48 protein-coding genes and 2 tRNA genes (1 of these 50 running past the window's edge) are annotated in these 57,671 nt (G+C 69.0%); 16 read left to right on the forward strand and 34 right to left on the reverse strand.

Annotated elements, in window-relative coordinates:
- Positions 1-130: 130 nt before the first annotated feature.
- From obgE to ABZ855_RS30705, 7 genes are all read right to left on the reverse strand, one after another.
- On the reverse strand, positions 131-1,567 hold the full coding sequence (gene obgE, locus ABZ855_RS30675) for a GTPase ObgE (RefSeq protein WP_360812345.1): 1,437 nt from the start codon (positions 1,565-1,567) through the stop codon (positions 131-133).
- Between the two features lie 120 nt (positions 1,568-1,687).
- Positions 1,688-1,942 (reverse strand): 50S ribosomal protein L27, encoded by a 255-nt coding sequence (gene rpmA, locus ABZ855_RS30680; protein ID WP_006374707.1) that lies wholly within the window; start codon positions 1,940-1,942, stop codon positions 1,688-1,690.
- A gap of 14 nt (positions 1,943-1,956) precedes the next feature.
- Entirely contained in the window at positions 1,957-2,277 is a 321-nt protein-coding gene (rplU, locus tag ABZ855_RS30685; RefSeq protein ID WP_007381993.1) for a 50S ribosomal protein L21, read from the reverse strand.
- A gap of 326 nt (positions 2,278-2,603) precedes the next feature.
- On the reverse strand, positions 2,604-6,455 hold the full coding sequence (locus ABZ855_RS30690) for an Rne/Rng family ribonuclease (protein ID WP_360812347.1): 3,852 nt from the start codon (positions 6,453-6,455) through the stop codon (positions 2,604-2,606).
- Between the two features lie 263 nt (positions 6,456-6,718).
- Positions 6,719-7,507, reverse strand: a complete 789-nt coding sequence (locus ABZ855_RS30695; protein ID WP_360812349.1) for a TIGR03936 family radical SAM-associated protein — start codon at positions 7,505-7,507, stop codon at positions 6,719-6,721.
- 48 nt (positions 7,508-7,555) lie between these two features.
- Positions 7,556-8,725 (reverse strand): hypothetical protein, encoded by a 1,170-nt coding sequence (locus tag ABZ855_RS30700; RefSeq protein WP_360812351.1) that lies wholly within the window; start codon positions 8,723-8,725, stop codon positions 7,556-7,558.
- A gap of 88 nt (positions 8,726-8,813) precedes the next feature.
- Positions 8,814-9,968 carry a transposase gene (locus ABZ855_RS30705; RefSeq protein WP_360812353.1) on the reverse strand — a complete coding sequence of 385 codons (1,155 nt, stop codon included), beginning with the start codon at positions 9,966-9,968 and terminating at the stop codon, positions 8,814-8,816.
- 8 nt (positions 9,969-9,976) lie between these two features.
- Between ABZ855_RS30705 and ABZ855_RS30710 the strand changes: the two genes are divergently transcribed.
- The 5 genes from ABZ855_RS30710 to ABZ855_RS30730 all read left to right on the forward strand — a co-directional run bounded on the left by ABZ855_RS30710 (position 9,977) and on the right by ABZ855_RS30730 (position 14,285).
- The gene (locus ABZ855_RS30710; protein WP_360812569.1) at positions 9,977-10,177 is read left to right on the forward strand and encodes a toxin-antitoxin system HicB family antitoxin; all 201 of its coding nucleotides are present in this window, start codon (positions 9,977-9,979) and stop codon (positions 10,175-10,177) included.
- Positions 10,178-10,321: 144 nt separating this feature from the next.
- A complete protein-coding gene (locus ABZ855_RS30715) occupies positions 10,322-11,680 on the forward strand; it encodes a serine hydrolase domain-containing protein (RefSeq protein ID WP_360812355.1) in 1,359 nt (452 codons plus the stop codon).
- Between the two features lie 86 nt (positions 11,681-11,766).
- Complete coding sequence (locus ABZ855_RS30720) at positions 11,767-12,498, forward strand: methyltransferase domain-containing protein (protein WP_360812571.1); 732 nt, start codon at positions 11,767-11,769, stop codon at positions 12,496-12,498.
- Positions 12,499-12,666: 168 nt separating this feature from the next.
- Positions 12,667-12,834, forward strand: coding sequence for a hypothetical protein (locus ABZ855_RS30725; protein ID WP_360812357.1), 168 nt, complete (start codon positions 12,667-12,669; stop codon positions 12,832-12,834).
- Positions 12,835-13,004: 170 nt separating this feature from the next.
- Positions 13,005-14,285, forward strand: a complete 1,281-nt coding sequence (locus tag ABZ855_RS30730) for a glycosyltransferase (RefSeq protein WP_360812359.1) — start codon at positions 13,005-13,007, stop codon at positions 14,283-14,285.
- A 292-nt stretch (positions 14,286-14,577) separates the two neighbouring features.
- Here the strand turns inward: ABZ855_RS30730 and ABZ855_RS30735 are convergent, their stop codons facing one another.
- The 14 genes from ABZ855_RS30735 to ABZ855_RS30800 form a co-directional block, all read right to left on the reverse strand.
- Complete coding sequence (locus ABZ855_RS30735) at positions 14,578-14,934, reverse strand: hypothetical protein (RefSeq protein ID WP_360812360.1); 357 nt, start codon at positions 14,932-14,934, stop codon at positions 14,578-14,580.
- Between the two features lie 1,159 nt (positions 14,935-16,093).
- Positions 16,094-16,288 (reverse strand): hypothetical protein, encoded by a 195-nt coding sequence (locus ABZ855_RS30740; RefSeq protein WP_360812362.1) that lies wholly within the window; start codon positions 16,286-16,288, stop codon positions 16,094-16,096.
- A 102-nt stretch (positions 16,289-16,390) separates the two neighbouring features.
- A complete protein-coding gene (locus tag ABZ855_RS30745) occupies positions 16,391-17,014 on the reverse strand; it encodes a S1 RNA-binding domain-containing protein (protein WP_360812364.1) in 624 nt (207 codons plus the stop codon).
- 410 nt (positions 17,015-17,424) lie between these two features.
- On the reverse strand, positions 17,425-19,377 hold the full coding sequence (locus ABZ855_RS30750; protein WP_360812366.1) for a TIGR03960 family B12-binding radical SAM protein: 1,953 nt from the start codon (positions 19,375-19,377) through the stop codon (positions 17,425-17,427).
- Positions 19,378-19,486: 109 nt separating this feature from the next.
- Positions 19,487-21,016, reverse strand: a complete 1,530-nt coding sequence (locus ABZ855_RS30755; protein ID WP_360812368.1) for a CYTH and CHAD domain-containing protein — start codon at positions 21,014-21,016, stop codon at positions 19,487-19,489.
- A 111-nt stretch (positions 21,017-21,127) separates the two neighbouring features.
- Positions 21,128-22,327 carry a rod shape-determining protein RodA gene (rodA, locus tag ABZ855_RS30760; protein WP_360812370.1) on the reverse strand — a complete coding sequence of 400 codons (1,200 nt, stop codon included), beginning with the start codon at positions 22,325-22,327 and terminating at the stop codon, positions 21,128-21,130.
- Positions 22,324-24,582 carry a penicillin-binding protein 2 gene (mrdA, locus tag ABZ855_RS30765; protein ID WP_360812372.1) on the reverse strand — a complete coding sequence of 753 codons (2,259 nt, stop codon included), beginning with the start codon at positions 24,580-24,582 and terminating at the stop codon, positions 22,324-22,326. Before mrdA ends, rodA begins: the two co-directional genes overlap by 4 nt.
- 107 nt (positions 24,583-24,689) lie before the next feature.
- Positions 24,690-25,361: a rod shape-determining protein MreD gene (gene mreD, locus ABZ855_RS30770; protein WP_360812374.1), complete on the reverse strand. Its 672-nt coding sequence runs from the start codon at positions 25,359-25,361 to the stop codon at positions 24,690-24,692.
- 15 nt (positions 25,362-25,376) lie between these two features.
- On the reverse strand, positions 25,377-26,321 hold the full coding sequence (mreC, locus tag ABZ855_RS30775) for a rod shape-determining protein MreC (protein WP_360812376.1): 945 nt from the start codon (positions 26,319-26,321) through the stop codon (positions 25,377-25,379).
- A 112-nt stretch (positions 26,322-26,433) separates the two neighbouring features.
- A complete protein-coding gene (locus ABZ855_RS30780) occupies positions 26,434-27,453 on the reverse strand; it encodes a rod shape-determining protein (protein WP_053741250.1) in 1,020 nt (339 codons plus the stop codon).
- 303 nt (positions 27,454-27,756) lie between these two features.
- Positions 27,757-28,170 (reverse strand): nucleoside-diphosphate kinase, encoded by a 414-nt coding sequence (ndk, locus tag ABZ855_RS30785; protein WP_360812378.1) that lies wholly within the window; start codon positions 28,168-28,170, stop codon positions 27,757-27,759.
- Positions 28,171-28,237: 67 nt separating this feature from the next.
- On the reverse strand, positions 28,238-28,594 hold the full coding sequence (locus ABZ855_RS30790; protein WP_360812380.1) for a DUF4233 domain-containing protein: 357 nt from the start codon (positions 28,592-28,594) through the stop codon (positions 28,238-28,240).
- A 5-nt stretch (positions 28,595-28,599) separates the two neighbouring features.
- Positions 28,600-30,117, reverse strand: coding sequence for a folylpolyglutamate synthase/dihydrofolate synthase family protein (locus tag ABZ855_RS30795; RefSeq protein ID WP_360812381.1), 1,518 nt, complete (start codon positions 30,115-30,117; stop codon positions 28,600-28,602).
- Between the two features lie 143 nt (positions 30,118-30,260).
- Entirely contained in the window at positions 30,261-32,885 is a 2,625-nt protein-coding gene (locus tag ABZ855_RS30800; RefSeq protein WP_360812383.1) for a valine--tRNA ligase, read from the reverse strand.
- 136 nt (positions 32,886-33,021) lie between these two features.
- Between ABZ855_RS30800 and ABZ855_RS30805 the strand changes: the two genes are divergently transcribed.
- Complete coding sequence (locus tag ABZ855_RS30805) at positions 33,022-33,984, forward strand: hypothetical protein (protein WP_360812385.1); 963 nt, start codon at positions 33,022-33,024, stop codon at positions 33,982-33,984.
- 89 nt (positions 33,985-34,073) lie between these two features.
- Here ABZ855_RS30805 and clpX read toward each other — a convergent pair whose 3' ends face one another.
- The 5 genes from clpX to ABZ855_RS30830 all read right to left on the reverse strand — a co-directional run bounded on the left by clpX (position 34,074) and on the right by ABZ855_RS30830 (position 39,165).
- Positions 34,074-35,360, reverse strand: coding sequence for an ATP-dependent Clp protease ATP-binding subunit ClpX (clpX, locus tag ABZ855_RS30810; RefSeq protein WP_319204374.1), 1,287 nt, complete (start codon positions 35,358-35,360; stop codon positions 34,074-34,076).
- A gap of 195 nt (positions 35,361-35,555) precedes the next feature.
- A complete protein-coding gene (locus tag ABZ855_RS30815; protein ID WP_360812387.1) occupies positions 35,556-36,257 on the reverse strand; it encodes an ATP-dependent Clp protease proteolytic subunit in 702 nt (233 codons plus the stop codon).
- Between the two features lie 52 nt (positions 36,258-36,309).
- A complete protein-coding gene (locus ABZ855_RS30820) occupies positions 36,310-36,981 on the reverse strand; it encodes an ATP-dependent Clp protease proteolytic subunit (RefSeq protein ID WP_319204370.1) in 672 nt (223 codons plus the stop codon).
- Positions 36,982-37,495: 514 nt separating this feature from the next.
- A complete protein-coding gene (gene tig / locus ABZ855_RS30825; RefSeq protein ID WP_360812390.1) occupies positions 37,496-38,890 on the reverse strand; it encodes a trigger factor in 1,395 nt (464 codons plus the stop codon).
- Between the two features lie 198 nt (positions 38,891-39,088).
- A tRNA-Pro gene (locus ABZ855_RS30830) sits at positions 39,089-39,165 on the reverse strand.
- Between the two features lie 176 nt (positions 39,166-39,341).
- On the opposite strand from ABZ855_RS30830, the gene ABZ855_RS30835 reads away from it, so the two are divergent.
- Positions 39,342-39,412 (forward strand) — tRNA-Gly (locus ABZ855_RS30835).
- Positions 39,413-39,474: 62 nt separating this feature from the next.
- On the opposite strand, the gene ABZ855_RS30840 is transcribed toward ABZ855_RS30835, so the two are convergent.
- From ABZ855_RS30840 to ABZ855_RS30850, 3 genes are all read right to left on the reverse strand, one after another.
- Positions 39,475-39,669: a hypothetical protein gene (locus tag ABZ855_RS30840; protein ID WP_360812392.1), complete on the reverse strand. Its 195-nt coding sequence runs from the start codon at positions 39,667-39,669 to the stop codon at positions 39,475-39,477.
- A 195-nt stretch (positions 39,670-39,864) separates the two neighbouring features.
- Positions 39,865-40,329: an HD domain-containing protein gene (locus tag ABZ855_RS30845; RefSeq protein WP_360812394.1), complete on the reverse strand. Its 465-nt coding sequence runs from the start codon at positions 40,327-40,329 to the stop codon at positions 39,865-39,867.
- Positions 40,330-40,405: 76 nt separating this feature from the next.
- Positions 40,406-41,584 carry a PP2C family protein-serine/threonine phosphatase gene (locus ABZ855_RS30850; protein WP_360812396.1) on the reverse strand — a complete coding sequence of 393 codons (1,179 nt, stop codon included), beginning with the start codon at positions 41,582-41,584 and terminating at the stop codon, positions 40,406-40,408.
- 162 nt (positions 41,585-41,746) lie between these two features.
- Here ABZ855_RS30850 and ABZ855_RS30855 point away from each other — a divergent pair, with 162 nt between their 5' ends.
- Positions 41,747-42,997 carry a GNAT family N-acetyltransferase gene (locus tag ABZ855_RS30855; RefSeq protein WP_360812398.1) on the forward strand — a complete coding sequence of 417 codons (1,251 nt, stop codon included), beginning with the start codon at positions 41,747-41,749 and terminating at the stop codon, positions 42,995-42,997.
- Between the two features lie 13 nt (positions 42,998-43,010).
- On the opposite strand, the gene ABZ855_RS30860 is transcribed toward ABZ855_RS30855, so the two are convergent.
- Both ABZ855_RS30860 and ABZ855_RS30865 read right to left on the reverse strand, forming a co-directional pair.
- Entirely contained in the window at positions 43,011-43,820 is an 810-nt protein-coding gene (locus ABZ855_RS30860; protein ID WP_360812400.1) for a DNA-formamidopyrimidine glycosylase family protein, read from the reverse strand.
- Positions 43,821-44,134: 314 nt separating this feature from the next.
- Positions 44,135-44,620, reverse strand: a complete 486-nt coding sequence (locus ABZ855_RS30865; protein WP_360812402.1) for a ribose-5-phosphate isomerase — start codon at positions 44,618-44,620, stop codon at positions 44,135-44,137.
- Positions 44,621-44,832: 212 nt separating this feature from the next.
- Between ABZ855_RS30865 and ABZ855_RS30870 the strand changes: the two genes are divergently transcribed.
- Positions 44,833-46,347: an amino acid permease gene (locus ABZ855_RS30870; protein WP_360812404.1), complete on the forward strand. Its 1,515-nt coding sequence runs from the start codon at positions 44,833-44,835 to the stop codon at positions 46,345-46,347.
- Positions 46,348-46,398: 51 nt separating this feature from the next.
- Here ABZ855_RS30870 and ABZ855_RS30875 read toward each other — a convergent pair whose 3' ends face one another.
- Complete coding sequence (locus tag ABZ855_RS30875) at positions 46,399-48,291, reverse strand: serine/threonine-protein kinase (RefSeq protein ID WP_360812406.1); 1,893 nt, start codon at positions 48,289-48,291, stop codon at positions 46,399-46,401.
- A 158-nt stretch (positions 48,292-48,449) separates the two neighbouring features.
- Between ABZ855_RS30875 and ABZ855_RS30880 the strand changes: the two genes are divergently transcribed.
- A complete protein-coding gene (locus ABZ855_RS30880; RefSeq protein WP_360812573.1) occupies positions 48,450-49,166 on the forward strand; it encodes a hypothetical protein in 717 nt (238 codons plus the stop codon).
- Between the two features lie 168 nt (positions 49,167-49,334).
- Here the strand turns inward: ABZ855_RS30880 and ABZ855_RS30885 are convergent, their stop codons facing one another.
- Complete coding sequence (locus ABZ855_RS30885) at positions 49,335-49,910, reverse strand: biotin transporter BioY (RefSeq protein ID WP_360812408.1); 576 nt, start codon at positions 49,908-49,910, stop codon at positions 49,335-49,337.
- Positions 49,911-50,443: 533 nt separating this feature from the next.
- On the opposite strand from ABZ855_RS30885, the gene ABZ855_RS30890 reads away from it, so the two are divergent.
- The 6 genes from ABZ855_RS30890 to ABZ855_RS30915 all read left to right on the forward strand — a co-directional run bounded on the left by ABZ855_RS30890 (position 50,444) and on the right by ABZ855_RS30915 (position 57,189).
- The gene (locus ABZ855_RS30890) at positions 50,444-51,757 is read left to right on the forward strand and encodes an ROK family protein (protein WP_360812410.1); all 1,314 of its coding nucleotides are present in this window, start codon (positions 50,444-50,446) and stop codon (positions 51,755-51,757) included.
- A gap of 277 nt (positions 51,758-52,034) precedes the next feature.
- Positions 52,035-53,102, forward strand: a complete 1,068-nt coding sequence (locus ABZ855_RS30895; RefSeq protein WP_360812412.1) for an ABC transporter substrate-binding protein — start codon at positions 52,035-52,037, stop codon at positions 53,100-53,102.
- A complete protein-coding gene (locus ABZ855_RS30900; RefSeq protein ID WP_360812414.1) occupies positions 53,099-54,019 on the forward strand; it encodes an ABC transporter permease in 921 nt (306 codons plus the stop codon). Before ABZ855_RS30895 ends, ABZ855_RS30900 begins: the two co-directional genes overlap by 4 nt.
- Positions 53,995-54,768, forward strand: coding sequence for an ABC transporter ATP-binding protein (locus tag ABZ855_RS30905; protein ID WP_360812416.1), 774 nt, complete (start codon positions 53,995-53,997; stop codon positions 54,766-54,768). The genes ABZ855_RS30900 and ABZ855_RS30905 overlap by 25 nt, the downstream gene beginning before the upstream one ends.
- A gap of 130 nt (positions 54,769-54,898) precedes the next feature.
- Positions 54,899-56,269: an LLM class flavin-dependent oxidoreductase gene (locus tag ABZ855_RS30910; RefSeq protein ID WP_360812418.1), complete on the forward strand. Its 1,371-nt coding sequence runs from the start codon at positions 54,899-54,901 to the stop codon at positions 56,267-56,269.
- Positions 56,270-56,292: 23 nt separating this feature from the next.
- A complete protein-coding gene (locus ABZ855_RS30915) occupies positions 56,293-57,189 on the forward strand; it encodes a TauD/TfdA family dioxygenase (RefSeq protein WP_360812420.1) in 897 nt (298 codons plus the stop codon).
- A 243-nt stretch (positions 57,190-57,432) separates the two neighbouring features.
- Here the strand turns inward: ABZ855_RS30915 and ABZ855_RS30920 are convergent, their stop codons facing one another.
- On the reverse strand, positions 57,433-57,671 hold the end of the coding sequence (locus tag ABZ855_RS30920) for a DsbA family protein (RefSeq protein WP_360812422.1). 418 nt of this gene lie beyond the right edge of the window; only the last 239 of its 657 coding nucleotides appear in the window; its start codon lies off the right edge, out of view — the gene reads right to left on this strand; it ends in the stop codon at positions 57,433-57,435.

Raw genomic sequence — 57,671 nt, forward strand, 5'->3', positions numbered from 1 at the left:
TGGGTTTTTTCCGCCCCCGCCGCCCCGGGGGGGGGGGGGGCGCGGGGGCCCCCCCCCCCCCGGAACGGGATGGGACGGGTTGGGGCGGCGGGGGCGAAAAACCCACCCCCACCCACCCACACCCCTGGAACTAGAACGGCTCGAAGTCGTCAAACTCCTTCTGCGCCTCATCCCGCTCCGCCTGCCGATCCCGCCGCCGCTGCGCCGCAGGCCTCGCCTCGTCGAGCCGATGATCCTCCCCACGCCGCCCCAGCATCTCCGCCCCCGCCATCACCGTCGGCTCCCAGTCGAACACCACGGCGTTGTCCTCGGGCCCGATGGCCACGCCGTCGCCCGCCCGGGCCCCCGCCTTCATCAGCCTCTCCTCGACACCCAGCCGGTTGAGCCGGTCGGCGAGGTAACCGACCGCCTCGTCGTTGTTGAAGTCGGTCTGCCGCACCCAGCGTTCGGGCTTCTCGCCCCGTACGCGGAACAGCCCGTCCTCCTCCTGGACGACGGTGAAGCCCGCGTCGTCGACGGCCTTCGGCCGGATGACGATCCGGGTCGCCTCCTCCTTGGGCTTGGCGGCCCGCGCCTGCCCGACCATCTCGGCGAGCCCGAACGACAGCTCCTTCAGCCCGATGTGGGCGACGGCGGACACCTCGTACACCCGGTACCCCCGCGCCTCCAGCTCGGGCCGCACCATCTCGGCGAGGTCCAGACCGTCCGGCACGTCGACCTTGTTCAGGACCACGATCCGCGGCCGGTCCCCCAGCCCCCCGTACTGCTTCAGCTCCTCCTCGATGATGTCGAGGTCGGAGACGGGATCACGCTCGGACTCCAGCGTCGCCGTGTCCAGCACATGCACAAGCACACTGCACCGCTCGACGTGCCGCAGGAACTCAAGACCGAGCCCCTTGCCCTGGCTGGCACCCGGGATGAGGCCGGGCACATCGGCGATGGTGTAGACAGTCGCCCCGGCGGTCACGACACCCAGGTTGGGCACAAGCGTCGTGAACGGATAGTCGGCGATCTTCGGCTTGGCGGCACTCAGCACCGAGATCAGCGAGGACTTACCGGCGCTCGGATACCCCACGAGCGCCACGTCGGCGACCGTCTTCAGCTCGAGGACGATGTCGTGGACCCCGCCGGGCACCCCCAGCAGGGCGAACCCGGGAGCCTTGCGCCGGGCGGAGGACAGCGCTGCGTTGCCGAGCCCACCGCGCCCGCCCTCGGCGGCGACGTACGAGGTCCCGTGCCCGACCAGGTCGGCCAGCACATTGCCCGCCTTGTCGAGGACGACCGTCCCGTCCGGCACCGGCAGCACCAGGTCCTGCCCGTCCTTGCCGGAGCGGTTGCCGCCCTCGCCGGGCTTGCCGCTGGTGGCCTTGCGGTGCGGGGAGTGGTGGTAGTCGAGCAGCGTGGTGACGGACTGGTCGACGGTGAGGATCACGTCACCGCCGTGTCCGCCGTTGCCGCCGTCGGGCCCGCCCAGCGGCTTGAACTTCTCACGGTGGACGGAGGCACAGCCGTGACCTCCGCTACCCGCGGCGACATGCAGCTCGACGCGGTCCACGAAGGTGGTCATGGGATGTGCCTCCAGTTACGTACGGAAATCTCTGCGCAGGATTCCCTGCTCAGTTGGAACACGCGAAAGGCGGACCCGCTTCCCGTCCGGGAAGTGAGGTCCGCCTCGCGAAAGAACCGATCAGGCGACCGGAACGATGTTCACGACCTTGCGCCCACGGTGGGTACCGAACTCCACCGCACCGGCGGCCAGCGCGAACAGCGTGTCGTCCTTGCCACGGCCGACGCTCGCGCCGGGGTGGAAGTGGGTGCCACGCTGGCGGACCAGGATCTCACCGGCGTTGACGACCTGACCGCCGAAGCGCTTCACGCCGAGCCGCTGAGCGTTGGAGTCGCGACCGTTCCGGGTGGACGATGCGCCCTTCTTGTGTGCCATCTCTCCTCAGTCCCTTACTTCGCAGCCGCGGGGATCTCAGTGACCTTGATCGCCGTGTACTGCTGGCGGTGGCCCTGACGACGGCGGTAGCCGGTCTTGTTCTTGTAGCGAAGGATGTCGATCTTGACGCCCTTGTGGTGGTCCACGACCTCGGCCTGGACCTTGATGCCGGCCAGGACCCACGGGTCGCTGGTCACAGCGTCGCCGTCGACAACGAGCAGGGTCGAGAGCTCGACCGTGTCGCCAACCTTGGCAGTGGAAATCTTGTCAACCTCAACGATGTCGCCGACAGCAACCTTGTGCTGGCGACCACCGCTGCGCACGATGGCGTACACGCGGATCTCACTCTCTCGCTCGGGAACGGCACCCCCGCAGTCCAGCCGCCCGGCAGAAGCGGACGGCCTCTCCCACCGCACCGGATACCCGGTGTTGAGGAGGATGAAGGTTTACGGGGATGTGACGTGCCGTGGATGAAGCTTGGACACGCCGACGCTCAAGATTACGGGCCCGACCTGAACGGGTCAAACTGAGCGGACTTCCCCCCACGCGAGGCACCCAAACACGGCGGCCCGCCCGGGAATGAACCCGGACGGACCGCCGTACCGCTCCTACTGCCTTGCTGCCTTACTTACTGCCTTACAGCTTTCCGCCTCGGCGGGAATCAGCTCTCCGTGCCCGCCGAGACCGACTCCTGCGCCGGGGTCTCCGCCGCGGCGGCCGTCTTCTTCGACGCCGCCTTCTTCGCCGTGGTCTTCTTGGCGGCCGTCGTCGTCTTCTTGGCTGCCGTCTTCTTGACCGCCGCCGTCTTCTTCACGGCGGCCTTCTTGGCCGTGGTCGCCTTCTTGGCGGCGGTCTTGCGCGCCGTCTTCTTTGCGGGGACCGCTTCCTCGGCCTCGACCGTCTCGACAGGCGCCGAAGCCTCGGTGGCCGACGGGACGACCATGACGGCCGCCTCGGCGGACGAGGTGGGCGCGGTGGCCTTGCGCACGGCACGTCGCCGCGGCCTGGCCGGAGCGGCACTCTCGGTCGCCACGGCCTCCGCCGGCGCCTCGACCGGAGCGGGAGCCGCCTCGGGCTCCGCGACCGGCTCGGCGACGACCGTCACCACGGTCTCGGCCACAGCTTCGTCCGCCGTCTTCGGCGAACCGGCCGGCGCAGACACCTTGCGGGTGGCCCGCCGACGCGTACGCCCCTTGGGAGCCGCGTCGTCCTGCACCGCGACCGGCGCCTCGGCAACCGGCGCCTCGACGACCGGGTCCTCGACAGCGACGGGCTCGGCGTGAGCGATCTCCTCCGGAACCACCGGAACCACCGGAACCACCGGAACCACGGGAACCTCAGGAGCGACCGGCGCCACCGAAGCCTCGGCGACAGCGGGCTCGGCCGTACGAGCGTCAGCGGCGGCACGCACATCGGCGCCACGCCCCTGCGCCCCACGGGTCTCGCCCCTGGGCGCCCCCGCAGGAGCCGAGGCGCGCCTGCTCGCACGCCGCCTCGAACGGCCACCGCGGCCGGCCGCGGCCTCCGCCTCGGCGGCGCTGTTGTACAGCTCCTCGTCGGGCTCGAAGACGGGCGCCGACAGCGCGACGGGCGCCGCGACCTCGGCGGCGACCTCCGCCTCGGTCTCCTCGACGGCGTCGGTCTCCTCCTCGGCCCCGTCCAGGATCACGTCGTGCTCGTGCGTGTGCTCGAGCTCGGCACCGCCACGGCCGCGCTTCTTGCGCTTGCCGCCGCCGCCACTGGCGGTCGGCTGCTCCATGTGCACGATGACACCGCGGCCGTTGCAGTGGACACAGGTCTCGGAGAACGACTCCAGGAGGCCCTGCCCGACCCGCTTACGGGTCATCTGGACCAGGCCGAGCGAGGTGACCTCGGCCACCTGGTGCTTCGTACGGTCCCGGCCCAGGCACTCCAGCAGACGCCGCAGCACCAGGTCCCGGTTCGACTCCAGGACCATGTCGATGAAGTCGATGACGACGATGCCGCCGAGGTCGCGCAGCCGCAGCTGGCGCACGATCTCCTCGGCCGCCTCCAGGTTGTTCCTGGTGACCGTCTCCTCCAGGTTGCCGCCCTGGCCGGTGAACTTGCCGGTGTTGACGTCGACGACGATCATCGCCTCGGTCTTGTCGATCACCAGCGAGCCGCCGCTGGGCAGCCACACCTTGCGGTCGAGCGCCTTGGCGAGCTGCTCGTCGATGCGGTACGTCGCGAAGACGTCGACCTCGGAGGTCCACTTCGACAGCCGGTCGACCAGGTCCGGGGCGACGTGGGACACGTACCCGTGGATGGTCTGCCAGGCGTCGTCACCGCTGACGATGACCTTGGTGAAGTCCTCGTTGAAGATGTCGCGCACGACACGGACGGTCATGTCCGGCTCGCCGTACAGCAGGGTCGGCGCGTTCGAACTGCCGCCGCTCTTCGCCTTCTTCTCGATCTCCTCCCACTGCGCCTGGAGCCGCTCGACGTCACGGCGCAGCTCGTCCTCGCTCGCGCCCTCGGCGGCGGTGCGCACGATGACGCCCGCGTCCTCGGGGACGATCTTCTTGAGGATGGTCTTCAGACGCGCGCGCTCGGTGTCGGGCAGCTTGCGGCTGATGCCGGTCATCGACCCCTCGGGGACGTAGACCAGGTAGCGGCCCGGCAGCGACACCTGGCTGGTCAGACGCGCGCCCTTGTGGCCGATCGGGTCCTTCGTGACCTGCACGAGCACCGACTGCCCGGACTTCAGCGCGCTCTCGATGCGCCGCGGCCCGTGGGCCATGCCCAGCGCCTCGAAGTTGACCTCACCGGCGTACAGGACGGCGTTGCGTCCCTTGCCGATGTCGATGAACGCGGCCTCCATGGACGGCAGCACGTTCTGGACCTTGCCCAGGTAGACGTTGCCGACGTACGAGGTCGCCTGCTCCTTGTTGACGTAGTGCTCGACGAGCACGTTGTCCTCGAGGACGCCGATCTGGGTGCGGTCGCCGTACTGGCGTACGACCATCACGCGCTCTACGGCCTCGCGGCGGGCCAGGAACTCGGCCTCGGTGATGATCGGAACACGGCGGCGGCCCTGCTCGCGGCCTTCCCGGCGGCGCTGCTTCTTGGCCTCGAGCCGGGTCGAACCCTTGATCGACTGCACTTCGTCGCTGGGGTGCTCGTCCCGCTTGGCGCGCGGCTCACGGACCTTGACGACCGTGCGCTCGGGGTCGCTGTCGCCCAGGACCGCCTCGCTCTCGCCGGAGGCGTCACCGGCGCGACGCCGACGACGGCGCCGGCGACGGCTGCTGGCGGAACCGGAACCGCCCGGCTCGTCGCGCTCGTCCTCCTCGGCGTCCTCGTCCACCTGGTCGGCGGTGTCGGCGTCCGCGGTGTCCTCGTCGGACCGCGCGGCCTGCTCGCCGGCGTAGTCGTCGTCACCGGACTCGAGGTCGGAGTCGGCGGACTCGCCCCGGCGCCTGCGACGGCCACCGCGGCGGCGGCGCCGGCGCGAACCGGGGCCCTCCTCGCCGTCGTCGTCCGTGTCGACACTGTCCTCGGCGGACTCGTAGGAGTCGGCGTCGTCGACCGACTCCGTCTCCGGCTCGTCGGCCACGACGGGCGCGGCGGCCACGGGCTCCTCGTCGCCACCCCGGCGACGACGGCGCCGGCGCGGCGTCTGCTCCTCGGCGACGGTCTCGACGACCGGGGCCTCCACGGCCTCTTCCTCGGTCTCCGCGAGGTCCTCGGCCGCCTCGGCGGCAGCCGCTGCGGCGGCCCGCTCGGGCGTCTGGAACATCGGCTCGGCGAACACGGGCGCCTGGAACACGGCGACGGCGGGACGCGTGGGACGCCGCCCGCTCTCGTTCTCGCCGTTCGTGACGGCGGGCGTGGGCGCGGAGAACCCGACGGCGGCCTTACGGGCGACCCGCCGACGCCCGCGACGCGGCGACGCGTCCTCGGCGACGGCCTCGGTCTCGGGCTTGACGTCCGCCTCAGGCTCGGCGACCTTCGCGGGCGGCTCCTCCACGGGGGCGGGAGCCTCCGGAGCGGCCGCCTCGGTCACGGCCTCGGCGGCGGGCGTGGAGACCCGGCGGGTGGCCCGGCGACGCGCACGCGGAGCGGGCGCGGCCTCCTCCACCACGGCAGGCGCCTCCACGGCAGCGCTCTCCTCGCCCTTCTCGCCGCTCTCCTCGGCAGTCGGGGCGGACACGGCGGTGGCGGCCGGTTCCTCGGCGGCCGCCTCGGCTGCCTTCGCGGGCGCACCGGCGGGCGCGGAAGCGCGCCGGGTGGCCCGACGCCGCGTACGAGGAGCGGGCGCCTCGGCGGCGGCTTCCGCTGCCGGCGTTTCCTCGGCCTGCTGATCGATCTCCGCGGCCGGTACGGCCGGCGCCGTGGTCTCGGCCGCGGCGGCGGCCTCGGTCCCGGCGACAGGCGGTCCCGCGGGGCGGGACGCGGCGCGGCGCCGACGGCGCGGCGGCAGGGTGTCGCTGGGGGTGTCGTGTGCGGAACCCTCGGTGGGGTCCGAAACAGGTTCGGTCGGTTCAAGCATGCGGGCGGTTCTCCCGTCAGGCTCCCGGGCGCCGCACCTGGTCCGGCTTGGATGCCGGTGACGTCCGCGGCTCGCGCAGTGCGCGGTGCCGCCGTCCGGGGCGCGGGCGCCGCACGGGAGCTCTCTGTGTCCTGTCTCGCCGGTTCCGTACGCCATGTTGCGTACGGCCTGGCGAAAGTCTTGTGGTCGGTGCGCTGCCCGACCCAGGTGGCTCCCGGATACGAGGGCGGCGCTACGACGTGCGTCCCTTCGCGGGACCTTCCTTACGCCGGTGCCTGCGACGCGGCGGCAGTCGGAGCGGCCATGGAGAGGGCCACCGCTGCCTCGCGGTCGGGCGCGAGCGGGTCGGTCACCGTGCCGGTCTCTTCATCGAACAGCCCCTGCGCCAGCCTGGTCACCCCTGCGGGGACCGGCGGCGCCAGGTCGGCCACGGCGCGAAGACCGGACAGGACGTCGTCGGGTCGAACGGCAGGCGTCACGTGCCGAACAACCAGCCGCAGTATCGCACAGGGCTGGTCGGTAGGCCTATCGGCCTGTGGACTATGCGTCTCGATACGTGCGTCACACGCCTCGAGGCCCTCCACCGCGCTTCGGGCGTCGAAGGTCCTCATGCCGTTCTTGGCGAGGCGCTGGACCTCGACGGTCACGGCGGCGTTGAAGGTGTCGACGGCGCGGCGCGCTTCCTCGGGCGCCACACCTTCCAGACGCAGCTCCCACACGGAAGCCGTGAGCCGGTCGGCGAGCCCGGAGGTCCGGGCCTCGACCGCGTCGACGATGTCGAGCCCGGTGGGCAGCGACTCATCGAGCAGCTCGCGCAGTCTTTCGGGATCGCGCGCTTCGGTGAGCGCGATCTCCAGGTACTCCGCCTCACTGCCCGTGCCGGTGGGTGCGGCATTGGCGTACGACACCTTCGGATGCGGCGTGAACCCCGCCGAGTAGGCCATCGGCACCTCGGCGCGGCGCAGCGCACGCTCGAAGGCGCGCTGGAAATCACGGTGGCTGGTGAACCGGAGGCGGCCACGCTTGGTGTAGCGCAGTCGGATGCGCTGCACCGCAGGTGCGGGCGGCGGGCCTTCGGGCTGTCGCTTGCCCAGTGTCGTTCAGTCCTTCGTGAGTGCGGTCGTACTGCTACCTAGAGTACGTCCGTCGGCGCTTCCTGGTTCCCGCCGGGGCATCGGGACCGCCTGCGGGCGCTCCTCCTTCGACTCCCCGAAGAGCATCCGCCGGAAGTCGGCGCGCGCCTGCCGGGCCGAGTCCCGTGCGGCGGTCAGCGCCTGGCGGGCGACCCGGCCCACACTGCGCGCGGCCTCGGCGGCGGGCCGGAGAACCGCGTCCCGTACGACGTGCCCGAGGGGCGTCAGCACCGTCCGGTACGCCCAGCGCACGGGCTCCACGAAGATCCACCGAAGGAGGGTTCCCAGGAACCGTCCGACGGCGAGCGAGATGTGCCCGGCGATGCGCCAGGCATGCCCGATGGCGTCACCGACCTCGCGCCCGATGACGACGAGTACGCGTCCGACAGGCGCCAGGACCCAGCGCCACAGCGCGAGCGCGGGCAGCACGAGAAGGATGCGCAGCACCCAGTACAGAACGAACCCGATGCCGGTGACCACCATGCCGACCAGCCAAGCGACCCCGGCGACCGCCGTACTGACCAGCCACGCGACCCCCCGGGCACACCATGCGACCGCCCTGCCCACCGGCGTGAGGATCCACGCGTACAGCCACTGCGCGGGTACGACCACCAGGTACCGAGCGAGCCACGAGGCGACGGCGAACACCCCGAACCCCATCGCGGCGATCCCTGCCCCAAGCCCCTTGAGCACCCACAGCACCGCGTGCCCCACAGGCGTGAGCACGCGCGCGTAGATCCACCCGAGCCCGGCACCGATCCCCCCGAGCACCCAGGCGATGCCCTGCCCGAGAGGCGTCAGCACATACCGGAAGAACCACACCAGCGGTACGACGACAAGCACATTGCCGAGCCACCCCAGGGCCTTGCCGAGGGGGACGACGACATACCGCCACAGCCCGACGAACGGCCAGACGAAGACGGCCCGCGCGATCCACGCCAGCGCCCGCCCGAGGGGCCGCAGCACCGCGTCCGTAAGGAGGCGCCGGCCGACGACCAGCCCGTCCCACACCATGCGCACCGGCACGACCAGCACAAGCACAACGATCCGCACAGGAATACGAATCGCGACGACCAGGCACCCTTCGGGCTGCCGCTCGGGCTGCCGTGCCTCGACGGCCGGTTTCTCCAGATCCATACCGACAATGACGCGCCGACCCCCCGTCCGGATGCGGTGTATCCGAAAATTGACATCCTCCCTTCCCTGATGGGATGGGATTCCTGGCTCAGGCTGCCTCCGGGAGCAGCGCTCCCAGGGGTCTTACGCCCTCAGCACCAGCCGGGTTGAGACCAGCCCGGACGAGCATCACGCGGGCGGAGTTCTTGTCCCTGGGGGACACCACTGCGCACACGGTGCAGGTGTAGGTACGTTCCGAAAGAGGAAGTGCGTGCGGTTTGCGGCCCATCTCGATCAGGGCCGTCTTGGTGGCGCCGATCGCCGCGTCAGCGGCCTTGCGGGCCATGGCTGTCTTCGCGAGGAACTTCGGCCGGAAGTCCTCGACGGCGATGGCGTCATGGTCGCGTACGACCTTCTTGGCCCACTTGCGGCCGGTGTCCTGCCGCTGTCGGGCGATCTTCGCGTAGGCCTTGGCGCGCCACTTCTTCGCCTCGCGGTAGCCCTTCGAGGCGGCCTGCCCCTTCTTCGGCTTGCGGCTGGCCATCATCCGGTCGTATCGGGTCAGCTTCGCCCGTGCCTTCCGCCCGTGCTGCGGGTGGGGAAGGTCGTGGGTGTCGGATGTGGTGGTAGCGGTCTCCTTGACGCCCCAGTCCACGCCGAGCACGCGCCCCGTGGCCGGGAGTGGCCGAGTGTCGGTGGCGACGACGAACGAGGCGTACCAGTGCCCGACCGCGTCCTGGTACACGCGCACCGATGAGGGGGCGGCCGGGAGTTCGCGGGACCACACGACCGTCAGGCTGATGCCGCCCGCGAGGTGGAGGCGGCCGACCTTCAGCCGGAATCCGCGCTGCGTGTAGTTCAGCGTCGGCAGCGCCTCGCGCTTCTTCTTGTGGCGCGGCATGCCCGCGCGCTGCCACATCGGCAGCCGCTTGTCGATGTCCTTCAGCGCCTTGGAGCGGGACGTGGCGAAGTCCCGGATGATCTGCTGCTGAGGCACCGAAGCGCCTTCACGCAGCCACGGAGTGCGGGCGCGGGCTTCGGTCAGCATCTTGTCGAGCTGTGCGGGGCCGCACGTCAGCTTGTCGCCGGGGTTGGCCTTGTTGTGGGCGTGTACGGCGCGGGACTTGGCAACGGACTCGTTCCAGATCCACCGACAGCGGTCCCACTCGGCCAGCACGGCGGTGTGTGCGGCCGACGACACGCGAAGCCGGTAGGTGTACCGGGCGTGTCCCGTCCCCTCCGCCGCCTTCTGTTGTGTCGCCATAGTGTCACATTACCACTGGCCAGCAGGCGGCAGACCACTACTCTGGAGTCATGGATGAAGAGAAGCGCATCACCCTCCGTCTGCCCGCCGACCTGCACGAGTGGCTGGCCGCTCAGGCCAAGTCCGCCCGCAGGTCCCTCAACTCCGAGATCGTTTACCGCCTGGAGGGCGAGCGCGACGCCGCCGCGGCAGGCGACCAATCGCCCTGAGGGCGATTGGTCTTTCCTTGCCCTGCTCCGCGGGAGTCCGATTTTCCCCGGCCTGAAGGCCGGACCATCATCGGAGGAACCCGGTGATCAGGACGAGGGACGTCGGCCGTAAACCCACGAATCAAGTTTTGCCAAACTATGTGGATGTCGCATGCACTGAAGGCCCTCAACGGGCTGGCCGAGTACTGCACCGCGGCCCTGGACGAGCACAACTGCCCCTCGGTCTCGGTGGCCGTCGTCGAACACGGCGAAGTGCTCCTCGCCGAGGCACACGGCCTCGCGGACGTCACCGCGGCCCGAGGGGCCACCCCCGAAACGGCCTATGCCCTCGCCTCGATCACCAAGCCCCTGACGGCGACGGCGATCTGCGTCGCCGCCGACGAGGGCCTGCTGGACCTGGACACCCCTGTACCCGTGTCGCGCGACCACGGGTGGCCGGCCCCGACCGTCCGACAACTCCTCCAGCACCGGGGCGGATTCGGCGCCCACTACGACTTCCACTACGCCGCCCCCGGCAACGGCGAACAGATCGACGCGACCCCGTACGCGTTCCTCCACCGCCCGCCGGGCACCGCCTTCGAGTACGCCAACCTCGGCTACCGAGCCCTGGGACACCTGCTGGAAACGGCGACCGGCCAACGGCTCGCGGACTTCGTACGGGAGCGAGTGTTCGAACCCCTGGGTCTCACCGCCCTTCACATGGGCCCCACCTATCCAGGCCCGGCGCCTCGGGCGACGCGGTACACGCCTGACGGCCGCGCCTATCCGCCGTACTGCGACACCAGCCACCCCGGCGCGACCCTGGGCTGGGCCCCCGCGGCCCAACTGGCGCTCTTCGCCCAGTCGTACGACCGTCTGCTGAAACCGGAGACGACGGCGGCCGTCCGCGAGGCCCGCCCGGTCAACGCGAGCGTCGGATACGGGCTCGGCTGGTGCCTGTCACGTGGTGCGGGACCCCTGGTGCAGAGTCACGGCGGGGGCATGGGCGGAACGGCGGCGATCGTCGTGACCGTACCCGAGCGGCGCCTGTCGGTGTCGGTACTGACCAACAGCACTGACAAGACGGCCCGCGACCTGATCACCCACCATATCCTCGACGCCCTCGTCCCCGGCTTCGCCCCCGAGTCGATCTCTCCCTTCACCGACGACCCGGCGCGCCCCGTGAACCTCCCGGCAACCGACTGGCGGGGCTCGATCAGCACCCCCGAGGGAGACCTCCCGGTGTCGCTGATCCACTTCCCGGAGGACGACCGGGTCCGTCTGCGGCTGAACGGCGAGAGCGCGGAAGCCCCGGCGAGCGCGTCACAGACCTATGCCCTCCAGGCGGCCTTCCCTCTGCAACTCCCCACGGCGGACGCCCGGATCAACAGCCCGGCCCTGTCACTCCACCTCCACCACGACAACGGCATCCTCAGGGGTGTGGCACGGGCCTACAAGTCCGGTGACACGGAGGGCCTGCTGGGCAACCTCCTCACGCACCCCTGCCGACTGAGCCCCCGCTGAACCCACTTGGCGCCCGGCGCACATCTGCTTGACTGCCATCCGTGGCGAAGACTCTCGGTGTGCCCAGGCCCGACCAGGCGTCCTACATGCTGCGCGCCGCGTCCGGGGACGCCGGCCGGGCGTACAAGCGGCAACTGCTCGACCTGCTGGACCTCCGACCGGGCCACACCGTCCTGGACGTGGGCTGCGGCCCCGGCACCGACCTGCCCGCCCTCGCGGAGCGCGTCGGTGCGACCGGCCGCGTGATCGGGGTGGACCAGGACCCGGCGATGCTGGCGACGGCCCGTGAACGCACCGCCGCCGCGCACACGGTGGAGATCCGGGAGGCGGACGCGCATGCCCTGCCCGTCGCCCCGGGGACAGTGGACCGCGCCAAGATCGACCGGGTCCTGATGCATGTGCGGTCCCCCGCGGAGGTGCTGGCCCAGCTGCACACGGCCACCCGCCCCGGTGCTCTCGTCGGTCTGGTGGAACCCGACTGGGACACCCTGACGGTGGACGCGGAAGACCTGGAGACGAGCCGCGCGTTCACCCGCTACACCACCGAGAAGGTGGTCCGCCATGCCACCGTCGGGCGCCGCCTCGCCCGGCTGGCGGTCCGGGCGGGCTTCCATGTCGAGACCGTGCTCGCGACCACCCCGGTCTTCACCGACTTCGAGCACGGCGACCACACCCTGGGTCTGGGCCGCAACATGCAACAGGCCGTCGCGGAGGGCCACATCGACAGGACGCGGGGCGAGGCCTGGTTCGCCGGCCTCACCCAGGGCCCCTTCTACGCCTCGTTCACCCTCGTCACAGTGGTCTGTTCCCGCCCGTGACGGCCGCCGGACGGCCCAGGCACCAACAGTGGAGCGGCCTGACCGACCGCGAACTCGCGGTTGAGCACGGTCTGTCGGCGGATCGGCTCGGGCAGATCCGGCCTGGCCAGCAGCGTGTCGCACGACCGTAATCCCCTAATCAAGGTTCACATCTCAACACTAAATTTCATGGAAGTGATACGTCATCGCTACCTGTACTTGAGGGGACCAGTTCAGCTGAGTGCCACCTTCTGGGCACCTGATCCCGCACGAGAAAAATACACAACCGGCACGGCGCAGGTCCAGCAGATCTCCGATGCCCCCGCCGATGCCAGTTTCGGCCAACCCAATCCCTGATACGCGCATTCGGGTGGTCTGTGCGCCCCAATCGCCTGCCAAGCGGCGCAGCCATCAAGACGGAATCGTCACGTCGGCAGAAATTGACAGTGTCACTACGTTCTCAAGCAAGGCGGAATCCCGAGATTCCGTAAGCCCCAATCGACATCGAGTCAAGCAGGGAGCACCAGATGACGTCGGCCGCCACCCCGAGGTTCTCCGTCTTCACCCCCAGCCACCGGGCCCGCTTTCTCGATGAGTGTTTGGCGACCCTCCAAGCGCAAACCTGTCCGGACTGGGAGTGGATCGTCCTGCTCAACAACGGCGCCCGGTGGCGACCGGAGCGGCCCGACGAGAGGGTCCGCGTGGAGATCGCGGACGACGTCGTCGGCGTCGGAGCGGCCAAGCGCAGGGCCTGTGAACTGGCACGCGGCGAGATCCTCGTGGAACTCGACCACGACGACCTGCTGGCGAAGGCGTGCCTGGCGGAGCTCGGCAAGGCGTTCGACGCACTTCCCGAGGTCGTCTTCGTATACAGCAACACCGCGCAGATCACCGAGAACGGGAAACGGGACGACAGCCGTTTCAACGAGGCGCACGGCTGGCACTACGAGGAGGTGCACGTCGACGGCCGCAAGTTGCTTCAGGTCAGGTCGATGGCCCCGACTCCGCACAACGTCTCCTACATCTGGTACGCGCCCAACCACGTACGGGCGTTCCGGAAGGACGCCTACGTACAGGCCGGGGGGTACGACGCCACCCGTACGGTCCTGGACGACCAGGACCTGATGTGCCGCCTGTTCCACGTCGGCGACTTCCACTACATCCCCCGCTGTCTGTACCTCCAGCGGATGCATTCCGCGAACACGCAAAGCGATCCGGAGATCAACGCGCACATCCAGCGCGAGACGGTCGCCCTTTACGACAAGTACATCGAGGCCAACGCCCTCGCCTGGACCTACCGGAAGGGACTGATTGCGCTGGACCTGGGCGCGGCCCACCGGAAGCCGCCCGGATATGTGGGCGTGGACAAGTACCCGGGGGAAGGTGTCGACATCGTCGCGACCCTGCCCGACATGCTGGACCTGGCCGACGACTCCGTCGGCCTGGTGCGGGCCGTGAACTTCCTTGAGCACGTGCCCGCAAAGGTCCCGCTGATCAACGAGCTGTACCGGCTGCTGGCACCCGGCGGCATGCTCCTTTCCACGACTCCCAGTTCCGACGGCCGCGGCGCGTACCAGGACCCGAGTCATGTCGCGTACTACAACGAGAACTCGTTCTGGTACTACACGGACGACCAGTACCGCGCGTTCGTACCCGGGATCGAGGCCCGGTTCCAGAGTTCGCGACTGACCACCTGCTTCCCGTCCGAGTGGCACTCCGAGAAGAACATCTCGTACGTGGTCGCCAACCTCATCGCCCTGAAGGACGGCGCCGAACGGTGCGGCGGACCGCTGCTGGTACAGGGCTGACTGCGTAGGACAGGTGTACCCGGGGGCCGGGCTACGGGTACACCTGTCCGTGTGTCCGCGGGTGAAGCGGGCGGCCTTGTATCGCACCGCCGCACTCGCTGGGGGGGTTACGGCGTCAGGTCGGCACAGACCGCGAAGACGCTGATCGAGTTGTTACCGTTGACACTGGCCTGCCACCCCGTGGGAGGCGTGGTGACCGTCCCACCCAGCGGTGAGCTGTCCCTGATGGCGCCGCCGCCGAGAGCTGACACTCCGCCGCCGGTGGCCACATCTCCGAGATTGCAGGAAACATTCACCGACGTCGTTCCACCCGGGGTTCCCGGGTTGTTGGCGGTGACGACGTACGAGCTGCCGAGCGTGCCTGCGGCACCCTGAGCTCCCTGAGCTCCCTGCGCTCCCTGCGCTCCCTGCGCTCCCTGCGCACCCTGCGCTCCCTGCGCACCCTGAGCACCGTCAGCGCCGTCCGCTCCCTGAGCTCCCTGAGCTCCCTGCGCACCCTGAGCACCTTGAGCTCCCTGCGCACCCTGAGCACCCTGAGCTCCCTGAGCTCCCTGAGCACCGTCCGCGCCGTCCGCGCCGTCCGCGCCCTGAGCTCCCTGAGCTCCCTGAGCTCCCTGAGCGCCCTGAGCTCCCTGAGCTCCCTGAGCACCGTCCGCGCCCTGAGCACCCTGCGGGCCCTGCGGGCCCGGCCTACCCGGCCTACCCGGCTTGCCCGGCTTGCCCGGCTTGCCTTGCTTACCCTCGTGTCCCTGCGCGCCCTGGGGGCCCTGGGGGCCGCGGGGGCCCTGCGGGCCGCGGGCGGCGTGGGGATCGCCGTGGGGGTCGCCGTGAGGGTCGCCGTGTGGTCCGTCTCCTCGGTCATCGGCGGAACTCGGAGCGCCGTTCGGATACAGCGGCGCCTGGCCCTCGGCGCCGGCCCTGCGGAGTGCGTCGGCGATGGCCGCCGAGCTCACGCCCTTCGGGCGCAGCTGGGTCGCAGCACTGTCGGCACCGGGACTCTGCATCGCGTCGGCGACAGCGACCGTGCTCGGCACAACGCTGAGCGCCACAGCGACCGCGCCCACCGACACCAATGTGGCGGACTTCAGACGCGAGATTCGGATCGTTTTTCGGTTCACGCGAACCTTCCTCATGATTCGGAGGGATCAGACAACAAGCACTCTCTCAGTGCGCTACTTTCCGTTGTCCCACCACCTAGGACACATCACACCATTCTTTGCTCCCGATATAGAATTACTAATAGCGCCTCGCCTCAAACGGGAATCACCCGAGCGGCTCAGAACAACACCAACTACAATCTGCCGCCACATAGGCTGAATGGCCTAAATTCCTTGCACTCTTCTGATTGAAAAAATGGGGAATGACCTGAAAACACGCTCACGCATCGATCTTTCGTGATTGACCGTCAGCTTCGATTGGCAGCCGATTCGCGTTCGGATCCGCGTTGCGGGGATGGCGGCGGCCCGGCCGTCGCGTCGAGTGGGCGCCGGATTCCACGGCGCGATGGCGAGTGTTCTGCTGGTCGCGACAGGTCGATGCCGGGGGTCAGCCGGATTTCGGGAGCACTTCGAGCCGTTTGATCGCCGCCGACACCGATCAAGGCATTCGTTGGCGCGGCGATAGGCGACCTCACAAGGGGTCCGCCTCACCCGCCGTGACACGGGGCCAGACAGCCCCTCGGTGCCATCGCTGCCCACGATCACGATTTCGCCATCACACGCGATCTGACTCACAGGCCCCGTGATCACCGCGTCAGGCAATCCTCGGGGTACTTGGCTGCCTGACGGCGGGCCACCGCGTGCTGTTGCTCACGCGTCCGTGGCTGCAGAGCGCGGGAACGAACCCAGCACGGCCGTCGTCCGCACCCCGCTGAACGGCTGCGGCATGTCACCGCACCACAGCCGGTCGATGTCATCGATACTGTCCACCTCGGCGACCCACACATCGGGCGCCTCCACGATGCGCCGCAGCCCCTCACCAACGTCAGTGCACGTGATCGCCAATCGCGGCATCCTTCTTCACCGTGCGCGGCAGCAGCTTCGCAATCGTAGGTCCGATTTGGATAGAAATGTCCATCTGTGGTCGCAGCCCGAGCCAGAACAGCCTCAGGCCCGTCGGCGTGACAGGGTCAGTCTTCGCCTCTCCACGTCGATTGCCTTGACCACGACCGAGACTTGGTCGTCCAGCTGCACGACCTGCTCCGGACTCTCCACCGGCGTCAGTGCGAGCTCGCTCAGGTGGACCAGCCCCACAACCTCGTCGGCGACCTGGACAAAGGCACCGAATGGGACCAGCTTGAGGACCCGACCACGCAGGGTCTGCCCCACTTCGGTCTCGTCAGCGAACGTCGCGAAAGGATCCGGCCCCAAAGCCCGCAGAGACAGCCGCGCCTCTCCGTCCCATGTGTCGAACTGCAGGAACTCGCATGAGACACGCTGTCCGACTTCAACCACATCCGAAGCGTCAATGAACCGCCGCCAGGACAACTCGGGAAAGGTAATGAAACCAACCCCAGGGAAAACCGGGTGCGGCGGCCCGTCGTCCAGGGCGACGAACCCGCCGAAACTTTCGATCGCCGCGACCGTACCGGACAAGATCTCGCCGAGTTCGAGGCCTTTGAGAAACATCCAGAGTTCCGGATCCTCTGTGGCCGCCGTCGACAACAAGAGCTGACCCTCGTCCGGATCAACCGCGGTCACCTCAGCGGTGATCCGCTGCCCGACCTCCACACTCGCAGCCGAACGCCGGCCCCAGGGACTATCCAACGGTCCCACTACCCCCACAGGATGCGCGGCAAAACCGTCCATAGTCACCGCCACTCCAGACCGACTGACCTCCGCAACCGTCCCACTACGCAAGTCACCGACATGGATCGTCGCCAAAAACCTCCGGACGGCCTGATCGGTCGACTTTCCCCCCATGACGCCCAGGCTCTCACGGCAGCTTCGCGCTAGACCCACTCCACCTCGCAACGCACGGTCGCCGAGCCTCCAGGAGGCGGCAGGGGCGTCTTCGGCGCCACCCGCACGCACTCCTGTCGTCCACCCCGCGGACCGAGCGCCCTCAGGACAGAGCAGCCTCTTCCTCGCCGCCGCCGTCCTCCAGAGCCTCCACGACGCGCCCCAATGCCTCACCCACGTCAGTGCACGTGTCCGCTTGTCGCAGTGTCCTTCTTGACTGTCAGCGGCAGCAGCTTCTTGCCCGTCGGGCCGATCTGGATGGTCGTGTCCAGGGCAGGACACACCCCACAGTCAAAGCAAGGCGTCCACCGGCAGTCCTCGACCTCTGTCTCGTCCAGGGAGTCCTGCCAGTCCTCCCACAGCCAGTCCTTGTCCAGGCCCGAGTCCAGGTGGTCCCACGGCAGGACCTCCTCGTACGTGCGTTCGCGCGTGGTGTACCAGTCGACGTCGACCCCGAAGTCGGGCAGCGTCTTCTCCGCGCAGGCCATCCAGCGGTCGTACGAGAAGTGCTCGCGCCAGCCGTCGAAGCGGCCGCCGTCCTCGTACACCGCGCGGATGACCGCGCCGATACGACGGTCACCGCGTGACAGCAGGCCCTCGACGATGCCGGGCTTGCCGTCGTGGTAGCGGAAGCCGATCGAGCGGCCGTACTTCTTGTCGCCGCGGATCTTGTCCCTGAGCTTGGTCAGGCGCGCGTCCGTCTCCTCGGCGGAGAGCTGCGGGGCCCACTGGAACGGGGTGTGCGGCTTGGGCACGAAGCCGCCGATCGAGACCGTACAGCGGATGTCGTTCTGGCCGGAGACCCTGCGGCCCTCGGCGATCACGTTCATCGCCATGTCGGCGATCTGGAGGACGTCGTCGTCGGTCTCCGTCGGCAGACCGCACATGAAGTACAGCTTCACCTGGCGCCAGCCGTTGCCGTACGCCGTGGAGACGGTCCGGATGAGGTCCTCCTCGGACACCATCTTGTTGATGACCTTGCGCATGCGCTCGCTGCCGCCCTCCGGCGCGAACGTCAGACCGGACCTGCGGCCGTTCCTGGTCAGCTCGTTGGCGAGGTCCACGTTGAAGGCGTCCACACGGGTGGAGGGGAGCGACAGGCCGATCTTGTCCTCGGTGTAGCGGTCCGCCAGGCCCTTGGCGATGTCGCCGATCTCCGAGTGGTCCGCCGAGGACAGGGAGAGGAGGCCGACCTCCTCGAAGCCGGTCGCCTTCAGGCCCCGGTCCACCATCTCGCCGATGCCCGTGATGGAGCGTTCACGGACCGGGCGGGTGATCATGCCGGCCTGGCAGAAGCGGCAGCCGCGCGTGCAGCCGCGGAAGATCTCGACCGACATGCGCTCGTGGACGGTCTCCGCGAGCGGGACCAGGGGCTGCTTGGGGTAGGGCCACTCGTCGAGGTCCATGACCGTGTGCTTGGACACGCGCCACGGCACACCCGACTTGTTGGGTACGACGCGGGCGATCCGGCCGTCGGCCAGGTACTCCACGTCGTAGAACGCCGGGATGTAGACGCTGCCGGTCTTCGCGAGGCGGAAGAGGACCTCCTCGCGGCCGCCCGGCCGGCCCTCCGCCTTCCAGGCGCGGATGATCTCCGTCATGTCGAGCACGGCCTGCTCGCCGTCGCCGATGATCGCCGCGTCGATGAAGTCCGCGATCGGCTCGGGGTTGAAGGCGGCGTGGCCGCCGGCCAGCACGATCGGGTCGTCCAGGCCGCGGTCCTTGGACTCCAGCGGGATGCCCGCGAGGTCGAGGGCCGTCAGCATGTTCGTGTAGCCCAGCTCGGTGGAGAAGGACAGCCCGAACACGTCGAAGGCCCCGACCGGGCGGTGGCTGTCGACGGTGAACTGGGGGACGCGGTGCTCCCGCATCAGCGCCTCGAGGTCCGGCCACACGCTGTAGGTGCGCTCGGCGAGGACGCCCTCACGCTCGTTCAGCACCTCGTAAAGGATCATGACGCCCTGGTTGGGCAGCCCGACCTCGTACGCGTCCGGGTACATGAGCGCCCAGCGGACGTCACAGGCGTCCCAGGGCTTGACCGTGGAGTTGAGCTCGCCGCCCACGTACTGGATCGGCTTCTGCACATGCGGCAGCAGGGCTTCGAGCTGCGGGAAAACCGACTCGGCAGACATCGCGGCGTTACCTTCGTGAGCTGACGGGGGATGACCACCAAGCGTAACCCGCCCGGAGGACTCCCCCGTCCGCGTGAAGACCGGCCCGGTCCGGGGGCGAAAGCGTGCCCTACACGTCCATAGAGCCCTTGATCGCCTCCCACTCCTCCGGGAGCGCCGCCTCCACCTCCTCGGCCCGCCGTTCCTCGCGCCCGTACAGCAGGCCGTACGTGAAGGTGTTCTCCTTCGCCGCGTGGGCCACCGCGGACAGCTCGCCCAGGGTGACGCGGACCATGACGCTGTCCTGGTGGTCGCCGAGGAGGCCCTGGAGGGACTTCATCGCCTTGGTGAGGGCCTTGGCGGGGCTGCCGAGGGCGGGGCCCGCCGCCTCGGCCGCGTAGCGGGTGCGCTTGGCCTTCTTGCGCGCCTCGTGCAGGCCGAGGTCGCGGTCGGTTCCCGGCGGCTGTTCCATGGCCTCCTCGATCAGCGCGGCCACCTTCGCGAAGTCCTTGCGTACGGCCTTGGCGAGCACCTTCTCCGCCTTCTTCGGCTTCTTCGCCTTCTTCGGCTTCTTCGCGGCCGCCTTGAGCACCGGCGGGTCGGCGACCACGGCGTCCAGGGTGTCGAGGAGCGTCAGATAGCGCGCGGAATCCAGCACCCCGAGCAGTCGGCGGCGCGCGCCTCCGTACTCGGCCTTGGACCAGGTGGCCAGCCGGTCCTGGATCGGGCCGTGGACGAGGGTGGCGGGCAGGTCGTCGAGGACCGTGTCCAGCCGTTCGGCCAGTACCTCCTGGTCGCGTCCCACGCCCAGCTCACCGGCGAGCCATTTCAGCTCGTCGCCGATCGGGTCGGTGACCTTCCGGTCGAGGACCTTGGGGAAGGACTTGAACGTGCTGCGCAGCCTGCGGGTGGCGACCCGCATGTCGTGCACGGACTCCTCGGCGTCCTGGCGTACGGCGGGGTCGAGGTCGACGATCGCGTCCCGCTGGGCGCGGACATAGGCAAGGACATGGTCGCCGGCGGTGACGGGCTCCGCGGGTTCGTCCTTCGGGCGTGGGTGCCCGCCCCTGGTCTCCGCCAGCGCCCGGGCCAGCTTCGACGCGGACTTCGAGGGCCGTACGTTCGCCTTGCGGAGGCGCTTCTCCACCTTGTCCAGGATGCGCTGGTCCTCGCCGTCGGCGAGCTCCACCTCGATCTCGGTCCACTGGGCGGTGCCCTCACCGCCGAACAGCCGCTCCGCCCGTACGGTGTCCACGCCGACCTCGGCGAGTTGGCGGCCGTCGGCGGCGACGAGGTCGCGCAGGTCCCGGTCGGAGCGCAGCCGGACCACGGGGACGAGCTGCCCCTCGCGGACCCGGGCGCGCACCAGGCCCGCGAGTTCGTCGGGGACGGTGTCGGAGAGCGGTGCCTGGATCTCGTCCCGGACGCCGGGGCCGACCGGGAGTTTCAGATGCCAGCCGGCGTCGTGGCCGCCGGTGCGGCGGCGCAGGGTGATCGAGGCCGCGGCCAGCCGTAGGTCCGAGGTGTCGTAGTAGGTCGCGTCGAGTTCGGCGGTGCCCTTGTCGACGATGCCCGCGACCCCGGCGACGCCGGTCAGGTCGGGCAGCCCGCTGTCGTCGGATTCATATTTCCGCTCGATTTCCCGCTTTGTGTCCGCCATGAATCGAATCTAGTCACGATCAGCCTCCGACGGCAGCCCCGCGCCCCCATAGGGGCGCGGGGCTGCCGTCAGGGGCACGGGGAACTGCGCGACAAGCCCCACGGCGGAGCGCTACGCCGACAGGGGCCGCTCCACCCTGATCGACTGCAACAGCCCCACCGCCACCCACACGGCGAACATCGACGATCCTCCGTACGACACGAAGGGCAGTGGCAGACCGGCGACCGGCATGATCCCCAGGGTCATCCCGATGTTCTCGAACGACTGGAAGGCGAACCACGCGATGATCCCGGCGGCGACGATCGTGCCGTACAGCTCGGTCGTCTCGCGGGCGATGCGGCAGGCGCGCCACAGCACCACGCCCAGGAGCACGATGATCAGGCCCGCGCCGACAAAGCCGAGCTCCTCCCCCGCGACCGTGAAGACGAAGTCGGTCTGCTGCTCGGGGACGAACTGTCCGGTTGTCTGCGAGCCGTGGAACAGGCCGGTGCCGGTGAGGCCGCCGGAGCCGATCGCGATGCGCGCCTGGTTGGTGTTGTAGCCGACGCCCGCAGGGTCCAGTTCGGGGTTGGCGAAGGCGGCGAAGCGGTTGATCTGGTACTCGTCGAGCACACCGAGCTGCCAGATCAGGACCGCGCCCAGGACGCCCGTGCCGAGCAGGCCGAAGACCCAGCGGTTGGAGGCGCCGGAGGCGAGCAGCACACCGAGCACGATGATGACCATGACCATGACCGACCCGAGGTCGGGCATCAGCATGACGATCATCATCGGCACGGTGGCCAGGCCCAGCGCCTGGAGGACCGTGCGATGGTCGGGGTAGGGCTTGTCGCCCGCGTCGACCCGGGCCGCCAGGAGCATGGCCATGCCCAGGATGATCGTGATCTTCACGAACTCCGAGGGCTGGAGCGAGAAGCCGCCGCCGAGCACGATCCACGCGTGGGCGCCGTTGACGGTCGCGCCGAGCGGGGTCAGCACCAGGAGGATCAGGAGCACCGAGAGGCCGTACAGGATCGGCACCGCGTTGCGCAGGTTGCGGTGGCCGAGCCAGACCGTGCCGATCATCAGACAGAACCCGATGCCGGTGTTCATGAGGTGGCGGATCAGGAAGTAGTACTGGTCGCCCTGGTTGATCTCGGTGCGGTTGCGGGTCGCCGAGTAGACCAGGATCGCGCCCATGAAGGACAGCGCGAGGGCGGACAGCAGTATCGGCCAGTCCAGCCTGCGGGCCAGCGAGTCGCGGGCCAGCAGCCGGGACATGGACGAGCGTTCGGGGCCGTAGCCGGAGACGGAGAAGGTGTTCGCGCCGGTCATGTCGTTGTCCTTTGCGTACTCCGCGTACCGCGCCCGCTCCGCCCGCGCCTGCGGTGTGCCCTGTTGGTGCCCGTCCGTTCCGTCGCGACCGTGGCCGGCGGGAGCTGGCCGGCCGCGAGGGCGAGTGTCTGCTCAGTGGCCTCGACCGGCGGCACGTACGGCTTGATCTTCGGCGCGTCGATGGAGCCGTCCGGCTCGATCTTCGGCAGGCCCTTCTGCGGGGTGGGCAGCAGCGCCTTCCGGCTGTCGATCTTGCCGTCGGGGGAGACGCCGTACAGAGCCTCGTATATTTTGCGGACCGCCGGTCCGGAGGCTCCGGAGCCCGTACCACCCTGGGAGATCGTCATGACGATCGTGTAGTCCTTGGTGTACGTCGCGAACCACGAGGTGGTCTGCTTGCCGTAGACCTCGGCCGTACCCGTCTTGGCGTGCATCGGGATCTCGTTCTGCGGCCAGCCGATGAACCGCCAGGCCGCCGACCCGCGGGTGACGACTCCCTCGAAGGCGGCGTTCATGTCCTTCAGGGTCGCCGGGGTGACCGGCAGCTTGCCGTGCGACTTGGGCGCGATCGCCTGCACGGACTTGCCGTCGGCGCTGACGATGGCCTTGCCGACGGTCGGGTCGTACAGGGTGCCGCCGTTGGAGATCGCCGAGTAGATCGTCGCCATCTGTATCGGCGTGACGAGGATGTCGCCCTGTCCGATCGAGTAGTTGACGGAGTCACCGGCGCGCATCAGGTTGCCCTCGAGGCAGTTCTCGTACGCGATCTGCTCGGCGTACGTGCCGCCCTTCTTGCCGTACTTGCACCAGGAGGCCTTGTTGGCCTTCCAGTAGTCCTGCTTCCACTTGCGGTCGGGGACGCGGCCGGAGACCTCGTTGGGCAGGTCGATGCCGGTCACGGCGCCGAGGCCGAACTTGTGGGCGGTGGTGTAGAACCAGTTCTTCGCGTTCTTCTTCGGCCTCAGGCCGCCGTCCTTGGCCCACTCCTGGTGGGCGAGACGGTAGAAGACGGTGTCGCAGGAGACCTCGATGGCGCGGCCGAGGGTGATCGGGCCGTACCCCTTGGACTCGTAGTTCTTGAAGACCTGGCCGCCGATCGAGTACGAGCTGGAGCAGTCGTAGTTCCCGTCGAAGGGGTAGCCGGCGTCGACGGCGGCCGCGGTGGAGATGGCCTTGAAGATGGAGCCCGGGGCCGCCTGGCCCTGGATCGCCCGGTTGAGCAGCGGGTAGTTGGAGTTCTTGCCGGTCAGCTTGTTGTAGTCCTTGGCGGAGATGCCGCCGACCCAGGCGTTCGGGTCGTACGTCGGGTTCGACGCCATGGCGACGACCCGGCCTGTCTTGGCCTCCATGACGACGACCGCGCCGGCGTCGGCCTTGTAGTTCTCGCCGGTGTTGTCGTCGAACCCCTTGCGGGCTTCCTTCATCGCGTCGTTCAGCTCGTACTCGGCGACCCGCTGGACGCGGGCGTCGATGCTGGTGACGAGGTTGGAGCCGGACTGGGCGGGGTCCGCCTCGGCGGTGCCGATGACGCGGCCGAGGTTGTCGACCTCGTAGCGGGTGACGCCGGCCTTGCCGCGCAGCTCCTTGTCGTACTCCCGCTCGAGGCCGGAGCGGCCGACCTGGTCGGAGCGCAGGTAGGGCGAGTCGGTGTCCTGCGCCTTGGTGATCTCCTCGTCGGTGACCGGGGAGAGATAGCCGAGTACCTGGGCGGTGTTGGAGCCGCCGGGGCCCGCGTAGCGGCGCACGGCCTCGGGCTCGGCGGTGATGCCGGGGAAGTCCTCGGAGCGCTCGCGGATCTGGAGGGCCTGACGGGGGGTGGCCTCGTCGGTGATGGGGATCGGCTGGTACGGCGAGCCGTTCCAGCAGGGCTGGGGCGTCTTGGCGTCGCACAGCCGGACCTTGTCCTTGACGTCCTTGGGCTTCATGCCGAGGACGCCGGCGAGCTTGGTGAGGACGGCGGAGCCGTCGTCCTTCATCTTCAGCAGCTCGGTCCGGGAGGCGGAGACGACAAGGCGGGTCTCGTTGTCCGCGATCGGCACCCCGCGCGCGTCGAGAATCGACCCGCGTACGGCGGGCTGCACGACCTGCTGCACATGGTTGCCGGACGCCTCCTTGGCGTAGGCGTCCCCCTCACGGATCTGGAGGTACCACAGGCGGCCGCCGAGGGTGCCGAGGAGGGAGAGGACGAGGATCTGGATGACGACGAGACGGATCTGAACGCGTGGGGTCCGGCCGGTCTCGGGAATGTTGGTCACTGGTGCTGCCTCCGCCTCTCAGTGCGCGTGCGGGACACGGACGTACGAGGCATACGAGTACACGAGCAAGCTGTGGGCGTGGGTTGCGGGGTTCGGCTGACGGGTGGTCACAGGCGCTTGACCCCCTTGATCCGGCCGGCGCGGGCGGCTTTCGAGCGGGCCGCCTTCACCTTCAGGCCGCCGCGCTGGCTGCCGATGCGCAGGCCGGTCCCCGAGGAGAGCCAGCCCGAGGAGATGTCGGTCTTCTTGGCCGCGGAGTTGGCCTCGGCCAGTGGGTCGTTCTCCGCTCTGCGGGCCAGGAACATGATGCCGGGGACGACGAAGGGCGCGAGCAGCAGATCGTACAGCGCGGCTGTGAACAGCAGGCTGCTGAGGCCGACATGGCGGGCGGCGGTGTCGCCGACGAGGGCGCCGACACCGGCGTAGAGGAGGGTCGTGCCGACGGCTGCGGCGACCACGACGGCCATCGGGCCGGTGGCCGACCTGAGTCGGCCGTTCTCCGGTTTCACCAGGCCCGCCAGATAGCCGACGACACACAGCACGAGGGCGTAGCGGCCGGCCGCGTGGTCGGCGGGCGGGGCGAGGTCGGCGAGGAGTCCGGCGCCGAAGCCGACGAGGGCGCCGCCGACATGGCCGTACACCAGGGCCAGGCCGAGGACGGTCAGCAGCAGCAGGTCGGGGACGGCGCCCGGGAGGTGGAGGCGGGCGAGGACGCTCACCTGGATCACCATGGCGACGACCACCAGGGCGGTGGACAGGAGCATCCGGTTGAAACGCATGGGGGAGTTCAGCTCCTACTGCTCTTGCTGGTACTGGCCGTCGGCCGCCGACGGGGACGGTGTCACCGTCACGGTGACCGTGGGCGTGGGCGTCGGCCTCGGCTTGGCCGGCAGGACGGTGTCGCGCGGGTCGGTGCGCGGGGCCTCGACGACGACACCGACGATGTCGAGCTTGGTGAAGCCGACGAACGGCGTGACATAGATCGTGCGCGTCAGATCGCCGCCCGAGGGATCGACCCGGGACACGAAGCCGACGGGTACGCCGGGTACGAACGGCTTGTCGGCCTGCGAGCCGAAGGTGACGAGCCGGTCGCCCTTCTGGACCTTGGCCTTGCCGTTGAGGAGCTGGACACGCAGCGGGCGGTCGCCCTGCCCGGAGGCGAAGCCGAGTTCGTCGCTGCCCTCCATTCGGGTGCCGACGGTGAAGTCCGGGTCGTTGGCGAGCAGTACGGTCGAGGTGCCGGGGCCGACGGTGGTGACGCGGCCGACGAGTCCGTCCCCGTTCAGGACGGTCATGTCGCGCTTGACGCCGTCGTTGGCGCCGATGTCGATGGTGACCGTCCAGGAGAAGCCCTGGGCCGCTCCTATGGCGATGACCTCGGCGCCCTTGATGCCGTACTGTCCGGCGCCGGCCGTCTTCAGCATCCTGTCGAGCTGGCCGAGGCGGCTGCGGTTGCGGTCGTCGCTGCCGAGGCGGGCCTTGAGCGCCGCGTTCTCCTTCTCCAGCGTGGCGAGCCGGTCGTGCCGGTCACCGGAGTCGCGTACGGCGGAGACGGCGTCGCCGACCGGGTCGACCACGGTGGCCACCCCGTCCTCGACCGGTCCGAAGACGGCGGCCGCGGCCTGCCGGGCACCGTCGACCGGTGAGTCCTCCCCGCCTCGGATGTCCACTGTGATCAGCGCGAACGCGATCGCGATCAGCAGCACCAGGAGCAGCCGGCTCTCTCGTGTGTCCCTCACGTGCGGCGGCGTGCCTTCCTCAATAGAGTTTTTTCGGGGAGTTTATGCCTCTATACCAACGATCCGCCGTACGAGAGGAGATCATCCCGTACGGCGGAATCGAAGAGTTACGTCATCTGCGCGGCTGGGCGTCCAGCACCTGCTGGAGCGCCTCGAACTCCTCCACGCACTTGCCGGAGCCGAGCGCCACGCTGTCCAGCGGGTCCTCGGCGATGTGGATGGGCATGCCGGTCTCACGCCGCAGGCGTTCGTCGAGCCCGCGGAGCAGGGCTCCGCCGCCGGTCAGAACGATTCCGCGGTCCATGATGTCGCCGGACAGCTCGGGCGGGCACTTGTCGAGGGTGGTCTTCACGGCGTCGACGATCGCGTTGACGGGTTCCTCGATCGCCTTGCGTACTTCGGCCGCGGAGATCACGACGGTCTTGGGCAGGCCGGAGACCAGGTCCCGGCCGCGGATTTCGGTGTGTTCGTCGTTGTCGAGGTCGTACGCCGAACCGATCGTGATCTTGATCTGTTCGGCAGTCCGCTCACCCAGCAGAAGCGAGTACTCCTTCTTGATGTGCTGGATGATCGAGCTGTCCAGTTCGTCACCCGCGACGCGGATGGACTGGGCGGTGACGATGCCGCCGAGGGAGATGACCGCGACCTCCGTGGTGCCGCCGCCGATGTCCACCACCATGTTGCCCGTGGCCTCGTGGACCGGCAGGCCGGAGCCGATGGCCGCGGCCATGGGCTCCTCGATGATGTGCACCTGGCGCGCGCCGGCCTGGGACGAGGCCTCGATGACGGCGCGGCGCTCGACGCCCGTGATGCCCGAGGGCACACAGACGACGACACGGGGACGGGCGAGATACCGCCGCTTGTGGATCTTCAGAATGAAGTAGCGGAGCATCCGCTCGGTGATCTCGAAGTCGGCGATGACGCCGTCCTTGAGCGGGCGCACGGCAACGATGTTGCCGGGCGTCCGACCGATCATCTTCTTCGCTTCCGATCCGACCGCGAGAATGCCACCGGTGTTGGTGTTGATCGCGACGACGGACGGCTCGTTGAGTACGATCCCGCGACCCCTGACGTACACCAGCGTGTTGGCGGTCCCGAGGTCGACAGCCATGTCACGGCCGATGAACGACATTGAGTTCCCCATCAGGATTCGTCTGGCCTTCCCAAGTGAAGCGTGTGATGGCTCTGTTTTGGGGCGGCGAAGTGGGTGCGATGGCGTACAGGCTTGCCAGGCTTACATCGTAGTCGCGCCTGCACGGACACCACGCGAGGGTCTTCGCCATTGTCAGCATGCGATGCGTCGTCCCGCTTCTGGAGACGAGCGTTCGGGGGTAGGCGTTCCCCCGATCGGCGCGCATATGCCACAGGACGGCCGGTTTTCGACGGCCGTCCCAGGTCAGCATCAAAGTGAGGTGACGATCCCTCAGAAAGTGATCTAGCCGCGGCCGGGGAAGAAGATCTTCAGCTCGCGCTCGGCGGACTCCTCGGAGTCGGACGCGTGGATGAGGTTCTCGCGGACGATCACGCCGTAGTCCCCGCGGATGGAACCGGGCGCGGCGGCGATCGGGTCGGTGGGGCCGGCGAGCGCGCGCACACCCTCGATGACCCGCTCACCCTCGACGACGAGCGCGACGACGGGGCCGGAGGCCATGAACTCGACGAGGGGCTCGTAGAAGGGCTTGCCCTTGTGCTCGCCGTAGTGCTGCTCCAGCGTGTCCTGGTCCAGGGTGCGCAGCTCCAGCGCGGTGATACGCCAGCCGGCCTTGCGCTCGATCCGGCCGATGATCTCGCCGGTCAGGCCGCGACGGACGGCGTCGGGCTTGAGGAGGACGAGGGTGCGCTGAGTCACGAGGGTGGCTCCATTCGGGTCACGTGTGTGCGGTGCTGAGAGGCTACAGGGCCGGTTCGGGCGGGTGTTACGCAGCGTCAGGACTGGTCTGCCGGTCCTGGGCCGCGAAGCGGGCCTTCGCCTCGTCGATCTTCCGGCCGTAGTGCACGGACGCCCACCACAGCGCCGCGAACATCGCGCCCATGAAGAACATGGTCGGGACGATGAAGCCGGAGGCGATCAGCGCGATCTGCAGGGCCCAGCCGAGCTGCACCCCGCCGGGCCGGGTGATCACGCCGCACAGCAGTACGCACAGCAGCATGGCGATGCCGCTGACCGTCCACACGGTCGACATGGACAGGTCGGGGTCCTTCATGGCGACCAGGCCGGCGAAGCCGATCAGAAAGACCTCGCCGATCAGGGTCGAAGCACAGAGCGTACGCACGGCGGTCAGCCCCTCCCCAGGAGCAGTCGGGCCTCGCCGACGGTGATGACGGAGCCGGTGACGAGGACCCCGCCGCCCGAGTACTCCCCGTCCTCCTCGGCGAGGGTGATGGCGGCCTCCAGCGCGTCGTCGAGGCGCGGTTCGACCTGGACGCGGTCGTCGCCGAAGATCTCGACGGCGATGGCGGCGAGTTCGTCGGCGTCCATCGCGCGGTGGCTGGAGTTCTGGGTGATGACGACCTCGGCGAAGACCGGTTCGAAGGCCTCGAGGAGCCCGCGGACATTCTTGTCGCCGCTCGCCCCGACCACACCGATGAGCCGGCTGAAGTCGAACGCCTCCCCCACCGCCTCGGCCGTGGCCCGTGCGCCCGCCGGGTTGTGCGCGGCGTCCAGCACGACGGTCGGAGAGCGGCGTACGACCTCCAGCCGCCCCGGGGACGTCACCGAGGCGAACGCCTTGCGCACGGTGTCGACATCGAGGGGCTCGGGCCGCTGGGTGCCGACGCCGAAGAACGCCTCGACGGCGGCGAGGGCGACGGCGGCGTTGTGGGCCTGGTAGCCGCCGTGCAGGGGCAGGAAGACCTCCCCGTACTCCCCGCCGAGCCCGCGCAGCGTCAGCACCTGCCCGCCGACGGCGACCTGCCTGCTCACGACGCCGAACTCGAGGCCCTCCCGGGCCACCGTGGCGTCCACCTCGACGGCCTTCTTCAGCAGCACCTGGGCCGCGTCGACCGGCTGCTGGGCGAGGATGACCGTCGCGTCCTGCTTGATGATCCCGCCCTTCTCGACGGCGATCTCACCGGGCGTCTCGCCGAGCCGGTCGGTGTGGTCGAGGTCGATGGGCGTCACGACGGCCACATCGGCGTCGATCACGTTGGTGGCGTCCCAGGTGCCGCCCATCCCGACCTCGACGACGGCGACATCGACCGGGGCGTCCGCGAAGGCCGCGTACGCCATGGCGGTGAGCACCTCGAAGAAGGAGAGCCGGTACTCCTGCTGGGCGTCGACCATCTCGACGTACGCCTTGATGTCGTCGTACGTCTCGACGAACCGCTCGGCGGGGATGGGCGCCCCGTCGAGGCTGATCCGCTCGGTGATCGACTGGACGTGCGGCGAGGTGTACCGGCCGGTGCGCAGGTCGAAGGCGCCGAGGAGCGCCTCGATCATGCGGGCGGTGGAGGTCTTGCCGTTGGTGCCGGTGATGTGGATCGAGGGGTACGCGCGCTGCGGCTCGCCCAGCACGTCCATCAGCGCGGCGATACGGCTGACGGACGGGTCCAGCTTGGTCTCGCCCCAGCGGGTGGCGAGGTCCGCCTCGACGGTGCGCAGGGCCTTGGCGACCTCGGGGTCGGCCGGGCGCCCGGGGACATCGGTCTGCGGCGCGCCGCCGGCCTGCGTCCGCAGGGTGCGGCTGCCGGCCTCGATGACCGCGAGGTCGGGGTCTCGGTCGGTCTCGGCGTCGATGATCTCGTCGAAGGGGTCGGTGTCGCTCACGGGGGCCAGTCTACGGACGGGGACTGACATGGTGCCTACGGAGTGGGGGTGGAGAGGTTTGTTCGGCGGGTGCGGGTGGGTGGGGGCTGGTCGCGCAGTTCCCCGCGCCCCTGACGGCGATGAGGGCGCCCGGAGCTTTACAGCTCCGGGCGCCCTCATCGCCGTACGAACCCTTACGCCTGGGGCAAGGTGTTCAGTTGGGACTGGATTCGGGTGATGTCCTCTTCCGCCTTGGTGAGGCGGGTCTTGATCTTGTCCACGACGTTGTCCGGGGCCTTGGCCAGGAACGCCTCGTTGGCGAGCTTGGCCTCTGCCTGGGCCTTTTCCTTCTCGGCGGCGGCGAGGTCCTTCGCGAGGCGCTTGCGCTCCGCGGCGACGTCGATCGTGCCGGAGAGATCGAGGGCGACCGTCGCGCCGGCGACCGGGAGGGTCGCGGTGGCGCTGAAGCCGTCCTCCTCCGGCTGGAGGCGGAGCAGCTGGCGGATGGCCGCCTCATGGGCGACGAGCGCGGTGCCGTCGAGGGTGAGGCGGGCGGGGACCTTCTGGCCGTCCTGCAGTCCCTGCTCCTTACGGAAGCGGCGCACCTCGGTGACGACGGCCTGGACAGTGCCGATCTCGGCCTCGGCAGCCTCGTCCCGGAAGCCACTGTCCTTGGGCCATTCGGCGATCACAAGGGACTCGCGGCCGGTCAGCGTGGTCCACAGCGTCTCGGTGACGAAGGGGACGACCGGGTGGAGCAGCCGCAGCATGACGTCGATGACCTCGCCGAGGACACGGCCGGAGACCTTGGCCTGCTCGCCGCCCGCGAAGAAGGTCGTCTTCGACAGCTCCACGTACCAGTCGAAGACCTCGTCCCACGCGAAGTGGTAGAGCGCGTCGCTGAGCTTCGCGAACTGGAAGTCGTCGTAGAACGCGTCGACCTGAGCGACCGTCTTGTTCAGCCGGGAGAGGATCCAGCGATCGGTGGCGGTCAGTTGCTCCGCCGCCGGAAGCTCGCCCTCGATGGTGGCGCCGTTCATCAGTGCGAAGCGCGTGGCGTTCCAGATCTTGTTGGCGAACTTGCTGGACGCCTGGACCCAGTCCTCGCCGATCGGGACGTCGGTGCCGGGGTTGGCGCCCTTGGCCAGTGTGAAACGGACGGCGTCGGAACCGTACTTGTCCATCCAGTCCAGCGGGTCCACGACGTTGCCGAAGGACTTCGACATCTTCTTGCCGCGCTCGTCGCGGACCAGACCGGTCAGCGCGATGGTCTTGAACGGGGCCTCTCCGTCCATGGCGTACAGACCGAACATCATCATCCGGGCGACCCAGAAGAAGATGATGTCGTGGCCGGTCAGCAGGACGTCCGTGGAGTAGAACTTCTCGAGGTCCGGGGTCTGTTCCGGCCAGCCGAGGGTGGAGAACGGCCACAGGCCGGAAGAGAACCAGGTGTCGAGGACGTCGGTGTCCTGGGTCCAGCCCTCGCCCGTCGGGGGCTGCTCGTCGGGGCCGACGCAGACGATCTCGCCGTCCGGGCCGTACCAGACCGGGATGCGGTGGCCCCACCACAACTGGCGTGAGATGCACCAGTCGTTGAGGTTGTCGACCCAGTCGAAGTAGCGCTTGGACATCTCCTCGGGGTGGATCGAGACCCGGCCGTCGCGGACCGCGTCGCCGGCGGCCTTGGCCAGCGTCTCGACCTTGACCCACCACTGGAGAGACAGCCGCGGCTCGACGGTGGTGGAGCAGCGCGAGCAGTGCCCGACGGAGTGCGTGTAGGGGCGCTTCTCGGCGACGATCCTGCCCTGCTGGCGCAGCGCGCCGACGACGGCGGAGCGTGCCTCGAAGCGGTCCAGGCCGAGGAAGGGGCCGTGGACGGTGATGACACCGTGCTCGTCCATGATCGTCATGTTCGGCAGGCTGTGGCGCTGCCCGATGGCGAAGTCGTTGGGGTCGTGGGCCGGGGTCACCTTGACGGCACCGGTGCCGAACTCCGGGTCGACATGCGCGTCGGCGACGACCGGGATGGTCCGGTCGGTCAGCGGCAGCTTGATCTGCCTGCCGACGAGGTGCTTGTAGCGCTCGTCGTCGGGGTGGACGGCGACGGCGGTGTCACCGAGCATCGTCTCGGCACGGGTGGTGGCGACGACCAGGCTGTCCTCGCCCTCGCCGTACCTGATCGAGACCAGCTCGCCCGCGTCCTCCTGGTATTCCACCTCGATGTCCGAGATGGCCGTCAGACAGCGGGGACACCAGTTGATGATGCGCTCGGCGCGGTAGATCAGCTCGTCGTCGTAGAGGCGCTTGAAGATCGTCTGGACGGCCTTGGACAGCCCCTCGTCCATGGTGAAGCGCTCGCGGCTCCAGTCGACGCCGTCGCCGAGGCGGCGCATCTGGCCCAGGATCCGGCCGCCGTACTCCTCCTTCCACTGCCAGACACGCTCGACGAACTCCTCGCGGCCCAGGTCGTGGCGGGACTTGCCCTCCTCGGCGAGCTGCTGCTCGACCTTGTTCTGGGTGGCGATTCCGGCGTGGTCCATGCCGGGGAGCCAGAGCGACTCGTAGCCCTGCATGCGCTTGCGGCGGGTGAGGGCGTCCATGAGCGTGTGCTGGAAGGCGTGGCCCAGGTGGAGGGAGCCCGTGACGTTCGGCGGCGGGATGACGATCGTGTACGCGGGCTTGTCGCTCTTCGCGTCGGCGGCGAAGTAACCCCGTTCCACCCAGCGCTCGTACAGCTTCCCCTCTACCTCGGCCGGCGCGTACTGGGTCGGCAGTTCGGTGATGGGCGCTGTGGGCTGCTGCTGAGCGTTCTCGGTCACCCGGTCAGTTTAGAGGCGTCACCACCGTGTCCCGAAACACGATTCTTTCGTAACGGTGGGGCCCCCGGGGCAACTCGGCCCCCTGGCCTGCGCAAAGATGTCAAGAACACATAAGCATCTGGAGGGGAACCCAGAGATGAGCCACAACCAGCCGGGCCCGTACGGCCAACCGCCGCAGCAGCCCGGACCGTACGGCCAGCCCGCCCAGCCCGGCCCCTACGGCCAGCCGGGTCCGTACGGCCAGCCGCCCCAGCCCCCGCAGGCGGCTCCCCAGCCCGGCTACGGCTACCCCCAGCAGGCTCCCCCGGCCCAGCCCGGCTACGGCTACCCGCAACAGCCTCCGCAGGGCGCCCCCAACCCGTACGGCCAGCAGCCCGCCTACGGTCAGCAGCCGCCGTACGGACAGGCCCCCTACGGGGTTCCGCAGCCGCCGGCGCCGGGTGGGGGCAAGAAGCGGACGGCGATCGTCCTCGGGGCCGTGGCCGTCGTGGCCGCCATCGCCGTGGGGGCCTGGTTCGTGCTGGGCGGCGGGTCGGGCGGCGGTTCCGACATCGCCGACGACGGCGCGCACAAGCTGACGACGCCGGCGACCGTGATCGACGGCACGTACAAGAACAGCGGCGACTCGGCGGACGAGATGACCGACAAGGAGATCAAGGAAACCGAGTCGTGGGGTGTGCAGAACCCCAAGAACGTCAGCGCGGGCTACACCTCGGGGTCGGGACTCACCGCGAAGAAGCTCATGTTCTCCGGTGTGTACGGCACGGTCGAGGACCCGGAGAAGGCCGTCGACGCGATGTTCACGAAGATGAAGACGGAGTCGGAGAAGGACTCCTCCTTCAGCGGCAAACTCGTCGGCAGCCCGCAGGAGTTCACGCCCTCGGGCTTCGACAACGGCGTCATGAAGTGCCAGCAGATCGAGAGCACCGAAGCCGGCAAGGCGACACGGATGCCGGTGTGCATCTGGGGTGACCACAGCACCCTCAGCTACGTCATCTCCTTCGACATCGCCGCCATCGCCACGGGCGGCGGCGGCTCGTTGGAGGACGCGTCCGCGCTCGCGGCCAAGCTGCGCGCCGATGTGCGCGTCAAGGCCTGAGACGCCCAGGACCCGCTTCAACTGCGGAGGGGCCCCGGTCTGTTGACCGGGGCCCCTCCGCAGTTCTGCCCAATTCCCTTGTCCTGCCGTTACGCCGTCTTCTGCTCGCCCGGGCCGCGGCCGCGCGCGTCCCTCGGGATCAGGGTCGGGTTCACGTTCGACAGGACGACGTCCGCCGTGATGACGACCCGGGCCACGTCCTTGCGGGACGGGACCTCGTACATCACCGCCTGGAGGACCTCCTCCATGATGGCGCGCAGACCACGCGCGCCGGTCTGGCGCAGGATCGCCTGGTCGGCGATGGCTTCGAGTGCCTCGCGCTCGAAGTCCAGCTCCACGCCGTCGAGTTCGAAGAGGCGCTGGTACTGCTTGATGAGGGCGTTGCGCGGCTCCACCAGGATCTGGAGGAGGGCCTCGCGGTCCAGGTTGTGCACGGACGTGATGACCGGGAGGCGGCCGATGAACTCGGGGATCATGCCGAACTTCACCAGGTCCTCGGGCATGACGTCCTCGAAGCGGTCCTTCGCCTCCAACTCCTTCTTGGAGCGGATCGTGGCGCCGAAACCGATGCCCTTGGCGCCCGCGCGGGACTCGACGAGTTTCTCCAGGCCGGCGAAGGCACCGCCCACGATGAACAGCACGTTCGTCGTGTCGATCTGGATGAACTCCTGGTGCGGGTGCTTGCGTCCGCCCTGCGGCGGGACGGAGGCCGTCGTGCCCTCCAGGATCTTCAGCAGGGCCTGCTGGACACCCTCGCCGGACACATCACGCGTGATCGACGGGTTTTCACTCTTCCGCGCGACCTTGTCGATCTCGTCGATGTAGATGATTCCGGTTTCGGCCTTCTTGACGTCGTAGTCCGCCGCCTGGATCAGCTTCAACAGGATGTTCTCGACGTCCTCGCCGACATACCCGGCCTCCGTGAGCGCCGTCGCGTCGGCGATGGCGAACGGGACGTTCAGCATGCGCGCCAGGGTCTGCGCGAGGAGGGTCTTGCCGGAGCCCGTGGGGCCCAGCAGCAGGATGTTCGACTTCGCCAACTCGATGGCGTCGTCACGGCCTTGGCCGCTGGCGTTCTCGCCGGCCTGGACCCGCTTGTAGTGGTTGTACACCGCGACCGACAGGGCCTTCTTGGCCGACTCCTGCCCGACCACATACCCCTCGAGGAACTCGTAGATCTCGCGAGGCTTGGGGAGTTCCTCCCACCTGACCTCGCTCGTCTCCGCGAGCTCTTCCTCGATGATCTCGTTGCAGAGATCGATGCACTCGTCGCAGATGTACACACCGGGGCCTGCGATGAGCTTCTTGACCTGCTTCTGGCTCTTGCCACAGAACGAGCACTTGAGCAGATCGCCGCCGTCACCGATGCGTGCCACGGTGTGCTTCCCCTTCGCCTGGGAGTCGCCTGGGTCCAGCGACTCCTGGTGCTGCCTTATGTCCGACGGTACCTTGCCGGGCCCCCCGTTCGGGCCCCCCTTGGCGCGGTTGACTTCGACGTGCTCCAAGTCGAACCGTGCCAAGGGGCGGCAGACGATACAGCTTCCGCGTCTACCAGTGCGCCTACCAGTACGTCAGCGGACGCTGGCGTTGTTCATCTTCCGGGTGGAAATGATCTGGTCGATCAGGCCGTACGACAGGGCGTCCTCGGCCGTGAGGATCTTGTCGCGCTCGATGTCCTCGCGGATCTTCTCGATCGGCGTGGTCGAGTGCTTGGCCAGCATGTCCTCCAGCTGCGAACGCATCCGGAGGATCTCGTTGGCCGCGATCTCCAGGTCGGAGACCTGACCCCGGCCGGTCTCGCTGTACGGCTGGTGGATCAGCACGCGCGCGTTGGGCAGCGCCATGCGCTTGCCCGGCGTACCGGCCGCGAGGAGGATCGCGGCGGCGGAGGCCGCCTGGCCCATGCAGACCGTCTGGATGTCCGGCTTCACGAACTGCATCGTGTCGTAAATCGCAGTGAGCGCCGTGAAGGAGCCGCCGGGGCTGTTGATGTAGACCGAGATGTCCCGGTCGGGGTCCATCGACTCCAGGCACAGGAGCTGTGCCATGACGTCGTTGGCGGAGGCGTCGTCGATCTGCACGCCGAGGAAGATCACGCGCTCCTCGAAGAGCTTCGCGTACGGGTCGTACTCACGCACGCCCTGCGAGGTGCGCTCGACGAAGCGCGGGATGACGTAGCGGGACTCGGCGATGGGGCCGGTGTACGTCGCCTGGGCGGCGCCCTGGACGGCCGTTGTGCGGTCGTAGAGGCCGCTGCCGGGGAAGTCGTTCACGGTGTCTCCTGAAAGGGGCTGAGGCGGGGGCTGGCGGGCGTTGGGGGGCTGTCTACGAGCCCGCCCCGGTGCCTCCGCCGCCCGGCATGCCGGCAGCTGTGGCGATGACGTCGTCGATGAGGCCGTAGGTCTTGGCCTCGTGGGCGTCGAACCAGCGGTCGCGGTCCGAGTCACGGGTGATCTGCTCCACCGACTGGCCGGTGTGCTGGGACGTGAGCTCGGCCATGCGCTTCTTGGTGTGCAGCAGCCGCTCGGCGTGGATCTTGATGTCCGAGGCCGAACCGGCGAGGCCGGCGGACGGCTGGTGGATCAGGATCTCGGCGTTCGGCAGTGCGAAGCGCTTGCCCGGGGTGCCCGCGCTGAGCAGGAACTGACCCATCGAGGCGGCGAGGCCCATGGCGATCGTCACCACGTCGTTCTTGATGAACTGCATGGTGTCGTAGATCGCCATGCCGGCCGTGATCGAACCGCCCGGGCTGTTGATGTAGAGGTTGATGTCCTTGTCGGGGTCAGCGGCGGCAAGGAGCAGCAGCTGCGCGGTGATCTTGTTCGCGATGTCGTCGTCGACCTGCTGACCGAGGAAGATGATCCGCTCGTTGAGCAGCCGGTTGTAGACCTGGTCGCCGAGGCCACCGCCGATGGAAGGCTCGCCGGCGGCGGAAGGCATCAGATTCGTCACGTCGTATCCACCTGCTCGTATTACGACGGCGCCGGGCCGTCTCACGTGTTCTACCGGGGCGTGGGGCCGTCCGGCGGTTTCGGGGACTCCCCTGCCCTCGTATTCATGGACCCTAACGCGCGGGTCCCTCCGGGGAATCCCGGGAAGTGAACTGTTCGCTGTGAGCGCATGTGCTCCGCCGGGGTGAGCGGGGTGCTCCGCTGGGGTGAGCAGGGTGTCGCGTCGGGGCCAGCTGGGTCCGGGGCGGGCTGGGGGCCGGGCGTCGCGGGGCTGCGCCCCGGGCCCCCTGGGGGCTTCGCCGTGGCGTTGGCGGTCGGTGGGGCGGTGCGGGTGTGTGGGGGCCGTTCGCGCAGTTCCCCGCGCCCCTACAGGGCGCGACCAGAGGGCCGGGGGAGCCCATGGCTCCCGAGTTGCTCGCCGTGGCTTCGCCGGGTCGTGAGCTGTGCGGGTGGGTGGGGGCTGGTCGCGCAGTTCCCCGCGCCCCTTAAAGGCGCGAACAGGCCCCCAGGGACCAAAGTCCCTGGGGGCCTGTTCGCGTGCTTTCAGCTGTGCCGGAGGCTTAGGCCTCCGGCTTCTCCTCGGGGGTGTCGGTCTCGGCGGCCGGGGTTTCCTCGGAGGTGGACTCCGTGGTCTCGTCCTCTTCCTCGTCGTCGAGGTCGATGATCTCGCCGTTGGTGTCCTTGACCGTGGCGGCCTCCACGACGACCGCGAGGGCCTTGCCGCGGGCGACCTCGCCGACCAGCATCTGGACCTGGTTGCCCTCGACGACCGCCTGCGCGAACTGGTCGGGGGACATGCCGGAGGAGGCCGCGCGCCGCATGAGGTGCTCGGTGAGCTCCTCCTGGTTGACGTTCAGCTTCTCCTTGTTGACGAGCTCGTCGAGGACGAACTGCGTCTTGATGCCCTTGACCGCGGCTTCCTTGGTCTCGGCGTCGAACTCCTCGGCCGTCTTGCCCTGGATCTCGAGGTACTTCTCGAGGTCGAGGCCCATCTGGCCGAGCTGGTGGTGCTCCAGGTTGTGCTTACGGGTGTTGATCTCGTCCTCGAGGAGCTTCTCGGGGACGGGCACCTCGACGAGCTCAAGCAGCTTCTCCAGGACGCGCTCCTGGGCCTGCGTGGCCTGGTCGTACTGCTTCATGTTCTCGAGGCGCTTGCGGCTGTCCGCGCGCAGCTCCTCCAGGGTGTCGAACTCGGAGGCGAGCTGGGCGAACTCGTCGTCCAGGGCCGGGAGTTCACGCGCGGCGACCTGGGTGACCTTGACGGTGACCTCGGCCTCCTTGCCGGCCGCCGAGCCGCCCTTGAGCTCGGAGGTGAAGGTGGCCTCGCCACCGGCCTCCACGCCCTTCACGGCGTCGTCGACGCCGTCCAGCAGCTCGCCGGAGCCGATGGTGTAGGAGACGCCGGTCGCGACGCCGTCCTCCAGCACCTCGCCGTCGACCTTGGCCTCCAGGTCCAGCGTCACGACGTCGCCGTCCTCGGCGGCACGCTCGACCGGGGAGGTGGAGGCGAAGCGCTCACGGAGCTGCTCGACCGACTTGTCGATGTCCTCCTCGGTGACCTCGATCGCGTCGACCTCGACCTCGATGCCGGAGTAGTCCGGGATCTCGATGGTCGGGCGGACGTCGACCTCGGCGGTGAAGTTCAGCGTCTCGCCGTCCTTCAGCTCCGTGATGTCGACCTCGGGCTGGCCCAGGACGCTGAGCTCGGCCTCGTTGACCGCGTCGGTGTAGAACTTCGGGAGCGCGTCGTTGACCGCCTCCTCCAGGACCGCACCGCGGCCGAACCGCTGGTCGATGACGCGCGCCGGGATCTTGCCCTTCCGGAAGCCCTTCACCGTGACCTGCTGGTTGATCTTCTTGTACGCCGCGTCGAGGCTGTCCTTGAGCTCCTCGAAGGGCACCTCGATGCTGAGCCGAACCCGGGTCGGGTTCAGGGTCTCCACGGCGCTCTTCACGGTTCGGTCTCCTTGGGGGCTGACTTCTCTGGTTTCTGCTGAGGGTTCTGCCGATTGCCCTCTGCCGGACACGGCCCAGCCTCAGCGGATTCGCGGCCCTTGAGGGACGTAACAACGCAGACACACGGGCGCGCAGCTTGCATAGTAGCCGCAGGCGGTACTCGCCCCAAAAGGTGATCTCGCCGGTGGTCCGGCAGGTGGTCGGGGTGGCGGGATTTGAACCCACGGCCTTCCGCTCCCAAAGCGGACGCGCTACCAAGCTGCGCCACACCCCGTCTGGTGCGACACGTAGGGTACATGGCCGCAGGCCGTGGGGTTACCGCATTTCAGGACTGGGGGCCGAGGCCGGCGTGAGGTCCGGCCGCGTCCCGGAAAGGGAGTGTGCGCCCGGGGCCCTCGAACCGCTACGATGCCTTCTGTGCCGCGGTCACCTGACCTGCGGCGCGCGTCTGCGGGCGTAGCTCAATGGTAGAGCCCTAGTCTTCCAAACTAGCTACGCGGGTTCGATTCCCGTCGCCCGCTCTGTACCGCCTCCGGCCCGGTTCTCTGAACCGGGCCGGTCGTGTTTCCCACGACGGCGGCGGTCAGAACTGGATCTCGTTGATCGTGTCGGCTATCGAGTTCAGGAATCTCTGGATGTCGTCCGCCATGCCGGTCGAGGCCAGGAAGAAGCCGAAGAGTATGGCGACGACGGCCGGGCCCGGCTTGATCGTGCCTCCGCGGATCAGCACCACCAGGATGATTCCCAACATCAGCACCACTGACAACGAAATGGCCACACTGATCACACCCTACGGTCGGTCCACTACCGGCCCAGGGATGCGTTCCCTCGCACCCCCGCCAGATCCATCGTGCCACCAACGAGGCCCGCATATGCGGCCGGTGACGCATCATCGGCCTCACCTGGCCGATTTTTCCGCACAGACAAACCCAGGACACAGGAATATGTCTTTTAGTCGTAACTAAGATGATATTTACGCTTCTTGCAGGCCCAGAAGTGCGCGCATTGCGGCGTACTTGTCGGTCAGGCGGGCGCGGGTCGTGGCATCCAGTGCCGCCAGGCGGGCCGGGTCCGCGTTGTGCGCCAGGTCCGCCTCCTTGACCAGGAACGCACCCGGGGTCTCGAGAATGCGCCGGGCGTACGCCTCCTGGGTCTCCCCCGCCCGCTTGGTGACGGCCAGCACGATGTCCTTCGTACGGGGAGACAGGGCGGCCTCCGCCAGCCAGTGTGCGGACAGCGCGTCGTCCTCCACGGCGTCGTGCAGCCAGGCCGCGGCGATCTGTTCGGCGTCGCCGCCACGCGCGCGTACGCCCTCGGCGACGGCCTGGAGGTGTTCCGCGTAGGGGCGGCCGGCCTTGTCCGTCTGGGTCGCGTGGGCCGCGCGGGCCGCGGCTTCCACTTCGGCCAGGGTCAGGGGTGTTGGCGGAATTTTCGTCACCCGCCCAGTGTGGCTGTTCCTTGATGCTTTCTTGACCTTGGAGGCGAAAATGAGGCGGCCCGGGGGCCCGGGGGCGTCAGATTGTCGCCTGGGCTGTGGGGCCCTCTCGGCAGATCAGGAGGAGGGCCCTGTCGTCGTTCACGTCTCTGGCCACCGCTTCGATGAGGTGCCAGGCCGCGCCGTGGAAGCCGCCGGCCACATAGCGGTCGGCTTCGCCGGTCAGCCGGTCTATGCCTTCCACGATGTCGCGGTCGGACGTTTCGACCAGGCCGTCCGTGAACAGCATCAGGACGTCCCCGGAGCGCAGTGATCCCTTCACGGGGTCGAACTGGGCTCCGTCGTACACACCCAACAGCGGTCCCTCCGCCGCCTTTTCCTCCCAGCGGCCCGTGCCCGCGCTGAGCTGGAGGCCCGGTGGGTGGCCGGCCGAGAAGAGTTCGTAGTCGCCGGAGTCGAGGTCCAGGACGAGGTGGATCGAGGTCGCGAAGCCCTCGTCCCAGTCCTGGCGGAGGAGGTAGCCGTTCGCCGCCGGAAGGAAGGCGTGGGGCGGCAGCGAGCCCAGCAGGCCTCCGAAGGCGCCGGAGAGCAGCAGGGCTCGGGAGCCCGCGTCCATGCCCTTGCCCGACACGTCCGTGAGGACGACCTCCATCGTGCGGCCGCCGTTCGTACGGGCGGCCACCACGAAGTCGCCCGAGAACGACTGGCCGCCCGCCGGACGCAGCGCCATCTCCCGGTGCCAACCCTGCGGCAGCTGCGGCAACTTGCTCTGGACGCGGATGCGTTCGCGCAGGTCGAACAGCATTGTGCCGCCGCGTCTCCACGGGACGCCGACACGACTGCGGAACTGGGCGATGAGGAGCCCGAAGAAACCGCAGGCCGCCACCACCAGGACCACTCCCGGCGTGACCCGGCTCGGGCCCTCCGTGTACGGGCCCAGCTTCACCGACTCCACGATCAGTGCCGTGGCCGCCCCCGCGTACAGGCCCAGCAGGCTGGACGGGCGCAGCAGGAGGCCGCCGGCGACGATCGGGAGGACCAGCAGGGCCGGCGAGCACCACACCGAGTTGGTGAGGGTCATGGCCATGATGATCGGGATGGTGAGGAGCAGACCGGCGAGCGCGATCCAGTCCGATCCGTCGCCCCGGAAGTAGTCCACGGCGGATCTGCGCACGCCGGTGCGGACCCGGTGAACCTGCTTCTTCAACCGGGCCGTGAACGTCTCGGCCTCCGCGCGCCGCTCTCGTCCTTCTGCCATTAGTTCGGGACCCTATCCATCGGACCAGCTGCTTGGCACGGGAGGTCCCACTTGTCCCCCGTCCGAGCTTCAACTTCACAGTGAAACCCACCGGGACCCGATCCGAGGCCCCGAGGGGAAAATTCCCTCGCTCGTCCCGCATTGCCCTGGTAGTCATGGTCCATGACTACCTCCAGGACCCCCGGCTCGACCGACCTGCGGGTGCTCCGGCCCGACGACTGGGATCAGTGGTACGACAACCTGATCCGCGCCTTCGGCGGAATGCCGGAGTCCGCCGAGGAACGGGAGTTGTGGAAATCACTCACCGAGTACGACCGTTTCGTGGGCGCCTGGGACGGTGACACGTGTGTGGGCAGTGCGGGTGCCTTCACTTTCCGGGTAACCGTACCGGGTGGGGCCTCCGTTCCGGCAGCGGGCGTGACGATGGTCGGCGTGGCCGGTACGCATCGCAGGCGCGGGGTGCTCACGTCCATGATGCGGCGGCAGTTGGACGACGTACGCAGCTGGGGTGAGCCGTTGGCCGTGCTGACGGCGTCGGAGCCCGCCATCTACGGGCGGTTCGGATACGGGCTCGCCACCCACTCGTTGAGCTTCGAGATCGACACGACGCGGGTACGGCTGGACGTCCCGGCCGGGACCGGTGACGTACGGCTGCGGTACGCCGTACCGGCCGAGGCCCTTGAGGTCTGTGAGGCGGTGTACGCGCGGCGGGTGCCGGAGCGGCCCGGGATGCTGGCCCGGATGCCCGGCTGGGCGCCCGTCATGGTGCTCGACCCGGAGGGTGAGCGGGGCGGGGCCTCGCCGTTGCAGTGCGTTGTCGCCGAACGGGGCACGGAGGTCGTGGGGTTCGCCCGGTTCCGGGTCAAGCCCGACTGGGATGTCACCGGGTCCAACAGCGCGGTCGTCGTCGAGGACGTGGAGGGGTTCGACGCCGCCGCGCAGGGGGCGTTGTGGCGGTTCCTGTTCGACGTCGACCTGACGTCGAAGATCGTCGGGCGGGCGCGGCCGGTCGACGAGCCCTGGCATCACCTGGTGTCCGACATCCGGCGGTGCGCTCTGCGCAAGCGGGACGCGCTGTACGTACGGCTGGTGGAGGTGGGGGCCGCGCTGGAGGCGCGGACGTACCAGGCGCCCGTGGATGTCGTCCTCGATGTCGAGGACGCGTTCTGTCCGTGGAACAGCGGGCGTTGGCGGCTGACCGGCGATGCCAAGGGGGCGGTGTGCCGGCGTACCGAGGACGCGGCTGATCTCGCCTTGTCCGTACGGGAGTTGGGGGCCGTGTATCTGGGCGGCGTGTCGTTGGCCGGGCTGGCGGCTGCCGGGCGGGTGCGGGAGGTTCGGCAAGGGGCGTTGGCCGAGGCGTCGGTGGCGTTCGGGTCGGTTGTGGCGCCGTGGTTGCCCCACGGGTTCTGACGTCCCTGTCCCGTCAGTTGGTTTGACAGGTGGGGCACCAGAAGAGGTTGCGGGCGGCCAGGTCGGCTGTGCGGATCCCGCCGCCGCAGAGGTGGCAGGGCAGGTTGGCCCTGCGGTAGACGTAGACCTCGCCGCCGTGGTCGTCGACGCGCGGCGGGCGGCCCATCGCCTCCGGGGTGTGTTCCGGGCGGACGGTGTCGATGCGGTTGTTGCGCACGCCCTCGCGCATGAGGGCGACCAGGTCGTTCCAGAGCGCGTCCCACTCGGTGGGCGTGATGTCCCTGCCCGGGCGGTACGGGTCGATGCCGTGCCGGAAGAGGACCTCGGCCCGGTACACGTTGCCGACGCCGGCGATGATCTTCTGGTCCATGAGGAGCGCGGCGATCGTCGTACGGCTGCGGCTGACGCGGGTGTAGGCGGTGCCGGGGTTGGCGTCCTCGCGGAGGGGGTCGGGGCCCAGGCGGTCGTGTATCGCCTGCTTCTCGGTGTCCGTGATGAGGGCGCAGGTGGTGGGGCCCCGGAGGTCCACGTACGAGGTGCTGTTCGCCAGGCGCAGGCGGACCGTGTCCGTGGGGGGCGGGGCGGGGGCGTCGCCGAAGTTGACCTTGCCGAAGAGGCCGAGGTGGATGTGGATCCAGTCGGCTTGGCGGAAGCCGAGGAAGAGGTGTTTGCCGTGGGCGTCGGCGGTGGTGAGGGGGACTCCGTCCAGTAGGGCGGCGGAGTCGGTGAACTTGCCCTGGGGGCTGGTTACCTGGGTGGGTTTGCCTGCGAAGTGGGCGGTGTAGTCCTGGGCCAGGCGGTGGATTGTGTGCCCTTCGGGCAAGGTGCGGGTTCCTTTCGTGTTTTTTGCCCACCCGCCCACCCGTCTCGGTCGGTCGAGAGGTCGGCCTCTCCCCGGGGCTGCGCCCCCGGACCCCCCTTCGGCCTGAACGGCCTCGTCCTCAAACGCCGGACGGGCTGAAATGCGACCGGCGTGGAAGAGGTGGAGGCCATCTGGTTACGGCCGAGGCCGGGGAGCCCTGGGCTGGGAGGCCCGGAACGGGACGCGGGGTCCGAGGCCGGAAACCGGAGCCCTTAGCCGGTAGTCCTGCGGCGAGTGGAGCCGCGTCAGGCTTCGGCCCTCTCGGCCGGTCGGCTCTAGGCCTGGGGGTGGTGTGCCGGGATGGGTGGGAGGTCGGCTGTTGTCTCGTACGACGTCAGCATGTCGATGCGGCGGATGTGGCGGGGGTCCTCCGAGAACGGGGTTGCCAGGAAGGTCTCCACGAACTTCGTCGCCTCGTCCTGGGTGTGCATCCGCGCGCCCACCGCCACCACGTTCGCGTTGTTGTGCTGGCGGCCCAGCGCCGCCGTCTCCTCGCTCCAGGCCAGCGCCGCGCGCACGCCCTTCACCTTGTTCGCCGCGATCTGCTCGCCGTTGCCCGAGCCGCCGATCACGATGCCGAGGGCATCCGGGTCGGCCGCCGTGCGCTCTGCGGCGCGGAGGCAGAAGGGCGGGTAGTCGTCGAGGGCGTCGTAGATGTGGGGGCCGCAGTCCACGGGTTCGTGGCCGGCCTCCTTGAGCCACTCGACGAGGTGGTTCTTGAGTTCGAAGCCCGCATGGTCGGAGCCGAGATACACGCGCATGGTCCGAGTGTGACATGCGTGTTTCCGGGCAGCAGCTCCGGGGGCTGATCGCGAAAAACAGTGGCAACACCCAGAATCCTCAAGCAAACCTCAAGTAACGATCTGGATTCAAAGGTTCAGGAATCCCTACACCTCCGATTCACTGGACCGACTGTTTACGTCGCCCCACCGGCGCGCTTCTCCCGTTCACCCGGCGCAAAGGAATTCCCCCCATGACCTCGCAGCCGACACAGCCAACAGAGCCAACAGAGCCAACAGAGCCAATCACCGGTCTTCAGGCCGGATTGAAAAACCGGCATCTCTCGATGATCGCCATCGGCGGTGTCATCGGAGCCGGACTCTTCGTCGGGTCCAGCTCCGGTATCCGTACCGCCGGACCCGGCATCCTGCTCTCCTACGCCCTCGTCGGCACGCTCGTCGTGCTGGTGATGCGGATGCTCGGCGAGATGTCCGCCGCCAACCCGACCTCCGGTTCGTTCTCCGCGCACGCCGACCGGGCGCTCGGGCGCTGGGCCGGGTTCTCCATCGGCTGGCTCTACTGGTTCTTCTGGGTCGTCGTACTCGCCGTCGAGGCCACCGCCGGGGCCACCATCCTCGAGGGGTGGATTCCCGCCGTACCGCAGTGGGCCTGGGCGCTCATCGTGATGGTGGTGCTGACCGCCACCAACCTCGTCTCCGTCGGTTCCTACGGTGAGTTCGAGTTCTGGTTCGCCGGTATCAAGGTCGTGGCCATCAGCGCGTTCGTCATCATCGGAGGGCTCGCCGTGTTCGGTGTGCTGCCCGGTGTCGACAGCGACAAGGCCGGGCTCGGCAATCTGACCGACCACGGCGGCTTCCTGCCCAACGGGCCCGGCGCCATCCTCACCGGCGTACTGCTCGTCGTCTTCTCCTTCATGGGCAGCGAGATCGCCACGCTGGCCGCCGGGGAGTCCGAGGACCCGCAGCGCGCGGTCACCAAGTCCACCAACAGCATCATCTGGCGTGTCGCCGTCTTCTACCTCGGCTCGATCTTCGTCGTCGTCACGCTGCTGCCGTGGAACGACCCCTCGATCAAGGAGGACGGCTCGTACGTCGCCGCCCTCGACTCCCTCGGTATCGCGCACGCCGGTCAGATCATGAACTTCATCGTGCTGACCTCGGTGCTGTCCTGCCTCAACTCCGGGCTCTACACGGCCTCCCGCATGGCCTTCTCCCTCGGCGAGCGCGGTGACGCGCCGAAGGCCTTCGCGCGAACCACATCCCGTGGCGTACCGCTCGCGGCGATCGTCGCCTCGGTCGTCTTCGGCTTCGTCGCCGTCTTCTTCAACTACAAGTTCCCGGACTCGGTCTTCCTTTTCCTCGTCAACTCCTCCGGTGCCGTCGCCCTGTTCGTCTGGCTGGTCATCTGCTTCTCGCAGCTGCGCATGCGGAAGATCATCGAACGGGAGTCCCCGGAGAAGCTCGTCGTACGGATGTGGCTGTACCCCTATCTGACCTGGGCGACCGCCGCTCTCATCGTGTTCGTCCTCGGCTACATGCTCACGGACACGGAACACGACGGACGCGAGACCGTTCTGCTCTCGCTGCTGGTCGCGGCCGTGGTGGTCGCCATCTCCGTCGTCCGACAGAAGACCGGGCGCGGCGAGGCGGGCGGTGGCGGCGGTGGTGCCGGCGGTGGTGCTGGTGCCCTGGGCACGGGGGGCGTCGATGACGGCGATGACGTCGACGATGTCGTCAAGGTCGGCTAGTTCGGCCCCTTCAGCTCGTTCGGCTCGTTCGGCTCGTTGAGCAGGAGTCGTTCACAGCACTGTGAACGACTCCTTCACCCGTTCGTAGGTCCGCACCGCCTCGTCCTCGATCTCCTCGTGGTACCAGGTGCTGATCTGGTACGACTTCCCCTCCACGTCGAAGCCGAGCAGCCTGGCGTGCCAGTGGGTGCCGTCCAGGGTGAAGGTGTACTCCCATACGACCGCCGGGTGATCCTGGTACGTCGTCTCCGCCAGGGTGATCTTCGTGTAGTCCCGGCCCTGGCGGGCGTTGCGCTCCGACTCCTCCCACGTCTCCAGCAACTCGCCCCTGGCCAGGGAGGACTTGGCGAGCAGTTCCTGCCTGCCGTCGGGGGACGTGTAGTGCACCTCGGCGCCCGTCTTCACGTCCCGGCGCCAGCCTCCGGGAGTCGCCCACGCGTATCCGCCCGCCTCCTCGTGCGCCCCCGGCGGCAGGCTGCGCGGGCGCGAGGTGCCTTCGACAGTGGGTTCGGGGGTTGGGGTGTGGGTGAATTCAGGGGTGGGTTCGGATGTCGTTGGGGTCGGGGGCTCGTACGTCGTCGACGTCGACGTCCTCGGCAGCGAACCCGGAGTCGCTGTGTCCCTGTCTCCGGGGGAGCCCGCCGTCGCCGCCAGGGTTATTCCGATCACCGCTGCTGCCGTGACCACACCGGCGGCCACCATGGTGAGTCGGCGGCGGGCGTTGCGCGCACCTTGGCGTTCGTGCGGGGTCGCGGGGCCCGGCAGTTCGCCGGGCGGCATTTCCGGTGGTGGTGTTGTGCGCGTGGCCGTCGGCAGGTCGGCCGCCAGCTGCGGGTCCGGGCGCGTTGCCCGATGCTCCTGCTCTTCTCGGACCAGTGAGATCCCGGCGCCACGGGCGGGGATCGCCGAGCCGGCCTCGGACCGCATCTCGGAGGGGACCTCTGTGGAGGCGTTGGAGGACTCTGAGGGGTGTTCCCCTCGTGACTGTCGCGCCGCCCTGACGAGTGAGGCGTCCAGGTAGGCGGGGGTGGGGGTGTCCTCGTGCGGTTGTACGGGGGGCAGGGGCTCCTGGGGCTCCCCGGGCTCCCCGGGCTCCCCGGGCTCCCCGGGCTCCCCCGGCTCCGGGAACGCCACCGGCCTCAGTGTCCGTTCCACGTCCTCGAGTGCGGGCCTGGCCGACGGTTCCTTTTCCAGGAGGGCGGCCAGGAGGTCGTGCAAGGGGCCGGCCGAGGCGGGGAGTTCGGGATCCTCGTACAGGACCGCGAGCAGTGTCGCGAGCGTCGTTTCGCGGGAGAACGGGGAGCGGCCGCCCAGGGCCGCGCAGAGGGTCGCGCCGAGTGACCACACGTCGGACGGTGGGCCCTGGTGTCGGCCGGACACCCGTTCCGGGGCCATGTAGTCGGGGGAGCCGACGAGCATTCCGACCATCGTCAGCGCCTTCGCGTCCTGGATGGCGGCGATGCCGAAGTCGGTGAGGACCACCCGCCCGTCGCGTCGTTCCACCAGGACGTTGCCCGGTTTGATGTCACGGTGCAGGACGCCTCCGGCGTGCACCTGGCGCAGTGCCGACACCAGGCCGAGGCCCAGGCGGGCCGTGTCGGCCGGGGTCAACGGGCCGTCCTGGGCCAGGAGTTGCTCGAGGGAGCGGCCGTCGACCAACTCCATGACGATCCACAGGCATTCCCCCTCGTCCACCACGTCGTACACGCGCACGACGTTCGGGTGGTCGATGCGGGCCGTCGCCCTGGCCTCGCGGAGTGTGCGTTCGCGGCGGGTTCGGGTGTCCTCCGCGTCGAGTCCGTCGATGCGCATTTCCTTGACGGCCACCGGTCGGTCGAGCATTTCGTCGACGGCCCGCCACACCCGTCCCATTCCCCCCTGTCCGATACTTTCGACCAGCCGATATCGGCCTGTCACCACCAGATCGGGAGCACCGCCGCCCATATTCCCCCGCAATCCCCTGCACCCCCTCAACGCGCGCCCCACCAGAACCACAATGGTCACACTTCATGCCGTATCAGCATAGTGGCGGGAAATCTTGTGGTACCTCTTCATGGACCGCGAATTCAGGCGCGGTCCAGGGGGATCCAAGGGGGACGAACATGAGTTCTGGTCGCACGACGGTCATCGCGGGATCGCTGCTCACGGCATCTTTCTCTGCCGTGATGATCCTTTCCTTCGCCGCCAGCGCGGATGACCAGGGGCCCGGAAGCAGCAAGGGGGGAAAGGCCGTCGACGCGGCGCCGGCAGGCGTCAAGTTGACCACACAGTTGCCCGAGAGCATCTCGGTCGACAACAGTTCGAAAGAAACGGAACTCACCGCCACGGTAAAGAACGAGGGGAGCAAGGAGAGCGGTGCCGTCCGGCTTTTGGTCGTCGGATTCGACGGCATGACGGTCAAGAACGTTCAGGGCTGCTCGGAGATTGCAGAAAAGGATCTGCCGGAGGGGTCGAACAGCGGTTTCAATTGCGCTGTCGGCAATCTCGCGGCCGGTAAGTCGAAGTCGTACGACGTCGAAGCGACGTTCGACCTGGGCAAGACCGGCAAGATCTGTCTGCCCGTCCAGACCGCCGACGGCGCGAAGACGTTCTGGCAGCAGGGGCCGGTCCCGTTCGGGACGAACAACCCGTCGCCGAACGCCCCGGCCACCCCGCTGCTGCTCGGCACCGACAACAAGCCGGTGGGCCCCGGCGGCGACAAGCTGCCGAGGACCGGTCCGGCGCGCGATCTGCTCCCGCTCGGCGCGACGGGCGCCGCACTGCTGTCCGCCGGAGCGGCGGGCATGTGGTGGTCGCAGCGGCGGCCCCGGCAGCAGTAAACAGGGTGAGCAATGGCGGTACTGCGTAACTGACGGCTGACGGCTGACGGCTGACGGCTGACGGCTGACGGCTGACGGCTGACGGCTGACGGCTCAGTCAGGGGCGTACGCAGAAGATCCGGGATGCCCTGTTCGGCATCCCGGATCTCGTCAACATCCTTGTGCGGCTCAGCGGTTGAGGAACTTCCAGGCCGTCGGCAGCGCGCCCATCGCGAGGGCCGCCTTCAGGGCGTCGCCGAGCAGGAACGGTGTCAGGCCCGCGGCGATCGCCGCGCTCGCGCTCATGTCGGCGGCCAGGGCGAGGTACGGGACGCCGATCGCGTAGATGATCGCCTCGCCGAGCACCATCGTGCCCGCCATGCGCAGCACGGAGCGGTCGGCGCCGCGTCGGGCCAGCGCGCCCACGACGGCGGACGCGAGCACCATGCCGAGGATGTAGCCGAAGGACACCGACGTGCCCGAGCCGCCCTGCGCGAACCACGGCACGCCCGCCAGACCGGCCAGGGCGTAGACGACAAGGGCGGCGAGGCCGCGGCCGGCGCCCAGCGCGGTGCCGACGAGGAGCGCGGCGAAGGTCTGTCCGGTCACCGGTACCGGCGAGCCGGGCACGGGGACGGCGATCTGGGCGGCGATCCCGACGAGCCCGGCACCACCGAGCACGAGCGCGGTGTCCCGGACGCGGGAGGCGGGGAGCAGATCGGCGAGGACCTGACCGGGGCGGGCGGTGGCGACGGCGGTTGCCATGGGTACTCCGCGGGGATGTGGGCGGCAAGGACATCGCGACGCTATCCCAGCGCCCTCGGGACGATCACCGTCAGCGCTCGACAAAGGGGGCGCGGGCGGCTTGGTGGGCTCCGCACAAACGGTGGTGGTTACACCCGGTACGGCGTGACGCCGGTCACTGAGGTGAGGTGGTTTCGGCTACGAACGTGCGGGAGGCGGGCTCTGTAGGGTTCCGCCAATCCGGCCCGATGGTCAGCCCAGGTCGGGGTGCGCTCCGGCCCGGGTTCGGCCCCGGTCTGGACACCTGCCGTCTCGCCCGTCGGTCGTCGTCTGTGCAGGGTCGGTCCGCTTTGCTAGCTTCGAGCGCATGGTCGCCCAGTCCCGGTACTTCTCGTCGCGTCGCTATGTCGACCTGCGACGCGTGGGCACGGCCACCTGTCGCCGCCCCGGGTGAGGCGGCTCCGGCGCGCCTCGCTCCACAGGACTCCCTGAGCGTGCGTTCGCAGCTCCCCGAGTCCTCTTGAGACGGCGCAGTGTCGGACCCGTTCCCGAGGATGATCGCCATGCCCCGTGCCACGGCACCCACCCTTACCTCCCTCTCCTCTCTCTCCTCTCTCTCCTCCCTCCCCTCTCCCCGCTCCTCCCCTGTCTCCCGCTCCATCTCCTCTCGCACTTCATCTCCCTCCGCCTCGGCCTCCCCTGCGCGCGTGCCTCGCGCCGCCGATTCCGATCGGCGCCGGACGAGTGCGAGTGTCGTCCTGCGGTCCGTGCTCGCGCACGGGCCCGTGGCGCGCAGCACCATCGCCCGGTTGACCGGGCTGTCGCCGGCGTCGGTGACGGACTACTGCGCCCGGTTCGCCGAACTCGGCCTGATCCGCGAGGAGTCCGTGCCCCGGCGTTCCAACGGCGTGGGACGTCCGCACGTCCCCGTCGATCTGGACGTCTCACGGTTCGTGGTCGCCGGGGTGCATGTGGCCGTGCCGTACACGACGGTGGCGCTGCTCGATCTGCGCGGCCGGGTGGTGGTCGAGCGGGAGCTGAAGCACGAGCGCACCGACCCGGAGTGGGTGCTGGAGCGGGCCGCGGCGGGGCTGCGGGCGCTGCTGGACGGCGTACCCGGCTGCCGGGCCCTCGGTGTCGGGGTGGCCGTGGGTGGCTGGGTGGACCGGGAGTCCGGGACCGTCGTGGAGCATCCGCTGCTGGGCTGGCGGGATGTGGCGGTGCGGGAGACGCTCGAGGCGCGCACCGGGCTGCCGGTCCATGTGGACGGGCACGCGCGGGCGTTGGTCAACGCGGAGCGGCTGTTCGGGGCGGCGCGGGACGGTGGGAGCGTGCTGCATCTGTTCGTCGGCAACGTGGTCGACGCGGCGTTCGCGACCAACGACGAGGTGCATCACGGGCCACGCTCCCAGGCGGGCGCCATCGGCCATCTCCCGGTGCCGGGCGGCACGGAGCTGTGCGAATGCGGGCGTACGGCGTGCCTGCAGGCCGAGTTGAGCGAGCGGACGCTGTGCCGGCGGGCGCGGGAGGCGGGCGTCGTCGCGGGCACGAACCCCATGCGGGTGGTCGCGGCGGCGGCCGGCGGCGACCCCGACGCCGTGGGGCTGTTGGTGCGGCGGGCGGGTGCCGTGGGACGGGCGACGCGGCTGCTGCTCGATGTGCTGAATCCGGAGACGGTGGTCGTGACCGAGGTCGGGGTCATCCACCGCGAGGACTGCCTCGCCGCGCTGCGCGAGGAGGTCGGGGGGGAACGCGCGTCCTCCGTCGTGCCGACGAGTTTCCCGGATTCGGTGCTCGCGGTGGCGGGCGGTTCGGTGGCACTCGATGTCCTGTACCGGGATCCGCTGGCCGCGGGCCGCCTCACCTGAGGTTACTTAATTCAGAAACTCCGAATGTTGACAGGAACCACGCATGACCTGGAACATCGTTCTCATGAGCCCTTTCGTGAGCTGTCGCACCCTCTGTTGCTGACACGTCGCCACTGTTGCTGACACGTTGCCACGTGTGAAGCGCTCATTTCTTCCGAGCTTTCCGCTCCATCCTTCCTTCCGCGTGAAGTCCTTCTGCGTGAATTCCCTTTTTCGGGCCTTCTTGTGCCCTGAATTCCGCATGCGCTCCAGCCTTCCCAACTCACGGAGTCCTCCCATGCCTTCCTCTCCCGTGCCCGGTGTCGACCGACGGCTCTTCCTCACCTCCCTGCTCGGCGCCGCGGCCGGTGTCGCCGGGTTGAGCGGCTGCGCCGACAGCAGCGCCGCAGCCAACACCAAGGGCGCCTCGACCGCTCCGCTCGCCGACAGGATTCCGGCCGGTACGAGCCTGAAGATCAACTCGTATTCGGGCACCCAGGAACTCCAGTTCAAGCTGGCCAAGTTGGGGGATCTGCCGTTCAAGGTGTCGAGCTGGGAGAACATCTCCGCCGGTCCCGATGTCATCAACGCCTTCCGGGCCGGCTCCCTCGACCTCGCCAACAACGCGGGTATTCCGCCGATCCAGGCGCACTTCCAGGGATTCGACGCGAAAATCGTCGCGATCAACGTCACCCGCAAGCCGAACTATCTCTTCGCCACCAAGCCCGGCAGCGATATCCGGTCGGTCGCGGATTTCAAGGGCAAGAAGCTCGCCTTCTCCCAGGGCCAGGCGCAGGGCGTCGTGCTTCTGCGGGCGCTGGAGAAGGCCGGGCTCGCGTACGACGACGTGAAGCTCGTCCCGCTGACCAGCAACCAGTTCTTCACCGCCCTCCAGTCGGGCCAGGTGGACGTCGCGCCACTGGCCATCGCCCAGGCGCCCGCGTACTTCCAGCAGTACGGCGGCAAGGGTGCCCGCAGCATCGACACGGACGTGGTCGACCTGCTCAGCCTGCTGTGGGCGCCGGTCTCCGTGCTGAACGACCCCGCGAAGGCCGCCGCGATCGCCGCCTACATCCCGTACTGGGCGAAGGGCCTGGTGTGGTCGTACGAGAACCCCGACATCTGGAACGAGGAGTTCTACGTGAAGACGCAGAATCTGACCCTGCCCCAGGCGCAGGGGATCTCCAAGCTCGCCAACAAGCCGCTGTTCCCGCCGAGTTGGACCGAGGCGATCAAGTGGGAGCAGGAGACCGCCGATCTGCTCGCGGAGGGCGGCTTCGTGAAGAAGTTCGACGTGAGTTCGCTCTTCGACCACCGCTTCGAGGGCATCGCGGCGAAGTCCGTGGCCGCGGAGTACCGGCGATGACCGCCGTGACCGCCGGCGCCTCCGCCGGCCCCGAGGCCGCCGCACCGGTGGAAACCGTCGGGCACGTCGGGCCCGTCGGGTCCGTGGGGTCCGTGGGGTCCGTGCCGGGGAGTGCGGAGGGCGGCTCGCAGGTCCGCAGGCGGCGCCGGCTCTCCCCCGGGAAGCGGCTGCCGGCCGCTCCGCTCATCGGGCCGGCCCTCGTCATCGCCCTGTGGGCCGCCGCGTCCGCCGCCGGGCGGCTCGACCCGGCCGCGATCCCGGCGCCCTGGACCGTGGTGAAGACCGGCGCCCGGCTGTGGACCGACGGGACACTGCCCTCCGACATCCTGACCTCGATACGGCGGGCCGCCTCCGGGTTCGCGATCGGGCTGGTCGGCGGCATCCTGCTGGCGCTGGCCTCCGGGCTCAGCCGGGTCGGCGAGGCGCTGATCGACGGGACGGTACAGCTCAACCGGGCGATCCCGGCCCTCGGTCTGATCCCGCTGTTCATTCTGTGGCTGGGCATCGGCGAAACGTTCAAGATCGCGATCATCGCCATCGTCGTCTACATCCCGATCTACCTCAACACGCATGCCGCGCTGTCCGGCATCGACAGCCGCTTCGTCGAACTCGCCGAGGTGCAGGGGCTGTCGAGGTTCCAGTTCGTCCGGCAGATCGTCGTACCCGGAGCGCTGCCCGGATTCTTCGTGGGACTCCGGCTCGGCGTGACCGGCTCCTGGCTCGGGCTGGTCGTCCTGGAGCAGATCAACGCCACCAGTGGACTCGGCTACATGATGTTCCAGGCCCAGAACTACGGCCAGAGCGACGTGATCCTCGTCGGCCTGGTCATCTACGGGATCTTCGGCCTGGTGTCCGACAGCGCGGTCCGTCTCATCGAACGGAGGGTGCTGTCATGGCGACGCACACTGAGCAACTGACGACCCTGTCCAAGGCCTCCGCCGTCCAACTCCGGGGTCTGACACGGTCGTTCGGTGGGCGGAAGGTTCTCGACGGGATCGACCTCGACATCCCGGCCGGGCAGTTCACGGCCCTGCTCGGGCACAGCGGCTCCGGCAAGAGCACATTGCTGAGGGCGGTCGCCGGCCTCGATCACGAGGTCGAGGGCAGCGGTCAACTCACCGCCCCCGAGCGGGTGTCGGTGGTCTTCCAGGACTCGCGGCTGCTGCCCTGGCGCCGGGTGCTGGACAACGTACTCCTGGGCACGGACGGCAAGGAGGCGGCGGCGAAGGGCCGGGAAGCCCTCGCCGAGGTGGGGCTGAAGGGGCGCGAACGCGCCTGGCCCAGTGAGCTGTCCGGCGGTGAGGCGCAACGGGCCGCGCTGGCCCGGTCGTTGGTCCGGGAGCCCGAACTGCTGCTCGCCGACGAGCCGTTCGGGGCGTTGGACGCGCTCACGCGGATCAAGATGCACGGTCTGCTGCGGGAGTTGTGGGAGCGGCACCGGCCGTCGGTGCTGCTTGTCACGCATGACGTGGACGAGGCTGTCGCGCTGGCCGAGCGGGTGCTTGTGCTGGAGGAGGGGCGGATCGGGCTCGATCTGGCGATCGACCGGGAGGCGGGTGCGCGTGGCGAGTACAGGGGGCTGTTGCTCGGGGCGTTGGGGGTGACCGTCGACGGGAGTGACCGTCCGCTGGGGGCTGCCGCCCCCAGGCCCCCGCTTCGGCCCTGAAGGGGCCTCGTCCTCAATCGCCGGACGGGCTGAATTTGCCTGGTCCTGCGTCGAGAGGCACCGCACGGAACAGGCCTTGATGCCCGCCACCACGATTCCGCACCGGCATTCATAAGCAAAGGAAACACCCATGACCCGCCAGCTCCACCTCAACGCCTTCCTCATGACCACCGGCCACCACGAAGCCTCGTGGCGGCTGCCAGAGAGCGACCCGCACGCCCATGTCGAGCTGGACCATTACGTACGGCTCGCCCAGATCGCGGAGCGAGGCACCTTCGACTCCCTCTTCCTGGCCGACAGTCCCCAGCTGTGGGGCAGTGTCGCGCAGCGTCCGGCAGGCGCCCTGGAGCCGCTCACCCTGCTGACGGCCCTGGTGACGGCGACCACGCACATCGGTCTGATCGCCACCGCCTCCTCGTCCTACAACTCCCCCTACAACCTGGCCCGCAAGTTCGCCTCGCTCGACATCATCAGCGGCGGCCGGGCCGGCTGGAACATCGTGACCACGGCCGGCGCCGAGGCCGCCCGGAACTTCGGGCTCGACGCGGAGCCCGCCCACGCCGAGCGGTACGCGCGTGCCGCCGAGTTCCTCGATGTCGCCCTCAAGCTCTGGGACAGCTGGGAGGACGACGCGATCGTCGCCGACAAGGCCACCGGCGTCTGGGGCGACGACACGAAGGTCCATCCGCCCCGGCACAAGGGGACGTACTTCAGCGTCGAGGGCGCCCTCAACGTGCCGCGTACGCCCCAGGGTTACCCGCTGCTCGTGCAGGCGGGGTCGAGCGAGGACGGCAAGGCGTTCGCCGCCCGCTACGCGGAGGCCGTGTTCACCGCCCAGCAGACCATCGAGGACGCGCAGGCCTTCTACGCCGACCTCAAGTCCCGTACGGCGGCGGGCGGTCGTAACCCCGACCACATCAAGGTGCTGCCCGGCATCGTGCCGGTGCTCGGCTCGACGGAGGCCGAGGCGCTGGCGAACGAGCAGGTCCTGGAGGACCACATCGTGTACACGCACGGCGTGGGGAATTTGGAGAACCTGCTGAAACTCCCCGCCGGGACACTGGAGTTGGACGCCCAGCTGCCGTCGGACCTGCCGCCCGAGAGCGCCATCGAGGGCGCCAAGAGCCGGTACACCCTCGTCGTCGAGCTGGCCCGCCGCGAGCGTCTCACCGTACGGCAGCTCATCGGAAGGCTCGGCGGCGGGCGCGGCCACCGCACCTTCGCCGGAACGCCCGAGCAGATCGCCGACGAGATCGAGACCTGGTTCACCCAGGGCGCCGCCGACGGCTTCAACATCATGCCCGCGGTCCTGCCCTCCGGTCTCGAGGCCTTCGTCGACCACGTCGTCCCGATCCTGCGCGCCCGCGGTCTGCTGCGCGCCGAGTACGGGCCGCGCCAGACCCTGCGCGAGAGGTACGGCCTCCCGCGCCCCGCGAACCAGTACGTCAGCCCCGCCTCTGTCTCTGCCTCTGCCTCTGCCTCCGCTCCCGCCCTCGTCTGAGGACCTCCGAAAGGAACCCGCACATGTCCGGCATCGAGATCCAGAAGGTCACCGCGAACATCGGCGCCCGAGTGTCCGGCGTGGACATCTCCAAGCCCCTCGACGAGGAGCAGGTCGCCGCTCTCCGCGAGGCCCTGAACGTCCACAAGGCCCTGGTCTTCGACGAGGTGAACCTCGACGACGAGGGTCAGCAGGCCTTCGTACGCCACTTCGGGGAGCTGACCACCGCCCACCCGACCGTGCCGTCCGTCGACGGCGCGCCGAACATCCTGCCCGTCGACAGCGAGCGGGGCCGCGCCGCCAACCACTGGCACACGGACGTCACCTTCGTCCTCAACCCGCCGCAGGCCAGCACCCTGCGCAGCATCACGATCCCGCCGTACGGCGGCGAGACCCTGATCGCCAGCTCGGCCGCCGCCTACCGCGATCTGCCGGAACCCCTGCGGCAGTTGGCCGACAACCTGTGGGCCGAGCACACCAACGACTACGACTACGCGGTGCCGGACGAGGCGCTCGACGAGGAACAGGCCGCCCAGCGCGCCCAGTTCACGTCCATCGGGTTCCGTACGGCCCACCCGGTCGTCCGTGTGCACCCGCTGACCGGTGAACGCGGGCTGTTCATCGGCGGGTTCGCGCAGCGGATCGTCGGTCTGTCGGTCACCGAGTCCCGCAAGATCCTTGACCTGCTCCAGGCGTACGTCACGCGGCCGGAGAACGTCCTGCGTCACCGCTGGTCGCCGAACCAGCTCGTCCTCTTCGACAACCGGATCACCCAGCATTACGCCATCGACAACTACAACGGCCTGCCGCGCCGTCTGCACCGGGTGACCATCGCCGGTGACATCCCGGTCGGCATCGAGGGCAAGGAGAGCTACTCGATCGCGGGGGACGCCTCGCACTACACGTCTGTCGCCGCGTGACCACCCCGTAGTCCGGTCCCTCGTCGGCAACGTCCTCGTCGGCAACGAAAAGCCCCTCGTGCGCGTCACACGAGGGGCTTTTTGTTGCTAGCGTGCAGTTGCAAGATTCTCGCAATAAGAGCAGTGCGTGTGGCGTCCTACCTCGTGATCGTCTTCTCACCGGACACGACGGCGGGCGGAATGACGGACGGCCCCCGCGAGGACGTGACTCGCGGGGGCCGTCCGATGTCCGGTCCGCCCTGCCTACAGGTTGCTGAAGTCCGGGCCCGCCGTCCGCGAGCGCTTGATCTCGTAGAAGCCGGGGACCGAGGCGACCAGGAGGGTGCCGTCCCACAGCTTGGCGGCCTCCTCGCCCTTCGGGGCCGGGGTGACGACCGGGCCGAAGAAGGCGATCTGCTCGCCGTCGGCGCCGGGGACCGCGATCACCGGGGTGCCGACGTCCTGGCCGACCTTGCTGATGCCCTCGTGGTGGGAGGCACGCA

Source organism: Streptomyces sp. NPDC047042 (genome assembly GCF_040644035.1).
GTDB lineage: Bacteria > Actinomycetota > Actinomycetes > Streptomycetales > Streptomycetaceae > Streptomyces.

Coding starts and splice junctions, on each gene's coding strand:
- ABZ855_RS30795 (WP_360812381.1), bottom strand. CDS start 30,117: ATGTCAGTCCCCGTCCGTAGACTGGCCCCCGTGAGCGACACCGACCCC.
- obgE (WP_360812345.1), bottom strand. CDS start 1,567: ATGACCACCTTCGTGGACCGCGTCGAGCTGCATGTCGCCGCGGGTAGC.
- ABZ855_RS30890 (WP_360812410.1), top strand. CDS start 50,444: ATGATCGCCATGCCCCGTGCCACGGCACCCACCCTTACCTCCCTCTCC.
- ABZ855_RS30725 (WP_360812357.1), top strand. CDS start 12,667: ATGGAAGTGATACGTCATCGCTACCTGTACTTGAGGGGACCAGTTCAG.
- ABZ855_RS30880 (WP_360812573.1), top strand. CDS start 48,450: ATGAGTTCTGGTCGCACGACGGTCATCGCGGGATCGCTGCTCACGGCA.
- ABZ855_RS30905 (WP_360812416.1), top strand. CDS start 53,995: ATGGCGACGCACACTGAGCAACTGACGACCCTGTCCAAGGCCTCCGCC.
- ABZ855_RS30750 (WP_360812366.1), bottom strand. CDS start 19,377: ATGTCTGCCGAGTCGGTTTTCCCGCAGCTCGAAGCCCTGCTGCCGCAT.
- ABZ855_RS30780 (WP_053741250.1), bottom strand. CDS start 27,453: ATGTCGTTCATCGGCCGTGACATGGCTGTCGACCTCGGGACCGCCAAC.
- mreD (WP_360812374.1), bottom strand. CDS start 25,361: ATGCGTTTCAACCGGATGCTCCTGTCCACCGCCCTGGTGGTCGTCGCC.
- rpmA (WP_006374707.1), bottom strand. CDS start 1,942: ATGGCACACAAGAAGGGCGCATCGTCCACCCGGAACGGTCGCGACTCC.
- ABZ855_RS30700 (WP_360812351.1), bottom strand. CDS start 8,725: ATGGATCTGGAGAAACCGGCCGTCGAGGCACGGCAGCCCGAGCGGCAG.
- ABZ855_RS30755 (WP_360812368.1), bottom strand. CDS start 21,016: ATGGCGGACACAAAGCGGGAAATCGAGCGGAAATATGAATCCGACGAC.
- ABZ855_RS30885 (WP_360812408.1), bottom strand. CDS start 49,910: ATGGCAACCGCCGTCGCCACCGCCCGCCCCGGTCAGGTCCTCGCCGAT.
- ABZ855_RS30730 (WP_360812359.1), top strand. CDS start 13,005: ATGACGTCGGCCGCCACCCCGAGGTTCTCCGTCTTCACCCCCAGCCAC.
- ABZ855_RS30870 (WP_360812404.1), top strand. CDS start 44,833: ATGACCTCGCAGCCGACACAGCCAACAGAGCCAACAGAGCCAACAGAG.
- rodA (WP_360812370.1), bottom strand. CDS start 22,327: ATGACCGGCGCGAACACCTTCTCCGTCTCCGGCTACGGCCCCGAACGC.
- ABZ855_RS30705 (WP_360812353.1), bottom strand. CDS start 9,968: ATGGCGACACAACAGAAGGCGGCGGAGGGGACGGGACACGCCCGGTAC.
- ABZ855_RS30715 (WP_360812355.1), top strand. CDS start 10,322: ATGTCGCATGCACTGAAGGCCCTCAACGGGCTGGCCGAGTACTGCACC.
- ABZ855_RS30690 (WP_360812347.1), bottom strand. CDS start 6,455: ATGCTTGAACCGACCGAACCTGTTTCGGACCCCACCGAGGGTTCCGCA.
- ABZ855_RS30915 (WP_360812420.1), top strand. CDS start 56,293: ATGTCCGGCATCGAGATCCAGAAGGTCACCGCGAACATCGGCGCCCGA.
- ABZ855_RS30875 (WP_360812406.1), bottom strand. CDS start 48,291: ATGGGCGGCGGTGCTCCCGATCTGGTGGTGACAGGCCGATATCGGCTG.
- ABZ855_RS30900 (WP_360812414.1), top strand. CDS start 53,099: ATGACCGCCGTGACCGCCGGCGCCTCCGCCGGCCCCGAGGCCGCCGCA.
- ABZ855_RS30850 (WP_360812396.1), bottom strand. CDS start 41,584: ATGGCAGAAGGACGAGAGCGGCGCGCGGAGGCCGAGACGTTCACGGCC.
- ABZ855_RS30720 (WP_360812571.1), top strand. CDS start 11,767: ATGCTGCGCGCCGCGTCCGGGGACGCCGGCCGGGCGTACAAGCGGCAA.
- ABZ855_RS30855 (WP_360812398.1), top strand. CDS start 41,747: ATGACTACCTCCAGGACCCCCGGCTCGACCGACCTGCGGGTGCTCCGG.
- ABZ855_RS30910 (WP_360812418.1), top strand. CDS start 54,899: ATGACCCGCCAGCTCCACCTCAACGCCTTCCTCATGACCACCGGCCAC.
- ABZ855_RS30805 (WP_360812385.1), top strand. CDS start 33,022: ATGAGCCACAACCAGCCGGGCCCGTACGGCCAACCGCCGCAGCAGCCC.
- ABZ855_RS30865 (WP_360812402.1), bottom strand. CDS start 44,620: ATGCGCGTGTATCTCGGCTCCGACCATGCGGGCTTCGAACTCAAGAAC.
- ABZ855_RS30895 (WP_360812412.1), top strand. CDS start 52,035: ATGCCTTCCTCTCCCGTGCCCGGTGTCGACCGACGGCTCTTCCTCACC.